This window comes from Pseudazoarcus sp. NS36 (genome assembly GCF_059703705.1).
Map to the genome: position 1 here is coordinate 223,222 of NZ_BAAKJA010000007.1, position 53,429 is coordinate 276,650.

The 53,429-nt window shown below is 65.8% G+C and carries 46 protein-coding genes (1 of these 46 running past the window's edge); 29 read left to right on the plus strand and 17 right to left on the minus strand.

The window, feature by feature from the left end; translation table 11 throughout:
* From AC6H0R_RS12935 to AC6H0R_RS12950, 4 genes are all read right to left on the minus strand, one after another.
* Positions 1–242 carry the 5' end (the start) of an efflux RND transporter permease subunit gene (locus AC6H0R_RS12935; protein WP_497581767.1) on the minus strand. The gene continues 2,896 nt to the left of window position 1, outside the view, so 242 of the gene's 3,138 nt are visible here — the first part of the coding sequence; it begins with the start codon at positions 240–242; the stop codon falls past the left edge of the window.
* On the minus strand, positions 239–1,846 hold the full coding sequence (locus AC6H0R_RS12940) for an efflux RND transporter periplasmic adaptor subunit (protein ID WP_497581768.1): 1,608 nt from the start codon (positions 1,844–1,846) through the stop codon (positions 239–241). Before AC6H0R_RS12940 ends, AC6H0R_RS12935 begins: the two co-directional genes overlap by 4 nt.
* Positions 1,843–3,213 (minus strand): TolC family protein, encoded by a 1,371-nt coding sequence (locus tag AC6H0R_RS12945; RefSeq protein WP_497581769.1) that lies wholly within the window; start codon positions 3,211–3,213, stop codon positions 1,843–1,845. Before AC6H0R_RS12945 ends, AC6H0R_RS12940 begins: the two co-directional genes overlap by 4 nt.
* Positions 3,214–3,313: 100 nt before the next feature.
* Positions 3,314–3,658 carry a hypothetical protein gene (locus AC6H0R_RS12950; RefSeq protein WP_497581770.1) on the minus strand — a complete coding sequence of 115 codons (345 nt, stop codon included), beginning with the start codon at positions 3,656–3,658 and terminating at the stop codon, positions 3,314–3,316.
* 215 nt (positions 3,659–3,873) lie between these two features.
* On the opposite strand from AC6H0R_RS12950, the gene AC6H0R_RS12955 reads away from it, so the two are divergent.
* From AC6H0R_RS12955 to AC6H0R_RS13035, 17 genes are all read left to right on the plus strand, one after another.
* Entirely contained in the window at positions 3,874–5,169 is a 1,296-nt protein-coding gene (locus tag AC6H0R_RS12955; protein ID WP_497581771.1) for a TolC family protein, read from the plus strand.
* 2 nt (positions 5,170–5,171) lie between these two features.
* Positions 5,172–6,569 (plus strand): multicopper oxidase family protein, encoded by a 1,398-nt coding sequence (locus AC6H0R_RS12960; protein ID WP_497581772.1) that lies wholly within the window; start codon positions 5,172–5,174, stop codon positions 6,567–6,569.
* Positions 6,570–6,618: 49 nt separating this feature from the next.
* Positions 6,619–7,182, plus strand: a complete 564-nt coding sequence (locus tag AC6H0R_RS12965; protein WP_497581773.1) for a cupredoxin domain-containing protein — start codon at positions 6,619–6,621, stop codon at positions 7,180–7,182.
* 26 nt (positions 7,183–7,208) lie between these two features.
* Positions 7,209–7,499 (plus strand): copper-binding protein, encoded by a 291-nt coding sequence (locus AC6H0R_RS12970; protein ID WP_497581774.1) that lies wholly within the window; start codon positions 7,209–7,211, stop codon positions 7,497–7,499.
* A 91-nt stretch (positions 7,500–7,590) separates the two neighbouring features.
* On the plus strand, positions 7,591–8,001 hold the full coding sequence (locus AC6H0R_RS12975) for a hypothetical protein (RefSeq protein ID WP_497581775.1): 411 nt from the start codon (positions 7,591–7,593) through the stop codon (positions 7,999–8,001).
* A gap of 207 nt (positions 8,002–8,208) precedes the next feature.
* Positions 8,209–8,700: a hypothetical protein gene (locus AC6H0R_RS12980; protein ID WP_497581776.1), complete on the plus strand. Its 492-nt coding sequence runs from the start codon at positions 8,209–8,211 to the stop codon at positions 8,698–8,700.
* A 51-nt stretch (positions 8,701–8,751) separates the two neighbouring features.
* Positions 8,752–9,246 (plus strand): c-type cytochrome, encoded by a 495-nt coding sequence (locus AC6H0R_RS12985; RefSeq protein WP_497581777.1) that lies wholly within the window; start codon positions 8,752–8,754, stop codon positions 9,244–9,246.
* 25 nt (positions 9,247–9,271) lie between these two features.
* Positions 9,272–10,171 carry a F510_1955 family glycosylhydrolase gene (locus tag AC6H0R_RS12990; protein ID WP_497581778.1) on the plus strand — a complete coding sequence of 300 codons (900 nt, stop codon included), beginning with the start codon at positions 9,272–9,274 and terminating at the stop codon, positions 10,169–10,171.
* 221 nt (positions 10,172–10,392) lie between these two features.
* Positions 10,393–11,745, plus strand: a complete 1,353-nt coding sequence (locus tag AC6H0R_RS12995; protein ID WP_497581779.1) for an APC family permease — start codon at positions 10,393–10,395, stop codon at positions 11,743–11,745.
* A gap of 44 nt (positions 11,746–11,789) precedes the next feature.
* Complete coding sequence (locus tag AC6H0R_RS13000) at positions 11,790–12,002, plus strand: hypothetical protein (protein ID WP_497581780.1); 213 nt, start codon at positions 11,790–11,792, stop codon at positions 12,000–12,002.
* A 248-nt stretch (positions 12,003–12,250) separates the two neighbouring features.
* Positions 12,251–14,575, plus strand: coding sequence for a heavy metal translocating P-type ATPase (locus tag AC6H0R_RS13005; protein ID WP_497581781.1), 2,325 nt, complete (start codon positions 12,251–12,253; stop codon positions 14,573–14,575).
* The gene (locus AC6H0R_RS13010) at positions 14,562–14,816 is read left to right on the plus strand and encodes a DUF2933 domain-containing protein (protein WP_497581782.1); all 255 of its coding nucleotides are present in this window, start codon (positions 14,562–14,564) and stop codon (positions 14,814–14,816) included. Before AC6H0R_RS13005 ends, AC6H0R_RS13010 begins: the two co-directional genes overlap by 14 nt.
* On the plus strand, positions 14,813–15,466 hold the full coding sequence (locus AC6H0R_RS13015; protein ID WP_497581783.1) for a methyltransferase family protein: 654 nt from the start codon (positions 14,813–14,815) through the stop codon (positions 15,464–15,466). The genes AC6H0R_RS13010 and AC6H0R_RS13015 overlap by 4 nt, the downstream gene beginning before the upstream one ends.
* 19 nt (positions 15,467–15,485) lie before the next feature.
* Complete coding sequence (locus AC6H0R_RS13020) at positions 15,486–16,004, plus strand: YHS domain-containing protein (RefSeq protein WP_497581784.1); 519 nt, start codon at positions 15,486–15,488, stop codon at positions 16,002–16,004.
* Between the two features lie 51 nt (positions 16,005–16,055).
* Positions 16,056–16,283, plus strand: a complete 228-nt coding sequence (locus tag AC6H0R_RS13025) for a DUF2933 domain-containing protein (protein WP_497581785.1) — start codon at positions 16,056–16,058, stop codon at positions 16,281–16,283.
* Positions 16,284–16,384: 101 nt separating this feature from the next.
* Positions 16,385–16,849: a hypothetical protein gene (locus AC6H0R_RS13030; protein WP_497581786.1), complete on the plus strand. Its 465-nt coding sequence runs from the start codon at positions 16,385–16,387 to the stop codon at positions 16,847–16,849.
* 43 nt (positions 16,850–16,892) lie between these two features.
* Positions 16,893–17,969, plus strand: coding sequence for an NAD(P)-dependent alcohol dehydrogenase (locus tag AC6H0R_RS13035; protein WP_497581787.1), 1,077 nt, complete (start codon positions 16,893–16,895; stop codon positions 17,967–17,969).
* Here the strand turns inward: AC6H0R_RS13035 and cueR are convergent.
* The 5 genes from cueR to gcvA all read right to left on the minus strand — a co-directional run bounded on the left by cueR (position 17,959) and on the right by gcvA (position 22,971).
* Positions 17,959–18,360, minus strand: coding sequence for a Cu(I)-responsive transcriptional regulator (gene cueR, locus AC6H0R_RS13040; protein ID WP_497581788.1), 402 nt, complete (start codon positions 18,358–18,360; stop codon positions 17,959–17,961). The two genes, AC6H0R_RS13035 and cueR, sit on opposite strands and share 11 nt — an antisense overlap.
* An 88-nt stretch (positions 18,361–18,448) precedes the next feature.
* Positions 18,449–20,905 (minus strand): heavy metal translocating P-type ATPase, encoded by a 2,457-nt coding sequence (locus AC6H0R_RS13045; RefSeq protein ID WP_497581789.1) that lies wholly within the window; start codon positions 20,903–20,905, stop codon positions 18,449–18,451.
* The gene (locus AC6H0R_RS13050; protein ID WP_497581790.1) at positions 20,902–21,114 is read right to left on the minus strand and encodes a heavy-metal-associated domain-containing protein; all 213 of its coding nucleotides are present in this window, start codon (positions 21,112–21,114) and stop codon (positions 20,902–20,904) included. Before AC6H0R_RS13050 ends, AC6H0R_RS13045 begins: the two co-directional genes overlap by 4 nt.
* A 129-nt stretch (positions 21,115–21,243) precedes the next feature.
* Complete coding sequence (locus AC6H0R_RS13055) at positions 21,244–21,924, minus strand: protein-L-isoaspartate(D-aspartate) O-methyltransferase (protein WP_497581791.1); 681 nt, start codon at positions 21,922–21,924, stop codon at positions 21,244–21,246.
* Positions 21,925–22,011: 87 nt separating this feature from the next.
* Entirely contained in the window at positions 22,012–22,971 is a 960-nt protein-coding gene (gene gcvA, locus AC6H0R_RS13060; RefSeq protein ID WP_497581792.1) for a transcriptional regulator GcvA, read from the minus strand.
* 124 nt (positions 22,972–23,095) lie between these two features.
* Between gcvA and AC6H0R_RS13065 the strand changes: the two genes are divergently transcribed.
* Positions 23,096–23,248, plus strand: a complete 153-nt coding sequence (locus AC6H0R_RS13065) for an RSP_7527 family protein (RefSeq protein ID WP_497581793.1) — start codon at positions 23,096–23,098, stop codon at positions 23,246–23,248.
* A gap of 233 nt (positions 23,249–23,481) precedes the next feature.
* On the opposite strand, the gene AC6H0R_RS13070 is transcribed toward AC6H0R_RS13065, so the two are convergent.
* From AC6H0R_RS13070 to AC6H0R_RS13085, 4 genes are all read right to left on the minus strand, one after another.
* A complete protein-coding gene (locus AC6H0R_RS13070) occupies positions 23,482–24,531 on the minus strand; it encodes a redoxin family protein (protein WP_497581794.1) in 1,050 nt (349 codons plus the stop codon).
* Between the two features lie 58 nt (positions 24,532–24,589).
* On the minus strand, positions 24,590–26,731 hold the full coding sequence (locus tag AC6H0R_RS13075; protein ID WP_497581818.1) for a YgiQ family radical SAM protein: 2,142 nt from the start codon (positions 26,729–26,731) through the stop codon (positions 24,590–24,592).
* Positions 26,732–26,862: 131 nt separating this feature from the next.
* Complete coding sequence (locus AC6H0R_RS13080) at positions 26,863–29,958, minus strand: efflux RND transporter permease subunit (protein ID WP_497581795.1); 3,096 nt, start codon at positions 29,956–29,958, stop codon at positions 26,863–26,865.
* Positions 29,955–30,953 carry an efflux RND transporter periplasmic adaptor subunit gene (locus AC6H0R_RS13085; protein WP_497581796.1) on the minus strand — a complete coding sequence of 333 codons (999 nt, stop codon included), beginning with the start codon at positions 30,951–30,953 and terminating at the stop codon, positions 29,955–29,957. The genes AC6H0R_RS13080 and AC6H0R_RS13085 overlap by 4 nt, the downstream gene beginning before the upstream one ends.
* A gap of 262 nt (positions 30,954–31,215) precedes the next feature.
* Between AC6H0R_RS13085 and AC6H0R_RS13090 the strand changes: the two genes are divergently transcribed.
* Complete coding sequence (locus tag AC6H0R_RS13090) at positions 31,216–32,871, plus strand: methyl-accepting chemotaxis protein (protein ID WP_497581797.1); 1,656 nt, start codon at positions 31,216–31,218, stop codon at positions 32,869–32,871.
* A gap of 59 nt (positions 32,872–32,930) precedes the next feature.
* Here the strand turns inward: AC6H0R_RS13090 and AC6H0R_RS13095 are convergent, their stop codons facing one another.
* Positions 32,931–34,139 (minus strand): TraB/GumN family protein, encoded by a 1,209-nt coding sequence (locus tag AC6H0R_RS13095; protein WP_497581798.1) that lies wholly within the window; start codon positions 34,137–34,139, stop codon positions 32,931–32,933.
* A 323-nt stretch (positions 34,140–34,462) separates the two neighbouring features.
* On the opposite strand from AC6H0R_RS13095, the gene AC6H0R_RS13100 reads away from it, so the two are divergent.
* The 3 genes from AC6H0R_RS13100 to AC6H0R_RS13110 are packed head-to-tail and all read left to right on the plus strand — an operon-like array spanning position 34,463 to position 39,922.
* Positions 34,463–36,304 carry a PAS domain S-box protein gene (locus AC6H0R_RS13100; protein WP_497581799.1) on the plus strand — a complete coding sequence of 614 codons (1,842 nt, stop codon included), beginning with the start codon at positions 34,463–34,465 and terminating at the stop codon, positions 36,302–36,304.
* Positions 36,301–36,705: a response regulator gene (locus AC6H0R_RS13105; RefSeq protein WP_497581800.1), complete on the plus strand. Its 405-nt coding sequence runs from the start codon at positions 36,301–36,303 to the stop codon at positions 36,703–36,705. Before AC6H0R_RS13100 ends, AC6H0R_RS13105 begins: the two co-directional genes overlap by 4 nt.
* A 7-nt stretch (positions 36,706–36,712) precedes the next feature.
* On the plus strand, positions 36,713–39,922 hold the full coding sequence (locus AC6H0R_RS13110) for a two-component system response regulator (protein WP_497581801.1): 3,210 nt from the start codon (positions 36,713–36,715) through the stop codon (positions 39,920–39,922).
* 74 nt (positions 39,923–39,996) lie between these two features.
* On the opposite strand, the gene AC6H0R_RS13115 is transcribed toward AC6H0R_RS13110, so the two are convergent.
* Positions 39,997–41,643, minus strand: coding sequence for a methyl-accepting chemotaxis protein (locus tag AC6H0R_RS13115; protein ID WP_497581802.1), 1,647 nt, complete (start codon positions 41,641–41,643; stop codon positions 39,997–39,999).
* Positions 41,644–42,304: 661 nt separating this feature from the next.
* Between AC6H0R_RS13115 and AC6H0R_RS13120 the strand changes: the two genes are divergently transcribed.
* The 4 genes from AC6H0R_RS13120 (at position 42,305) to AC6H0R_RS13135 (ending at position 46,888) form a co-directional block, all read left to right on the plus strand.
* Complete coding sequence (locus AC6H0R_RS13120; protein ID WP_497581803.1) at positions 42,305–43,864, plus strand: Nramp family divalent metal transporter; 1,560 nt, start codon at positions 42,305–42,307, stop codon at positions 43,862–43,864.
* A 163-nt stretch (positions 43,865–44,027) separates the two neighbouring features.
* Positions 44,028–44,672, plus strand: coding sequence for a DUF502 domain-containing protein (locus AC6H0R_RS13125; protein ID WP_497581804.1), 645 nt, complete (start codon positions 44,028–44,030; stop codon positions 44,670–44,672).
* Entirely contained in the window at positions 44,669–45,193 is a 525-nt protein-coding gene (locus AC6H0R_RS13130; protein ID WP_497581805.1) for a thioesterase family protein, read from the plus strand. The genes AC6H0R_RS13125 and AC6H0R_RS13130 overlap by 4 nt, the downstream gene beginning before the upstream one ends.
* A gap of 66 nt (positions 45,194–45,259) precedes the next feature.
* Positions 45,260–46,888, plus strand: a complete 1,629-nt coding sequence (locus AC6H0R_RS13135; RefSeq protein ID WP_497581806.1) for a methyl-accepting chemotaxis protein — start codon at positions 45,260–45,262, stop codon at positions 46,886–46,888.
* A gap of 1 nt (position 46,889) precedes the next feature.
* Here AC6H0R_RS13135 and AC6H0R_RS13140 read toward each other — a convergent pair whose 3' ends face one another.
* Positions 46,890–49,538 carry a chemotaxis protein CheW gene (locus tag AC6H0R_RS13140; protein WP_497581807.1) on the minus strand — a complete coding sequence of 883 codons (2,649 nt, stop codon included), beginning with the start codon at positions 49,536–49,538 and terminating at the stop codon, positions 46,890–46,892.
* A gap of 277 nt (positions 49,539–49,815) precedes the next feature.
* On the opposite strand from AC6H0R_RS13140, the gene AC6H0R_RS13145 reads away from it, so the two are divergent.
* The 3 genes from AC6H0R_RS13145 to AC6H0R_RS13155 are packed head-to-tail and all read left to right on the plus strand — an operon-like array spanning position 49,816 to position 52,633.
* Entirely contained in the window at positions 49,816–50,604 is a 789-nt protein-coding gene (locus AC6H0R_RS13145) for a (Fe-S)-binding protein (RefSeq protein WP_497581808.1), read from the plus strand.
* Positions 50,604–52,010: a LutB/LldF family L-lactate oxidation iron-sulfur protein gene (locus AC6H0R_RS13150; RefSeq protein WP_497581809.1), complete on the plus strand. Its 1,407-nt coding sequence runs from the start codon at positions 50,604–50,606 to the stop codon at positions 52,008–52,010. Before AC6H0R_RS13145 ends, AC6H0R_RS13150 begins: the two co-directional genes overlap by 1 nt.
* Positions 52,007–52,633, plus strand: coding sequence for a LutC/YkgG family protein (locus tag AC6H0R_RS13155; protein WP_497581810.1), 627 nt, complete (start codon positions 52,007–52,009; stop codon positions 52,631–52,633). The genes AC6H0R_RS13150 and AC6H0R_RS13155 overlap by 4 nt, the downstream gene beginning before the upstream one ends.
* 297 nt (positions 52,634–52,930) lie before the next feature.
* Here the strand turns inward: AC6H0R_RS13155 and AC6H0R_RS13160 are convergent, their stop codons facing one another.
* A complete protein-coding gene (locus AC6H0R_RS13160) occupies positions 52,931–53,152 on the minus strand; it encodes a hypothetical protein (protein WP_497581811.1) in 222 nt (73 codons plus the stop codon).
* Positions 53,153–53,429 lie beyond the last annotated feature (277 nt).

Genomic DNA, 53,429 nt, shown 5'->3' on the forward strand with positions numbered 1-53,429 from the left:
ACGCGCGCACCCGGCACCGACAGCATGGTCGTGGTCAGCGGATAGGTCACCTGGTCCTCGACCAGTTGCGGCGCCTGCCCCGGCCAGGTGGTCTTGACGATGACCTGCACGTCGGACAGGTCGGGCAGCGCGTCGAGCGGCGTGCGCAGCAGCGACAGCGTGCCCCAGGCGGTGATCATCAGGCTCGCCAGCAGCACCAGCAGCCGGTTGTCGATGGACCAGCGGATGAGTCGGGCGATCATCGGGCCGCTCCTTCGACCGGACGCAGGTCGACGATGCTCGGCACGTCGCCGTCCTGCATGCGGAACTCGAACTCCACCGCCTGCCCCGGCTCAATGCCGCTCGCGTCGAGCTGCGGCGCGAGGCGGAAGTCCATCGTCATCGCCGGCCACTTCAGCGCCGGAATCGGCGGATGGGTCAGGGTCAGCATGTCACCGTCCACCGCCTCGACGAGCGCGTCGCTGCGATAGGTGTCGGCGACGGGTTCGACCGGGTCCATGGCGGCGGCACCGGAACGCGCCTCCACCCCCTTCAGGCTGGCCTCGGAATCGATCAGGAACTGCCCCGAGACGACCACCTTCTGGCCCGCTTCGAGCCCGTCCAGGATCTGCGTGACGCCATCGGCCTCGATGCCGGTCTCGACCTCGACGGGGCGGAAGCGCCCCGCTTCCTCGGCGACCATCACGAGGTTGCGCCGCCCGCTGCGGATCACCGCTTCGGACGGCACCTGCAGGAAGTCGCCGCGCACGCCTTCGTCCAGTCGCAGCTGCATGACCATGCCGGGCGCGAGCAGGCCCGCGGCATTGTCGAGCACGACGCGCGCGCGCACGGTACGGGTAGCGGCGCTGAGTTGAGGCAGCACGGCCTGCAGCGTGCCCTCGAAACTGCGGTCGGGGTGCGCCTGCGTGCGTGCACTCACCGGCGCGCCCGGCCGCAGCATCGACGACTGACTGTCCGGCACCTCGGCATGCACCCATACCGACGCGAATCCGTCGATGCGCGCGAGCGTCGCACCTGCCATCACCGTCATGCCCTCGCGCACGGCAAGCTCGGTCACCACGCCCGCTCGGGGCGCCCGCAGCGTGACGGTGCCCTCGACGCGCCCGCCGCGCTCGACCGCGCGGATCTGGGCGTCGCTCATGCCGGCCTGGCGCATGCGCTGACGCGCGGCGGCCACGAGCATGTCGAGCCCATCTGCCTGCATGCCGCGCAAGGCCAGGAATTCCTCCTGTACCGCCACCCACTCGGGCACATCGAGGCCGACCAGCGCATCTCCCGCCTGAACGTGGTCGAGGGCCGCGCGCACATGGAGCTTTTCGACGAAGCCCGTCGCACGTGCCTGCACGACGACCCGCTCGTTCTCGTTCCAGTCGACCACACCCACCGCGGTCACGGCGGACGCAATCGGCGCGCTGACGACCTCGGCCGTACGCATGCCGAGGTTCTGCGCAATGCGCGGGCTGATCGTGATCGTGCCCGCGTCCGCGCCCTCGCTGCCCGCATAGGAAGGCACCAGCATCATGTCCATGAAGGGCGACTTGCCCGGCGCCTCGAACTTCTGCCCCGGCACCATGGGGTCGTGGTAGTAGAGGATCTCGCGACCGGTGACGGGATCCGTGCGCCCCGCAGCGAGTCCTTCGCGCAGATGCCGGCGGGTCGCCTCTTCGCCTTCGGGAATGCCCCAGCCCGACGGATCGACTACCTCCTCCGCCGACATCGCCGCGGGCGCCCCCGCCCCGCCCTTCGCGCTCATGCCCTGCGCCACGCCCAGCCGGTACAGGCCGTAACCGCCCGCCGCCACCGCGCCCGCAACCGCGAGCGCCACAATCGTTTGACGGATCTTCATCGCGCAGCCTCCAGCAGATCCACCCGCGATGACTGAGCGCCCGCCGCTGGCGGGTCGGGCAGCAGGTATTCCAGCGCGATCCACGCGCGCGCCGTCTCGGCCTCGATGCGCAGGCGCTCCAGACGCGTATCGAGCGCGGCCGCGCGTGCATCCAGCACCGCTGCGAGCGGCGCCTTGCCCCCGCGGTAGGCCGCGAGCGCGGCCTGGATGCGCTCGTCGGCGAGCGGTATCAGCGAGCGGTCGTAGTCGGAGAGACGCTGCACATTGCCGCGCCAGATCGCAAGGTCACCGCGTACGCGGGCGAGCACCTCGCGCACAGCCTCCTCGCGCTCTGCGTGCCATTGTTCCACCTCGGCGAGACGCGCCGAGAGCACCCGATCCTGACGGTTGCGACGATCCCATTGCAGCGGAATGGAGACCCCCAGCGAAACCATATCGGAGTACGACGAACCGCGCTGGCTGTACATCAGCGACACGCTCCAGTCCGCGCTGCGCTCGTGTCTGGCAACCTCGGCTGCGGCCCGAGCGACGTTCTCACGCGCCATGATCAGCGCAATTTCCGGCAGTACGCTCGGGGACGCGTCGAGCGCTCGCAGATCCAAACGCGTGCGCCCCAGGTCATATACGCCGTCCGTCGCACGCGCGGCATCAGCGCCTACCCAGCGTTCCAGGCGATGCGTCGCCGCATCGAGCTGCGCCTGTGCCAGAACGATCGCATCCTCGATGCGGGCACTGGACGAGCGGGCCAGGTAAACATCGGCCTGCGCACCTCGCGAACCGCGATAGGCTGCTTCGGCCGCTTCGACCTGCAGCCGAGCTTCATCGGCGCGACGTTGCAGCAAGTCAAGGCGATCCTGCGCAAGATGACGCTCAAACCACGCCCAAGCCGTGGCCTGACGTAATGCCGTCAACGCACGCACACGCTCGCCGTAGGCGGCATCAGCTTCGCGCTCGTAGCGTGCGCTGCGCGCAGCGCGCTTGTCAGCACCGGTGAAGGTCTGTGTGATGCCGACCGCGCGCATGGTCATGAAATCCTCGGACAGGCTGTAGCGCATCGGCCCGTCGATGGGCACGTTGTCGAGCGACATGCGCAGCACCGGATCGGGCAGCCGCCCGGCCTCGACCGCGAGATCACGCGCAGCCAACGCGGCATGATCCTGCGCGCTGAGCGCATACGAACGCGCTTCCGCAAGATTCAGCGCTGCAGCGAGCGACAACGCACGCACATCCGGCGCAGCGAACGCCGACGAAAACCAGACAAGCAGCACGCAGGGCAGAACGACGGCGCGCAGGGGAAAACGGAAGAAGTGCACGCGTAAGGCGCGACACCACGCCGGGAACGGCGAAGACTGGAACAGGGCATGCATGATCGAACTCCTGACGGAGTGCGCGAATCAAGATGATCCGCGCACGGACCTCGCGCAGCGGGCGGACAGCCACGCTACGCGCAACCGGAAAGCGGAAGCGTCAGGAGAGGATCGGAGGGCGCCAGACCTCGAGTGTGTCGATGGATTTTTCGTCCGGCGGATCGACGAAAGGCCGCCCCGCACTGCGGGGCACCGGAAACACCGCGCCAGAAACAACCGTCAGCGCAGCCACGGACGGACACTCCTGGCCGCTCTTGCATGATTGTCCGGTCGTCGAACGGGTGTCGTCATCGTTGCAACAGGCGTGCGAGACCGTGCCCCCGCCTTCCGTGGTCTCGAACATCTCCATCATCGGGCAAGGTTCGGCCACGAACTGGGCGCTCGCAATGCCTTGGAGGGCCAGCACGAGGCACAGTAGCAGACGACACAGAGAGTTCAGTCGCATCGTGAATTCCGGCGCAATCGCGCACGACGGGATGGCGAGCCTATCACCCACTATCGTCGCTGTCACGGCGCAAGGACGCGGGTCCATAGCCGTCTCATACATTACGGGCTTGTAATGTGCAGGTCAGGCTGCAGTCACCCGCAGCGCCGCAGAATGCATCCCGCAAGACACGTCTTCCCTGCCATGACTTACGCCACAAGACAGGAAACTCCCGCATGAGACGACTTTCCAAGATCGCGCTGGTGATCGCTTCGAGCTTCGGCTCGTTGGCGCTCGCAGCTCCCGCTTATGATCCGACGGCCAGCGTGCCGCCACCCGTTGCGGCGCCGCTGCCGCAAGCCGACGCCGAAATGCCATCGCTTGGCGCCGACGACTGGCGCGGCGCGAATGATCGGGTCGGCGCCATGCCCCGCGGCCACATCGACGTACTGCGCTGGGAGGCTCGCAATCAGCCAAAGGCCGAACCCGCCGCCACGCCTGCTGGCGAAGCACTCACCCCAGGCACGGCCATGCGCCTGGCGCTCGGCGCCCGACCGGATCTGGTGATCACCACCGAAGCCGGCGAACAGGAACGCCGCCGGGCAGACGCCGATGCCCGCGAGCTGGGACGCAGCGTGCAGCGCGCATGGATCGAGGCGGTCGCTGCACAGGTCGCACTTCGGGAAGCCCACCACGCCTTCGAAGCCGTCGATACCGGCTACGAACTGGCCACGCGCATGATGCGCACCGGCAACTGGGGGCAGGACCGCCTGTTGCGCTCCCGCCTGGCGCGGGCCGATGCACTGGCTGCGCTGATCGATGCACGCACCGCCGCGCGTGCCGCTCAGGCACATCTGGCCACGCTGCTTGGCCTGTGGGGCGAAGCTGCCGAGATGCTCAAGCTGCCGTCCGCGCTGCCGCCGCTGCCGACCCAAGCTCCGGCCTTCGACGGCCTTGAAGCGCGCGCCTTGCTCAAGCACCCTGAGTTGCCCGTTGCCGCGCAGACCGCACGCTGGGCCGAACGCGGCATCCCGCCGCGCAGCCTGCAAATATGGCGCGAAGCCGTCGCAGCCGAACTGCCGGCCGCCGATGCCGGCCTGGAGACCCTGCCCGCACACGCGCCGATGATCGACCAGCGCCGTCTGCAGATCGGCCACGAAGCCCCCGCCGCGGCGCGCGACATCGCCGCCGCCGAGCGTCTGGCCGTGCGCATTCGCAACGACGTGCGTGCGGCCTGGCTGTCCACGCACGACGCCTGGACGCTGGCGCAGCAGGCAGCCGAAGCCGTGGTGCCCGCCACCGACGCGCTGCAGGAAGAAACCCTGCTGCGCTACAACGGCATGCTCGCCAGCACCTGGGAGGTGCTCGACGGCGCCGCCGCGCAGGCCATGGCGCGCGCCGCCGCCAACGACGCCCTGCGCCGCTTCTGGCTGGCGCATACCGAACTGCAGAACGTACTGGCCGGCGGGGAATTCGCCGCGCCCGAGGCCGGCGGCAAGCGTGCCGCGGCCGGCAATCCCGGAGGACACTGAACATGGATCGTCGCAAATTCTTCGGCCACGCCGCACTGGGCGCCGTGGCCGCCACCGGAGTCGCCAAATCCGCGCTGGCACGCCTGCCCGAGCCGGTCATCCAGACCTCGGCCGCCACCGCGCCGCCGCACATGCCCGACACCGGCCGCCCCTACAACCCGGTGGTCACGCTCAACGGCTGGACCGCGCCGTGGCGCATGAACGACGGCGTTAAAGAGTTCCATCTGGTCGCCGAGCCGGTCGAGCGCGAGATCGCGCCGGGCATGGTCGCGCGGCTGTGGGGCTACAACGGCCAGAGCCCCGGCCCGACCATCGAGGTGGTCGAGGGCGATCGCGTGCGCATCTTCGTCACCAACAAGCTGCCCGAGCACACCTCCATCCACTGGCACGGCCAGCGCCTGCCCAACGGCATGGACGGCGTGGCGGGGCTGAACCAGCGCGCGATTCCGGTCGGCAAGACCTATGTGTATGAATTCGTCGCACGCCGCCCCGGCACCTTCATGTACCACCCGCACGCCGACGAGATGACGCAGATGGCGATGGGCATGATGGGCTTCTGGGTCACGCACCCGAAGGCGCCGCACCCGGCGATTGCCGAGGTGGATCGAGATTTCTGCTTCCTGCTGTCGTCCTACGACATCGATCCGGGCAGCGTCGTGCCCAAGGTCAACACCATGACCGACTTCAACCTGTGGACCTTCAACAGCCGTGCCTTCCCCGGCATCGACAGCCTTAACGTGCGCCACAATGATCGCGTGCGCATCCGCGTCGGAAACCTGACCATGACCAACCACCCGATCCACCTGCACGGCCACGAGTTCGAGGTCACCGGCACCGACGGCGGCCCGACCCCGCCGGGCTCGCGCTGGCCGGAGGTCACCACTGACATCGCGGTGGGTCAGATGCGGCAGGTGGAATTCCTCGCCGACGAGGAAGGCGACTGGGCCTTCCACTGCCACAAGAGCCACCACACCATGAACCCGATGGGGCACGACGTGCCGACCATGATCGGCGTCGACCACCGCGGGCTGGTCGGCCGCATCCAGAAGGCGGCGCCCGACTACATGCTGATGGGCGAGCGCGGCATGGCCGACATGGGCGAGATGCAGATGCTGCTGCCCGAGCAGACCCTGCCGATGATGACCGGCACCGGCCCGTGGGGTCCGGTCGAGATGGGCGGCATGTTCACCATGGTCAAGGTGCGCCGCGACCAGAAGCCGGGCGACTACTCCGACCCGGGCTGGTACCCGCAACCCGCTGGAACACAGGCCTTCGAATGGACCGGCGAGTTGCCCGAACCGGCGCGCTTCAAGGCCGAACGCGAAGCCGGCAGCACCCCGGTGAAGATCGAGATGGAAGTGCGCAAGCCGCAGGGCGGCGGTCACGCCGGGCATCATTGAGTTTGACTCCCCGTCCGCCGGACGGGGCCCCAACATCAGGAGAACAACGATGAATATTTCGCAGACGCAGGCCCTGCTCGCACTTTCCGCGGCCCTCGTACTCGGCGCCCCGGCGACCGCCCTGGCCCACGGCGAACGCGGCCACGGAAAATCGAGCGCCCCGGTGGTGAAGGAGCAGACCGCATGGGGCATCGCCGCTGACGCCCGTCAGGCCACGCGCACGCTGGAGGTCGTCATGACCGACGACATGCGCTTCTCCCCCGGCCGTGTCCGCGTCGAGGCTGGCGAAACGCTGCGCCTGGTCGTAAAGAATTCCGGCAAGGTCATGCACGAACTGGTGATCGGCGACGGGCATTCGCTCGCCGAACATGCCCAGATGATGAAGAAGTTCCCGAACATGGAACACGACGAACCCTACATGACCCATGTGCCGCCGGGCGAGACGCGCGAGATCGTGTGGACCTTCAACCGCGCGGGCGAATTCGAGTTCGCGTGCCTGATCCCGGGCCACTACGAGGCCGGCATGAAGGCCGCGGTCGCGGTTGGCGGCCCCGCCATCGCCGCCAACCCGGACAAGGCCACGATGCCGCACGGCAGCGGTCACGCCCACTGAACCCCCCCGAACCGAGGAGAGACCCGATGCGCAAAACCGTTTTCGCCGCACTCGCCCTGTGCGCCACCGCCGCCATTGCCGACACCCACCTTCCGCTGGTCGACGCCGAGGTACGTCGCGTCGACACCGCACAGAACAAGCTCGCGCTGCGCCACGCCGAGATTCCCAACCTCGATATGCCGCCGATGAGCATGGTGTTTGCGGTGAAGGACGCGAACCTGCTGGCCGGACTCAAGGCCGGCGACAAGCTCAAGGTGACCATCGACGAGGTGAACGGCGCCTACACCGTACAGTCGGTGCAGCGCGCACAACCCTGAGCCACGGATTCCGCCGCGGCATCCCGACCCGATCGCCGTGGCGGCACGCATGGAGCCTTGCCTCACCCCTCTCCGGTGGCTCGCATATGCGGTGGGCCTGCACCTCGTGTGGGAGGTCGCGCAACTTCCGCTGTTTACGCTGTGGACGACCGAACCTCCCCGGGCGATCGCTTGGGCCGTTGTCCATTGCACGGGTGGCGACCTCCTGATCGCGTCACTCACGTATGCCGCCGCGGCCCTCGCGTCACGCGACGCTGCCTGGCCCACCGGCGCGCGGCCGGCGCGTGCGCTGACGATCCTGATCGTCACGGGCGTCGGCTATACGTTCTTCAGCGAGTGGCGAAACGTTCACGTACTAGGCTCCTGGGCCTATGCCCCATCGATGCCGACGGTTCTCGACATCGGCCTGTCGCCGCTCGCGCAGTGGGTGATCGTGCCGTTGGCCGCAACGCTGCTCGTCGCCCGACGCCTCCGAACGCCCGTCCGGATGACGCGATCGTAATCGTCGTGCAATCCGTAGGTCAGCCACCAGGGCGCACGATGAATGCACGACGCTCGCATCCACCCGCCGGCCACACGCCCGCGGCCGGGCTATCGTGAAAGGAGACGCGAACATGAAAGTCATGCAGGGAATTCGCAACTGGCTGTGCCGCCTGCGCACCTGGTGCCGCGAGAACGAGCGGGCCCACCGCGATGCGCCCGTCTCGCCATGCTGCTCGTCACCGCCGCCGGGCGCCCTGCGCACCAACAGGTTACGCAACACAAAGTGACCGGCGAACCGGTCCGCGGGCGGGAGACCGCCACCTCAATCCACCACGGCAAGGAGCAGGTCATGAGCAAGAGCACTCGATTCATGTTGGCGGCACTCACCGGCATCGTCATTGCATCGGCAGGCGCCCCGGCTTTGGCGCAGTCGGACACCATGCGCGGGCAACCGATGATGGGCGGCGATGCAAAGCAGGGAGAAACCATGGGTAGCGGCCCCATGGGCGGGATGATGGGTCCGGGGATGATGGGCGGCGGGATGATGGGCGGCATGATGTCCGGCTGCCAGAAGATGATGTCGGGCGGCGCGCAACTCGCACTGCCGCAACTGCCGGCCGGAAACGACGCATTGCAGTTCCGCATGCACGCCGAGATGATGCAGAGGATCGGCGAGATCGCGGTGCGTTACGCCGACCGCATCGAGTCCGGCAAGTAAGGCTCCGCGGCGCCCGACTCGCGTCGGGCGCCGCCATTCAAGAGAAAGAGCTTGTCCGAACCGCTCCCGGGGCGTTTTTTCCGCTGGCTGCTCGGCGCCGCGGCGCTGTTCCTCGTCGGCGCGGTCATCGTCGCACAGTGGAATGCGCGCTCGCGCATCGACCCCGGCGATCCGGCGCAGGTCGCACAGGGTGCGCAGATCTACCGTGACCACTGCGCCGCCTGTCACGGCGCCAAGCTGGAAGGACAGGCGGACTGGCGCACACCGCGCGCCGACGGACGCATGCCGGCCCCGCCGCACGACGCCAGCGGCCACACCTGGCACCACCCCGACGAAGTGCTGTTCGGCATCACCAAGTACGGTCTGGTGCCCGGCAAGTACGCTCCGCCCGGCTACCGCAGCGACATGCCCGCCTTCGACGGCGTGCTCGACGATGTCGACATCCGCGCCGTACTGGCCTACATCAAGAGCACCTGGGGGCCGCGCGAGCGGGCGCACCAGACACGCGTCGAAGAGCAGGCCCGCGCGTTGTCACGACGCGACTGACTGGATCCGCCACAGGAAAACTCCGATGACCGCGTTCCGACATTTTTCCGCCGCGCTTGCCCTTGTTGCCGCGCTTTCGCCCGCCATCGCCGCTCCGGACGCGGTCACGCTGACCCACGTTCACGGCCTGGCCTACAGTCCCGACGGTCAGCGCCTGATGGTTCCCAGCCATCATGGCTTGGCCGTGTTCGAGAACGGGCGCTGGAGCAAGGCCGAGGGGCCGGCGCACGATTACATGGGCTTCTCGGCCACCGCCGAAGCGCTATACAGCAGCGGTCACCCCGCGCGCGGCAGCAGGCTCACCAACCCGTTCGGGGTGATCCGCAGCACCGACAGCGGCCGAAAGTGGGACTCGCTCGGAATGTCCGGCGAAACCGACTTCCATCTGCTCGCGACGGGCTACCGCACAAACGCGATCTACGTGTTCAACCCGGCACCAAATTCGCGCATGAAGGCCGTCGGCGTATTCTCAAGTCACAACGACGGTTTCACGTGGCGCCAGCATGCGCTCGATGGCGTCACTGGCGAAGCCACAGCGCTGGCGGCCGACCCGGCCGACCCTGACGGCTTCGCACTCGGCACCGGCGAAGGCGTCTACGTCGCGCAGGAAGGCAAGGCCCTGCGGCGAATCGCCGACGGCCGCGTCACGGCCTTGTGGTTCGATCTGGCCGACGACGCCTTGTGGGTCGGACGCTACGCCGATGGCGCCGAGCTGGTGCGCCTTCGCACGCGGACGGGTGAACTCGACCGCATCGAGATTCCGGTAGCCGGGCAGGACGCCGTCGCCTATGTCACGCAGAATCCGCAGCAACCAAACGAATACGCGATCGCGACGTTTCGTCGTGACGTCTTCGTGAGCACTGATGCGGGCAGTAGCTGGCGCGCAATCGCCCGTGATGGACGCGGCATCGACCGAGACCGATGACGCAGCGGATCATGAATCGCTGTACCCGATTCATCGACATATGTGTGGAACGTCCGAAACGTCCAGAGACGTCTACCTTCCCTACACAGGCGATCGTTGGAGTCGATCCGAGCCTGACACGGGTGATCGGATTCGTGCTCCAGACGCGATGAGAGCCAAACGGCGACATCGCGCGGGCACGCATGTGGTTCCAGATCGTGCAAACAAGCACCGGAGGGTTCATGGTGAAGGAAGAAGACCGGACAACGCATTACAGGGAAGGCAGTCTTACTTTGGCAGGTACCGTGATGCTGGGGACGGGCGTCATGATCGGCGCCGGCATCTTCGCGTTGACCGGGCAGATGGCGCAGATGACAGGCGTTCTGTTCCCGTTGGCGTTTCTGGCGGCCGCCGTGATCGTTGCCTTCAGCGCCTATTCCTACATCAAGATTTCCAACGCCTATCCGTCCGCTGGTGGCATCGGCATGTATCTGCACAAGGCCTACGGTGACCGATTGCCGACGGCCTTCAATGCGTTGCTAATGTATTTCTCCATGGTGATCGCGCAAAGCTTTCTTGCCCGCACCTTCGGTGCTTATACGATGCAGCTTTTCGGCGGAGACGAAAGTGGCCGCATGGTGCCCATACTCGGGGTGTCACTCATCCTGGCGGCTTTTTTGATCAATCTGATGAGCAATCGCCTTATCGAGAACGTGGCGTCGTTCATCGGAGTCTTGAAGATCGGCGGCATCCTGATCTTCGGTCTGGTGGGTGTCTGGATTGCAGACAGCATCTCTGTCGACTTTTCCGACGCAGGAGAGGCCGGCGCGGTTGGTAACTTCCTGGGTGCAACCGCTCTGGGGATACTGGCATTCAAGGGCTTCACGACGATTACCAACAGTGGCTCGGAGGTGAAAGACCCGCATCGCAACGTTGGTCGTGCCATCGTGATTTCCATCGCTGCGTGCGTGGTGCTCTACACCTTGGTCGGCTTTGCGGTTGCGAGCAATCTTTCGCTCGCCGAAATCATCGAGACACAGGACTACTCTCTTGCCGCTGCAGCGCGGCCAGCGCTGGGCGATTATGGCGTCTGGTTTACGGTGGCACTCGCCATGATGGCCACTGCCGGCGGCATTCTGGCCAGCATCTTTGCAGTCTCACGCATGCTCGCAATGCTGACGGAAATGAAGCTGGTTCCCCATCGCCACTTCGGCATGCCAGGCAGCATCCAGAAACACACTCTGGTCTACACGGTGATTCTCGGCGTCATCCTGACCGCATTCTTTGATCTTTCCCGAATCGCGGCGCTGGGCATCGTGTTCTACCTGATCATGGATATCGCCATTCATTGGGGCGTCATTCGCTATCTCCGCGAGGACATCCAGGCCAGGGCATGGGTGCCAGCCACCGCAATCTTCCTCGATCTGCTCGCGCTTGGAGGATTCGTCTGGGTCAAACTCAACTCTGACCCTTTCGTGATTGGTGTTGCTGTCTCCGCGATGATGGTCATAGCGATTGCGGAGCAGATCTTCCTGAAAAAATCGGCTGGCGCCAGACAATCAGGCGATCAGGAATCTCATGAACACCACCACTGAAAACAGCAACTGACCGGGAGCACAACCCCATGATCGGAAATCACATGTTCGACAACACGATGTGGGCAGGACACTGGCTGTGGATGCTTCTTGTCGCCATTGCGATCGTCATTCCGTTCTGGCGCATCTGTCAGCGCGTCGGCTATCCGGGATGGATGGGGCTGCTGATACTGATTCCCATGGTCAATCTCCTTTTCCTCTATTTCATCGCGTTTGCGGATTGGCCGGCAGCCCAGGCTCAAGATCGGAATGACTGAGCATCGGCACGCACCAGGGCACGAGCGGTCCGGACGTCCGGATCGTGGCAGGGGGCCCCGGGGACAGGCAGGCGGGCATGCGCGCTTGTGTACCCTTCGGAGGAGGTCGCGCAAGATGACAAATCCGTAACCTTCCCGTAATCCGCCACTAAGCGGCACGGTCACAAAATAATAGTGCCGACTCTCCCCCACGCACTGACGATCGCGCGCCGTGACCAGCCGACAAGCCCGAGCGCACAGGAACCGCCATGAACAATGCAGCAAGCACCTCCCCCAGAAGCGACGCCCGACTCACCCTGATCGTGCCGGGCATGGGCAGCGATCACTGCGCCGGCCTGGTGAGCGAATCGATCCGTCGGCTCGACGGGGTCGGGCGCATCGAGACCAGCATCGCCAGTCATCGCGTCAACGTCGAATTCGATGCCGCGACGACTGCTCCGGAAGCCATCCGGCACGCGGTCGAGCGCGCCGGCTACGACGTCGATTCGGTCCAGACGCACGGCAAGGACGCCGCCGTCAGCGAGACCGCATCGGAGGAACGTTACCTAGCGCTGGCAAGCAAGCGGCTGTGGATCGCGGCGGTGCCGACCACGCTGATCATGCTGCTGATGGTGCCGCACATGTTCTGGCAGCCGGTACCGGGCTATCTAGCCATCGTCGCGCTGCTCGCCTTTCCGGTGGTGTTCACCTGCGGCGGGCTGGCGACCCACCGCTCGGCGTGGCGCTCGCTGACGAACCGCACGGCCAACATGGACGTGCTGATCTCGCTGGGCAGCCTGCCGCCCTACCTGATCGGGCTGCTCGGCTTCTTCTATCCGATGACCTCGTTCATCGAGATGGCCGCGACCATCATGACCTTTCACCTGCTCGGCCGCTATCTGGAAACCCGCGCCAAGGGCCGCGCTTCGCAGGCCATCCGCAAGCTCGTCACGCTGGGCGCGAAGACCGCGACGGTGGTGCGTGACGGCGCGGAGGTCGAGGTCGCCGTAGCGGAGTTGCAGATCGGCGACGTGATGATCGTGCGACCCGGCGCAAAGGTGCCGACCGACGGCGAGATCGTCGACGGCGCGAGCCACCTCGACGAATCCATCGCCACCGGCGAATCGGTGCCGGTCGAGAAGGGTCCGGGCGATGCGGTGATCGGCGCAACCATCAACAAGGAAGGCGTGCTGCGCGTGCGCGCCACGCGCGTCGGCGCGGACACCTTTCTCGCGCAGGTGATCCGTCTGGTCGAGCAGGCACAGGGCTCCAAGGTGCCGATCCAGGAATTCGCCGACCGCGTCACCGGCCGCTTCGTGCCGGCGGTGATCGTCGTCAGCCTGGCGAGCTTCGTGCTGTGGCTGGTGTTCTTCGACACCTTGCGCCCGGTGCTCGACTGGGGCGCGAGCTTCCTGCCGTGGATCGATCCGACACTCGGTCGACTCACCGTCGCAACCCTGTCGGCGGTGGCCGTGCTGGTCATTGCCTGCCCGTGCGCGCTGGGGCTGGCCACGCCGACCGCGCTGATGGTCGGCTCGGGGCTGGGCGCCGAGCGCGGCGTGCTGATCCGCTCGGGCGAAGCCATTCAGACGCTCAAGGACATCAAGGTCGTGGTGCTCGACAAGACCGGCACCATCACTCGCGGCCAGCCAGCGCTCACCGACGTGGTTGCAGCCGACGGCTTCGACGAGGCGACGGTGCTGTGCGCGGCCGCATCGGTCGAGGCCGGTTCGGAACATCCGCTCGGCCAGTCCATCGTCGCCGGCGCGCGCGAGCGCGGCATCGACGTGCCGGCCGTGCGCGCGTTCAAGGCGATCACCGCGCGCGGCGTACAGGGCGAGGTGGACGGTCGTCTGACGCGAGTCGGCAGCCGCCGGCTGCTCGACGAGGCGGGCATCGACCACGCCGCGCTCGAAGATGCGCTCAAGCAGCTCGAAAACGACGGTAAGACCGCCATGCTGATCGCCATCGACGATCGCGCAGCCGGCATCGTCGCCGTCGCCGACACCGTCAAGCCCGACTCGCGTGAGGCGATCGCAGCCTTGCACGCGCTGGGCATCCGCGTCGCGATGGTCACCGGCGACAACGAGCGCACAGCGCGCTTCGTCGCCGATCAGGTCGGCGTCGACGAAGTCATGGCCGGCGTGCTGCCCGAGGGCAAGGTGGACACCATCCGCGCGCTGCAGCGAGAGCACGGCGATCACGTCGCGATGGTCGGAGACGGCATCAACGACGCGCCCGCGCTCAAGCAGGCCAACGTCGGCATCGCCATCGGCGCCGGCGCCGATGTAGCCATCGAGGCGGCCGACGTGACGCTGGTCAGCGGCGAACTGAGCCGCGTCGTCGAGGCCATCCGCCTGTCCCGCGCGACCTTCTCGAAGATCGTGCAGAACCTCTTCTGGGCGTGGTTCTACAACCTCGCCGCGATTCCCGTAGCTGCGCTGGGACTGCTGCATCCAATGGTCGGCGTTGTCGCGATGACGGCCAGTTCGCTGTCTGTGATCGGCAACTCGCTGCTGCTCAAGCGCGCTCGACTCGGCGCGGCGAATATGCAACGCACGCCCCCTTCAGGAGCAACTCATGAGCACACATGAACCCACCGACAGGACCATCACTCACGGCACAGCGCCACGGCGAGACAAGCATGGCCGCGCCAAATGGGTTTTCTTCGGTTTCTTGGCGCTGGCCGTCGCACTGCTCGTCGCCGAGCACCGCGTCCATGTACTCGGCGCGCTCCCCTGGCTGATCCTGCTCGCCTGCCCGCTGATGCACGTTTTCATGCACCGCGGCCATTCCCACGGCGCACATGACCATCACGAGGAGGAGCGCAAATGAACGGCGAAGCCTACGGCCTGTGGTCGCTCGTGCTGCTCAACTCGTTACTGTTCATTGCGTTCGCGTTCAGCTTCGCGAGGCCGCAGACGACTCGCGACTGGCGCTCGTTCGGGGCCTACTCGGCCTTCATCGTGGCGCTGTTCACCGAGATGTACGGCTTCCCGCTGACCATCTATCTGCTGTCGGGCTGGCTCTCGTCACGCTTTCCGGGCATCGACTGGTTCTCGCACGATGCCGGGCATCTACTCGAAATGACCTTCGGCTGGGAGTCCAACCCGCACTTCGGCCCCTTCCACATCCTCAGCACGGCTTTCATCATCGGCGGTTTCTGGCTGCTCACAAAAGCCTGGCCGGTGCTGTACGCGGCACAGCGCGAACATCGCCTCGCCGTCACCGGCCCGTACGCCCACATCCGCCATCCGCAGTACATCGGCTTCGTGCTGATCATGTTCGGCTTCCTGTTGCAGTGGCCGACCCTGATCACGCTCGCGATGTTCCCGGTACTGCTGATCGTCTACGCCCGCCTTGCACGCCGCGAAGAGGCGGACTCACTCGCGGCGTTCGGCGACGCATACCGCGACTACATGGCACGTACCCCTGCCTTTGTCCCGCGACTCGGCAAGCGACATCCGTTCACGTCGCCGAACTGACACTCTAACGGAGAACAAAATGACTGAAAAACTGAAGGACGTCGTTTGCGGCATGGAAGTGGATGCCGCCAGTTTTGCGCACGACTACGTCGGTATCCGATATGCATTCTGCTCCGCACAATGCCGCGACCGTTTCCTGGCTCACCCCCATCTGTTCATCGGCCTGCCGGGGCGCCCGGCACCCAAGCAGGAAGGGCGCAGCGTGCTCAAGCAACGCAGCTTCGAACTCGATTCTCCGCTGGATGCAGATCAGGCACACACCGTCGTCGAGCACGTCAGGACTCTGATGGGCATCAAGGCCTTGGAGGTCGACGGCTCCTGTGTACGCATCACCTACGACCTGTTGCAAGTAACCGCAGAAGGTATCGAATCCGCCCTGATGGTGGCCGGCGCGAAGCTTGGCGAAGGCTGGGCCAGCACCCTGAAACGCGGCTTCGTGCATTTCACCGAGGAGTGCGAGGTCGGACACCTCGAAGTCGGCCCGCGTTTCGGAAGCCGACGTTCTCCAGGCGAGGCTTCCTGCCATGGTAAGGGCTGAAACGATCGGGCCACATCGACCGCGAAGACTGCTTCTCGAATGGAGACGATCATGTGCGATCACGAGAAATTCGTGCCGCCACGCCGCGCAGCGGCCGATCCCGACACGCCCCCGCCCAAGCCCGCCGGCTCGGTCAAATCGGTGCTGCTCGCCGCCGCAGGGCTGGTCGGCGCGATGCTGCTGTTCGAGCACCGCGAACACTGGGCCGACATCGCGCCCTGGCTCCTCGTCGCGGCCTGCCCGCTGCTGCATCTGTTCATGCACCGCGGGCACAAGTGAACCAGGCGTGTCGGCACGACGGTTGACACGCGTCAACACCGAGCGACCTGCCGTGCTCCATCCTGAACATGATCGATCGCAATCAGCCAGAGGAGGACGACATGCGATTTCATCGAGTCCGCGAACTCATCGAATGGGCCGTCGAGACCCACGACGGTCTGGCAAATGCGTACGAGCGGCTCGGCTGCGAGTGCGTCGACGAGCGCACCCGCATGGCACTGCGCTATCTGGCCGAGCACGAACGCCAGATGCATACTGCGCTGTCGCGCTATCTGGCCGAGGGCAACGAGCATCGCAACGTGCTCGAGACCTGGTTCGACGACACCACGGAGTTCCCGCAGCCGTCAGTCGTCGCACGCCTGTGCGATGCGGTCGGCGACAAGGCGGTCGAGGATCTGCTGGCCAACGCGCTGGCCATCCACAAGACCATGGAAGACCTCTACCGTCACCGCGCAGAGACCGCACCGATCGGCGACGAGCGTGACTTCTTCGCCGCGCTGGCCGCCAGCCATGAGGCGGAAACGCGCCGCCTGGTGCGCGACATGTCGCGGCTCGACGCGCTGTGACGCGCGCCGCCCACCGCCACCACCTGCAACCGAGGACACCCCGATGACCGCCATGATGAAAGCGACCGTATTCACCGCCCCGGGACGCATCGAACTGGTGGACAAGCCGATTCCCGATATCGGTCCGCTCGATGCGCTGATCCGCATCACGACCACCACGATCTGCGGCACCGACGTGCACATCCTCAAGGGCGAGTATCCGGTGCAGCCCGGCCTGACCATCGGTCACGAACCGGTCGGCGTGATCGAGAAGCTCGGCTCGGCGGTGCAGGGCTACCGCGAGGGGCAGCGCGTGATCGCCGGCGCGATCACGCCGTCGGGCCACTCCAATGCCTCGCTGTGCGGCGTACATTCGCAGTGTGGCGCCGGAACCGAACACGGCTGGAAAGCGCTGGGCGGCTGGCGTTTCGGCAACACCATCGACGGCGCACAGGCCGAATACCTGCTCGTGCCCGACGCCATGGCCAACCTCTCGCCGGTGCCCGACGGGCTCACCGACGAACAGGTGCTGATGTGCCCGGACATCCTGTCCACCGGCTTCAGCGGCGCGGAATCGGGCAGCGTGCGCATCGGCGACACGGTAGCGATATTCGCGCAGGGGCCGATCGGCCTGTGCGCAACGGCCGGCGCACGCCTGATGGGCGCGGCGACCATCATCGCGGTCGAGTCCGTGCCGGCGCGCATGCAGGTCGCGCGCAACATGGGGGCGGATCATGTGGTCGATTTCAGCCGCGTCGACCCGGTCGACGAGATCATGAAGCTCACCGGCGGGCGCGGAGTGGACGTCTCCATCGAGGCGCTGGGTCTGCAGGCAACCTTTGAAGCCGCACTGCGCGTGCTGCGCCCGGGCGGCACGCTGTCCTCGCTCGGCGTCTACTCGACCGACCTGCGCATCCCGCTCGACGCTTTCTCCGCGGGACTGGGCGACCATCGCATCATCACCACGCTGTGCCCCGGCGGCAAGGAGCGCATGCGTCGCCTGATGAGTGTCATCGCCTCCGGGCGCATCGACACGCAGGCGCTGGTCACCCACCGCTTCCGCCTGGACGACATCGTCGAGGCCTACGAACTGTTCGCCAACCAGCGCGACGGCGTGCTGAAGGTGGCGATCACTCCGTAGGGCGGTCGCCGCCCAGATCCCCGAGGATGGGGCAGTCGGGCCGGTCGTCGCCGTGGCAGCACTCGGCCAGCCGGCGCAGCGTGTCCGCCATGTCCTGCAAGGCATGGATGCGCGCCTCCAGCTCGTCGATGTGCAGCTGCGCGATGCGTTTCACGTCCGCGCTGGCGCGCGACTTGTCGCGCCACAGCGCGAGCAGATCGCGGATGGCGTCGACCGAGAATCCCAGATCACGCGCGCGGCGGATAAAGCGCAGCACATGCACGTCCGCGTCCGAATACACGCGGTAGGCGGTGTCGGTGCGCCGCGCCGGCGGGATCAGACCCACTGACTCGTAATAGCGGATCATCTTCGCCGACACGCCGGAGGCAGCGGCGGCCTTGCCGATGTTCATGCTTTCCCCTGAATCCCGATTCTCGTAGGGCGGATTAGCGCAGCGTAATCCGCCGGATGTAAGCCTCATACGGCGCAATGCCCTTCGGTTATAGCGCCCTGCGGTCGGACGCCACGGCGAACCACCGCAACCGAAGCGCGTTGCTCAACACGAACACGCTCGACAGCGACATCGCGGCCGCCGCGAAGATGGGCGAGAGCAGCAGCCCGAAGGCCGGGTAGAACACTCCGGCTGCGAGCGGGATCAGCGCCGCGTTGTAGGCGAAGGCCCAGAACAGGTTCTGGCGGATGTTGCGCATGGTCGCGCGCGAGAGCGCGATGGCGCGCGGCACGCCAGCCAGATCGCCGGACATCAGCACCACGTCGGCGCTCTCGATGGCGATGTCCGTGCCCGAACCGACGGCCATGCCGACATCGGCCGAGGCCAGCGCGGGCGCATCGTTGATGCCGTCACCAACAAACACGATGCGCCGGCCCTCGCCGCGGAGCCGTTGCAGCGCCTCGACCTTGCCGTCCGGCAGCACCTCGGCGGCGACGTCGTCGATGCCGGCCAGGCGGGCGATGGCCTGCGCGGTGCGGGTGTTGTCGCCGGTGACCATCGCCACCTTCAGGCCCATCGCGTGCAGGGCGCGGATGGCCTCCACCGTGGTGTCCTTGAGCGGATCGGCCACGGCGATGATGGCGGCGAGCTGGCCGTCGATGGCGGCGTACAGCGGGCTCTTGCCCTCGTCACCGAGGCGTTCGGCGGTTTCGGCAAACTCGGAAATATCCAGCCCCAGTCCGCGCATCATGCGGTCGGCGCCGACTTCCACGCGTCGTCCCGCGACCTGCGCACGCACGCCGTGGCCGACCGTGGCTTCGAAACGTTCGGCTTCCGCGATGTCGAGGGCCGCTTCGCGCGCAGCGGCAACAATCGCCTCGGCAATCGGGTGTTCGGAACGCCGCTCGACTGCGGCTACCAGCGCCAGCACCTCGTCGCGCGCGAAACCCTGCGCCGCGTCCAGATCGGTCAGTTGCGGGCGGCCCAGCGTCAGCGTGCCGGTCTTGTCGAAAGCCACGACGTCGACGCGCGACAGCTCCTGCAGCGCGTCGCCCTTGCGGAACAGCACGCCCATGGCCGCGGCACGGCCGGTGGCCACCATGATCGACGTCGGCGTGGCCAAACCCATCGCGCAGGGGCAGGCCACGATCAGCACCGCCACCGCGCACACCAACGCAAAGCTCAGCGCGGGCGAGGCGCCGAAGATCATCCACGCCACGAAGGTCAGCAGCGCCACGCCCATCACCACCGGCACGAACACCATCGTCACCTTGTCGACCAGCGCCTGGATCGGCAACTTGGCGCCTTGCGCGTGTTCGACCATGCGGATGATCTGCGCCAGCACCGTGTCAGCGCCGACCCGCGTGGTGCGAAAGGCCAGCGCGCCACGCGTGTTGAGCGTGCCGCCGACCACCTGCGCGCCGATCGCTTTCTCGACCGGCACGGCTTCGCCGGTGATCATGGACTCATCCACGAAGGACGAGCCCTCGACCACTTCACCATCCACCGCAATCTTCTCGCCGGGGCGCACTTCAACAACGTCGCCCACCACGACCTCGCCAATCGGCAGCTCCACCGCGACGCCGTCTCGACGCACGCGCGCGGTGCGTGGTGCAATCTTCATCAGGCGGCGGATGGCTTCCGACGTGCGGCCACGTGCGCGCGCCTCCAGCAATCGGCCGACCAAGATCAGCGTGACGATCACCGCCGCCGCCTCAAAATAGACGTTGGCCGTACCCTCCGGCAACAGCCTCGGCGCGATCAGCGCCACCAGCGAATAGGCCCACGCCGCGCCCGTGCCAAGTGACACCAGCGCATTCATGTCCGGTGCGCCGCGCAGCAGGGCTGGCACGCCCTTGCGGAAGAAACGCAGGCCGGGGCCGAACATCACCGCTGTGGTCAGCACCGCCTGGATCCAACCGTTGGCGGTGTGGCCAATCGTGGCCATCACCCACTCGTGCATGCCCGGAATCAGGTGAGAGCCCATCTCCAGGACGAACACCGGCAGCGTCAGCGCCACGGCAATCCATACGTCACGGCGCAATTCGCGTTCCTCGGCGGCTGCGGCGGCCTCGCGCGCGCCCTCGGCGGCTTCGGCCGCCGGTTTCGCGTCAAAGCCGGCCTTCTTCACGGCCGCCACCAGCGCCGCCACCGGCACATCGCCGGCGCTCTCGACGCGCGCATTGCGCGCCGCCAGATTCACGCTGGCCGAGACCACGCCCGGCACGCGCAGCAAGACCTTCTCCACGCGCCCGACGCAGGCCGCGCAGCTCATGCCCTCGATGTCGAGCACGGTCTCGTCACGCACCACCTCGTAACCGGCCTTTTCCACCGCCTGCACCAGCGCGTCAAACTCGACTTCTGCTGCAGTGGTAACGGTGGCCGTTTCGGTCGCAAGATTCACGCTCGCCGCTTCCACGCCCGGCACCTTCAGTAGCGCCTTTTCGACGTGAGCAACGCACGAAGCGCAGGTCATACCCCCCACGTGCAGGGTCTGCGTGTTCATCGCTGCGCCTCCGACACGGCCTGCGCGGCGTAGCCCGCATCCTCAATGGCGCGCACCACCTCGCGCGGCTCCAGATCGGCCTCCACGCGCACAATGCCGGCGGCCTGATCGACCTCGACTTTCGCCTCGTCATCGATATTGTTGATGGCGGCAATGATCTTGCGTACGCAGGACCCACAGCCGATTCCGGTGACCTTGTAGCTCTGCATTCCGGTGCTCCACTCGTTGAGACGAGACCAGTCTCTTCCTTCCCACAATGGGAAGGTCAAGCACAAAATGCAAGGGCCGCCCCAAGGCGGCCCGTTCAAGGCTTTGTCGGCGGGCCGAGGCTTCGCGTTTCAGGAATGGAGCACGGCCGCCTGGGCTTCCATCGGCCCGAAATCCACCGGCATCATGTCCTGCACCGACGTCCGCCCGGCGGCATTCTTGCTCACCAGCATCAGCATCTGCGCCCCATCCAGCCCGGCCGGAATGACCATGCGCCCGCCCGCCTTCAATTGATTGAGCAGGGTGTGCGGAATCATCTGTGGCGCGCAGGTGACCAGGATGCGGTCGTACGGCGCATGCGCCGACAGACCGTTGGCGCCGTTTCCGGCGATCACCTCGACGTTGCCACAGCCCACACGCGCCAAACGCTCGGCCGCCTGCTTTGCCAGCGCATCAACGAACTCCATCGAATACACCTTGCGCGCGAGCTTCGACAGAATCGCGGCGTGGTAACCCAGCCCTGTACCGATCTCCAGCGCCGTGTGCTGCGGCCCCAGCTGCAGCAGGTCGGTCATCGCGGCGATGATCAACGGGTTGGCAATGGTTTTCTCGAAACCGATCGGCAATGGCCGCAGCAGATAGGCGTATTGCTGCAACTCCGTCGGCACGAATTCGTGACGCGGCGTGGCACGCATGGCGTCGATCACACGCTCGTCGAACTCGTCGTGGCCGAGTTGCTCGGACATCAGCAGCGCACCGAGAGCGATCTCGGAGAGCATGGCTTCGTTCAGGACAGCGTAGGAAGTGCTCATCAATTCAATCGGGCTGAAAATCTCGACACGTCCCGATTATTCCATGCGTACGCACTGCTGCAAGCCGCAAGGGGCGTGCATGGCCGATCACGCCTCAGCCGCCGCCTCCTCGATCAGCCAATCACGGAAACTCGCCACCTGCGGGGTGTCGGCGACGTTCTTCGGCGACACGATGTAATACGAGAAGCCGCAGCGGATGCTGACGTCGAAGGGCGCCACCAGTCGCCCGGTGGCAATTTCGCCCTCGACGATCTGTTTGGCCAGCAGCGCCACGCCCAGGCCGTCGATGGCGGCCGAAATGGCCAGCCCGGAGTTGGAGAAATGCGGGCCGGCCACGCGCACGCCGTGCACGCCGGCTGCAGCCAGCCACGCTTCCCAGCGCGGACGCAGCGCACGGTCGGGAATGGTCTCGTCGTGGATCAGCGCGAAGTGGCGCAGGTCTTCGGGCTTGTTGAGCGGGATGCGCCGCTGCAGCAGCGCCGGACTGCACACGGCGGTGTATTCGGGCTCGAACAGGCGGTCGGTGCGCACGCCGACGTAGTGGCCGCGCCCGTAGCGCACCCACACCTGCGGCACGTCGCGGTTGCGCCCGCGCCGCTGATCGGCGTCATCGCTGTGATGGGTGCTCTGCTGGGCGGAAGAGTCGATGGCCTTGATCGAGCCGCGCATGTACAGCTCGACGTTGGGCTCGCGCTCGTTATATCGCCACAGGCGCGGCATCAGCCAGCGCTGGGCAAAGGACGGCGGCGCCACCACCCGCAGCCGCGCACCGGGTTTCATGCTGCGCACTTCGGCCACGGCGGCCGCAAAGCAGTCCATGCCTTCGCGCACCTTGGGCAGCATGGCCTCGCCCTCGGAGGTGAGCTCCAGCGCACGGGTGAGGCGGCGGAACAGCTCGACGCCGAGGAATTCTTCCAACCCGCGGATCTGGTGACTGACCGCCGTCGGCGTGACGGACAGTTCTTCCGCCGCGTCCTTGAAGCTCAGGTGACGGGCGGCAACCTCGAAGGTGCGCAGTGCGTTGAGGGCAGGCAGGCGGTCGCTCATGTGTTCTCTGTCATGGATGAATTGAGCTCATCCGTCGAGTGACAATACATCGTTTGTTGCGCCGCGTCATGCTTTGTACATTTCATCCCGTGCTTACACGATGAGCTCAAAGGAGAAAAAAGACATGTACGACGAAAACATCGACGTGACCCGCATCATTGTCGCCGCGCACCACATGCGCAACCAGATCATCGCGGACCTGCTCCGCACTGCCGTCCAGCGTGTGCGTGACGCCGTCCGCAACGCCGCCCCCGGCCTGAAGCACTACCACGCCTGAGCAGGCGCGGTTCAGTAACGAACTCCTGCCGGCGCCCGATTCTCCCTCCTCCGTCGGGCGACGGCTTGTTGAGTCACAGGTTTTGCTCAACCTGTGCGGTTGTCCTCCCCTGGCCCCGGCCTCGTGCGCATCATTGGTCTGATCCCGCACGATCGCCGGGGTTTCTTTTTTTTCCGTTCCCGCAGCACTCAACGCGCCTGCGCGCGCGGATGAATTTTATTTGCGGTATGCGCTCAGCGAGCGCCGGCTCCCAGCCGTTCGACGGCTTCCACGCCAAGCTCCTCCGGCCCCAATAGCTGCAACAGCCGTCCATCCGCTCCGATCAGCGCCACGCTCGGCACCTGGCGCACACCAAAAGCCGCGAACAGCGCGCCGCCTTCGTCCAGCACGAGCGGCGTGCGAAGCTGGTTGCCGGTGCCGTACTCACGCAGATCCTGAGCCGTGGTCCACAGGTCGGATGCCACGGTGACCCACAGCACGTCACCACGCGCCGCGAGGGCATCCACGCGACGCCGCACCCGCTCACACGCCTGCGCGGTTTCCGGGCGGCGCTCGGCCACGTACCACTCGCACCATGCCGCCGTGAAGACCACCCCACGTGGCTTGCCGGCCCGCGCCGAACCCAGCCGCAGGCGCATGCCATCGAGCGTGGTCAGCTCCACGCCTTGCACGTCGTCGCCCGGCGTGTAGGTCTTCGCCACTGGCAATGCGGGCACTTCGCCCGCAGCCCCGGCCGCCGACTGCGCGATAGCCTGATCGAGCGCGGCGTGCAGTTTGGCGTCGTCGAGGTGCCCGACATGCAGGATGCGGCCGTCGCGCCCCACCACCACGTGCTGCGGCGTGACCCGAAGGTTCAGGGCGCGCGCCAGGCGACCGTCGTCGATCACGACCGGCATGCGCATGTTCAGTTCTTCGCGGAAACGCCGTACCGCAGCCAGATCGTCATTGAAACCGGTGTTCAGTGCGATGACAGCAATATCGCCGCCAAGGCGGGCGTGAATGGCGTTGAAGTCCGGCATCTGCGCCAGACAGGGCACACACCATGTCGCCCAGAACTTGAGGTACACCGGGCGCTTGCCGCGGTAGGCACCGAGGTCGATGCTCCCGCCATCAATGGTCTTCAGCGTAAGAGCCGGCAAGCGCTGCCCGATCAGTGACGCACCGGCCGCGACGGCGCGACGCTCGCCTTCCTGTGCGTAATCGGTGGAGTCCTCAGCCATCAGCGGCGCCGTACCCGTCAGCATCATCAGACCAAGCACGATCAGGCGGGACACGGACTTCATGGCAACTCCAGTGAAAAGGACAGAAAGGTGCCCATGCTGGCGGGGCAAAGCCTGCACCTCAACCCGAGCGGCGTGAGCCCGTACGCGGGCCGGTGCTACGGGCGCCGTTCGGGCGAGCCGAAGGCTTACCCGACTGCGGGCGCGCCGCATTCTTGCTCTGCGTCTTGCGCGGGGCAGGCGTAGGCAGCGGACGCGCGCCCACCGGCTGGTGGTGCGGCACAAGCTGATCCGGCCGGTTGCCGATGAGGTCGGCGCGGCCCATGGCCTTCAGCCCCTCGCGGATCAGCGGCCAGTTGTCGGAGTCGTGCCAGCGCAGCAGCGCCTTGTGGAACTTGCGGGTCTTGCCGGCGCGCGCGGTTTCGACGGTTTCCGAATCGGCCGTGACCTTGCGCAGCGGGTTCTTGCGCGAGTGGTACATGGTGGTCGCCATGGCCATCGGCGTGGGCATGAAGGTCTGCACCTGATCGGGCCGGAATCCATTGCTCTTGAGCCACAGCGCGAGGTTGAGCATGTCTTCGTCGGTACTGCCCGGGTGCGCGGCGATGAAGTACGGCACCAGATGCTGCTTCTTGCCGGCCTCGGCCGAGTACTTGTCGAACATCTTGCGGAAGGCTTCGTAGCTGCCGATGCCCGGCTTCATCATCTTGGAGAGCGTGGCTTCCTCGGTGTGCTCGGGCGCGATCTTGAGCAGGCCGCTGACGTGGTGGGTAACCAGTTCCTTGACGTACTCGGGCGAACGCACCGCAAGGTCGTAGCGCAGGCCGGACCCGATGGTCACGCGTTTGACGCCCGGAATCGCGCGCGCCTTGCGGTACAACGAGATCAGTGGCGCGTGGTCGGTGTTCAGATTCTCGCAGATGCCCGGATACACGCAGGACAGACGGCGGCAGGACTGCTCGATCTTCTCGTCCTTGCAGGCCATGCGGTACATGTTGGCGGTGGGGCCGCCCATGTCGCTGATGTGGCCCTTGAAGTCGGCGATCTTGTCGCGGATGTCCTTGATCTCGTTGAGGATGGATTCCTCAGAGCGGCTCTGAATGATGCGGCCCTCGTGCTCGGTGATGGAGCAGAAGGTACAGCCGCCGAAACACCCGCGCATGATGTTGATCGAGAACTTGATCATGTCCCACGCCGGGATGCGCGCATCGCCGTAAGCAGGGTGCGGCGCACGGGCATACGGCAGGCCGTAGACGAAATCCATCTCGGGCGTGGTCAGCGGAATCGGCGGCGGATTGAGCCACACGTCGCGCCGGCCCGGCCCCTCGCCGTGCGCCTGCACCATCGCGCGGGCATTGCCGGGGTTGGATTCGAGGTGGAACACGCGCGAGGCGTGGGCGTACATCACCGGGTCGGCCGTGACCTGCTCGAAGGACGGCAGACGAATGGCGGTTTTGGCGCGGGCCGCGCGGCGCGTGGCAACGCGCTCGGCCAGCGGCACGATACGCACCGGCTGCGCGGCGGCCGTGCTGCCGCCCTCGCTGCTACAGGACGCACCGCTCTTGGGCTCCGGCTCCATCGCGTAGGGATCGACATGCGGCTCGATGCGCCCCGGGCGGTCGAGCGCCAGCGAATCCACCTCGGCCCAGTCATCGCCCGGCAGCCAGCCCGGTTTGACCATGAAGGCCGTGCCACGCAGGTCGCGGATTTCCTTGATGTCTTCGCCCCCATCGAGCCGGTGCGCCAAATCCACCAGCGCGCGCTCGGCGTTGCCGAAGATCAGCAGATCGGCCTTGGAGTCCGGCAGCACCGAGCGGCGCACCTTGTCCGACCAGTAGTCGTAATGCGCAATGCGGCGCAAGGACGCCTCGATGCTGCCGATGACGATGCTGGCGTCCGGAAAGGCTTCGCGCGCGCGCTGGGCATACACCGTGACGGCACGGTCGGGCCGTTTGCCGGCCTCGGCGTTCGGCGTGTAGGCGTCGTCCGAGCGGATCTTGCGGTCGGCCGTGTAGCGGTTGACCATCGAATCCATGTTGCCCGCAGTCAGCCCGAAGAACAGCCGCGGCTTGCCGAGCGCGCGGAAGGGTTCGGCGCTGGTCCAGTCGGGCTGGCTGATGATGCCGACGCGAAACCCGTGCGCTTCGAGCATGCGCCCGACCAGCGCCATGCCGAAGCTCGGGTGGTCGAGATAGGCGTCGCCGGTGACCACAATGACGTCGCACTGGTCCCAACCGAGCGCATCCATCTCCTTGCGCGACATCGGCAGGAACGGCGCGGGGCGGGAAGGCGGGCGGGCGCGCGACTGAATCGGCGCGGGAGTGCTGCTGTCGGGAAACACGGGAAGACCTGCTGCGGGATTCAAGGCCGTGATTCTACGCGGTTTTTACGCGCTCAGGCGGGGGCAGGTCCTTTGCGTTTGCGCCCCATCGCGAGCCGGTAGATGAGCGGAATCGCGAACAGCGTCAGCACCGTCGAGAAGCCCAGCCCCCACACGATACTGGCCGCCACCGGCCCCCACATCAGCGACTTGCCGCCCAGCCCGACCGCCAGCGAAAACAGGCCGCCGATGGTGGTGATGGACGTAATCAGGATCGGCACGACGCGGCGGCGCGCGGCGTAGATCGCAGCGTGCTGCACGCTCATGCCGAGGCGGACGCGTTCGTTGGCGGCGTCGATCAGCACGATGGCGGAGTTCACGGCAATGCCGGTCAGCGCGATGACGCCGTACAGCGTGTACAGCGACAGCGGATTGTTGGAGATCAGCAGGCCGAGGATCACGCCGGTAAAGGCCAGCGGCACGGTGGCCAGAATCATCATCGGCTGCCAGTAGCTGCGGAACTGGGTGGCCAGAATCAGGTAGATCAGCCCGACGCCGAAGGCGAACAGTCGCGCCATCGAGTCCAGACTCTCCTGGATGTCGTCGAGCTCGCCCGAGAAATCCAGCGTCACGTTCGGGTAGCTCGCCTGCAGCTCGGCCCAGCGCGCCTTGAGCTGGTTGTTGGCGGCCAGCGTGTCGATCTGCTCGCGGTCGAGATCGGCCTCGACGGTGATGGCACGCTTGAACTGGTAGTGGCGGATGTAGCCCTTGGAGACAAGCGTCTGCACGTCCACCAACTCACCCAGTTGCACGCTGCGGCCATCAGGCAGCGGTACCGGGCGCTGCAGGATTTCGGTGACGTCGATCAGCGACTCGGGGCGGGCACGCACGATGACTTCCATCTTCTCGCCCTGATCGCGCGTCACGCCCACCACCTCGCCCTCGCCGTACAGACGCAGCAACCGCGCCACATCGCCGGCCGGCACGCCGGCGCGGGCGAGCTTCTCGCGGTTCGGCACCAGACGCAGTTCGTTACGGCCGGCCACGTCATCGTCGGTGACGTCGCGCGTACCGGAGATGCCGCGCACTGCCTCGATCAGCGCATCGGCGGCGGCGCGCAATTCGGCGTAGTCGTCGCCCTTGATCTTGACGCTGATCGGCTTGGCGGTGGGTGGCCCGCCCTTGAGTTCGAGAAAGGCAAAGCGCGCCTCGCCGTTGAGTGCCTCGATTTCGGGGCGCAGGCGCTCGATGATCTCGCCCGTTTCGGCCATGTCGCCATAGCGCGGCGCGAGCGACACGATGACCTGGCCGTACTGGTCGCCGTACAGCGGCTCGGTTTCGGTGAACTTGTTGCCGGCCGAAGCCACCAGCCCGCGCATGTCCTCGTCACCGACGCGCGCACGCACGATCTCGGCCGCGCGCTCGGCCTGCGCCAGCGTGCGTTCCAGCGCCACGCCGGGCGGCATGTCGACGTTGATGTAGAACAGCCGCACCGAATCGAAGGCAAAGAACTGCATCTTGACGATGCCGCTGCCGACCGCGCCGATCGACGCGACGATGGTGATCAGCACCACCGCCAGCGCCGTCTTGGGGCGGCGCATGACGGCCACCAGCAGACGCGAGTACTTCACGCGCACCTTGTGCGTGAAACGCTCGCGCAAGCGCTGGGCGCGGCTGGGCTTGCGCGTGAAGTCGGGACGCACCGCCAGCACGTGCGAGGGCAGGATCCAGAAGGCCTCGAACAGGCTGATCAGCAGCGCCACGGTGACCACAAAGGGCACGACGAACATGAAGTCGCCAAGGATGCCGGGCAGCAACATCAGCGGCAGAAAGGCCGCGATGGTGGTCAGCACCGACGACAGCACCGGCGCGCCGACCTCGGCAACACCGCCGATGACGGCATCCAGCGGCGCCTCGCCGCGTTGCAGGCGGTAGTAGATGGCCTCGACCACCACCACGGCGTCGTCCACCACCATGCCGAGCACGATGACAATGCCCAGCAGCACGGTCAGGTTCAGCGTCGAGCCAATGCCGTCGACCACCAGAAAGGCGCCGGCCAGCGAAAACGGAATGCCGATGGCCACCAGCAGCGCGATGCGGCTGCCGAGAAACAGCCAGCACATGCCCAGCACCGCAAACAGACCCAGCAGCGCGTTCGATTCCATGATGCCGATGGCGCTGCGCGTCTGGTAGGTCTGGTCATCGACGGTGACGAGCTGTACGCCCTGCCCGTGCAGCAGCGGATTGCGCTCGGCGGCGAAGGCTTCGAGCCGGCCGACCAGTTCCAGCGTGTTGGTGTCGGGCTGCTTGGTGATCGACAACAGAATGGCAGGCTGGCCGTTGTAGGCCACGAGTTGCGTGGTGCGCTCGTGGCCGCGCGCGACACGCCCCACCTCACCCAGCGCCACGCGCCCCTCGGGTGTAACGATGGCGGCGCCCGCCAGCACCTGCGGATCGGCAGTCTTGCCCTCCATGCGCACCAGCCATTCGCTGTCCTGCACGCGAATGCGCCCTCCCAGCGTGTTGCGGAACCAGCCGCTCACGCCGTCGGCAATCCGGATCGGCGACAGGCCGGTGGCGGCGACGCGCTCGGGATCGAAATCGACGTGCAGCTCGGGCTCGTCCAACCCCAGCGCCATGACCTGATCGACGCCGGCAAGTTGTTCGATGTCCTTCTTCAGCGTGAAGGCGGCACGGCGCAAGGTCTCGCCACCGGCCGGCGCGTACACCGCCATCATCGCGGTCGGGAAACCGTTCGATGAGGTGATCTCGAGCACCACCGGATCGGTGGCATCGAAGGGCAATTCGGCCGAAGCCTTGTTCTGGATCTCGCGGCGCAGGTCGTTGATGCGACGGTCGAACTGACGCTCGCTGATGTCCTCGAAACGCACGAGAATCGACGACACGCCCTCGCGGCTCGACGAGGACACGAACTTGATGTCCTTCACCTGTGCCAGCGAATCTTCCAGCGGGCCGGTCAGCTCACGCTCGACATCCTCGGCCGAGGCACCGGGCAGCGCGGTGGTGATGTTGACCCAGTTGAAGTTGATCTCCGGGTCCTGCGCGCGCGGCATCGTCACATAGCTGAAGATGCCGCCGAAGATGACCAGCGCAAAGGCGATGTTGGCGAGCGGATGGTTGGTGATCAGCCGCTCGAACACAGCCCTCACTTCGCGCCCCCGTTGCCGTTGCGCGGCGGCAGGTCGAGGCTGAAGCGGCCTTCATCGACCAGCAGGGTGTCCGCCGGCAGACTCACCGCCACCGGGCGCCCGAGTTCGGCCTGCGGCAGCGACTGGAAGACGGGCTGGCCGTCACGCATCAGCCACACGCCGAGACTGCCGTTGCGCTGCTGCACCCAGGCCGATGGCAGATGCGGCTGCGGGCTGGCCCACCGTAGCTCGCCCGCCAGCCCCGGCGACAGCTCGGTCGAAGCGGCAAACACCACCTCGCGCGCCTGCCCGGCCGAAGACACCAGTGGCGACACCCGCAGCAGTCGCAGATCGGCCTCGATCCCGCCCGCCACCAGACGCCACCCGCTGGCCGCACGCAAACCCTCGACCTGCGCCGCCGGCACGCGGGCACGTACCTCGATGCCGTCATCGGCCGCGAACACCAGCAACGCCGTACCCGGCGCAGCGAGATCCCCCACGCTGGCGATGCGCTCACGCACCGTGCCGTCGAAAGGCGCGCGAATCACCGTGCGCGCCAGTTGCAGGCGGGCGGCCTCCAGCCCTTGCCGGGTGGCTGTGAGTTCGCTTTTCAATACCGCCACTTCGGTGCGGCGCACACGCAGACCGTCTTCACTGATGAAACCGCGCGCAGCCAGCGTTGCGGACTGTTCGAGTTGCGCCTCGGCGAGCTTGACCCGATTGGCCACCAGATCAACCTGCGCCCGCGCCCGCTCAAGCTCGACGCGATAGCTGGAGGCATCCAGCCGGGCCAGCTCCGCGCCACGCGCCACGCGTTCGCCAACCCGCGCCGGCAAGGACTCGACACGCGCCGACACCTCTGCAGAGATGCGCGCCTCGTCGGTGGCCAGCACCTGGGCCGGGGCACGGAATTCGGGGTACACGGCGACCTCGCCAAACGGACGCGCAGTCCGCTCGGTCGCGAGCAACGCGGACGGCAGCAGGCACAGCAAAATCAGGACAAAAGATCGAGGCATCGGCAAGGCCATCCGTACGAGGCCACCCCCTTCACGCGGATGGAATGACGCGATTGTCCGTCGGGCCGGACGCGGCGTCCACAGTGGCTTTGTGACGATACCGCACGCGCCGGGCCAAACACGCTGAACTTGCCCCCGGCAGGGGTCGTGAGCCATACCGTCTGAACATGCCCGAAAAGTTTCCCTAAAGATCGGGCATTGGCGGCCGAAAAAGTGGCAAGAACAATCAGATATTCCGTACCCCGCAATACGGAGACTCCCCATGCGAATCAATCAGCCGTGCACCAACGTCGAAACAGAGGTGCCTGACGGGCGCTTCATCTACAGCCGTACCGACACCAAGGGCATGATCGAACAGGCCAACGACCTGTTCGTCGAGTTGTCAGGCTTCAGTCGCGAGGAGCTCATCGGCCAGCCACATAATCTGGTGCGTCACCCAGACATGCCCACGGATGCCTTCGGCGACCTGTGGGGCAGCCTCAAGGCCGGCAACCCGTGGGCAGGCTACGTCAAGAACCGGCGCAAGGACGGCGGCTTCTACTGGGTGCATGCCTTCACTTCGCCGGTGCGCGAGAACGGTCAGGTGGTGGCCTATGAATCCGTGCGCAGACGCGCGCCCAAGGAGATCATTGCAGCGGTCGAACCCGCCTACCGTCGCATGCGTGAAGGCGCCGGCCTGACCGTCGAGCGTGGTCGCGTGGTGCGCAAGGGCCTGTTCGGCAAGATCGGCGGCATGTCACTGGCCGCCAGGCTGCAGACGGCGCTCGGCGTGGTCGCCCTGTTCGCACTGCTGATTTTCGGTCAGGGGCTGACCGGCCTGCTCGCCAGCGAGGCAGACGACCGCCAGATCAAACTCGCCGGTCTGATCGTGACCTTCAGCGCGATGCTGATCATCCAGGCCTATCTCGCGGTTTTCCTGATCCCGCGAACCATGCGTGATCTGGGCTCCCTGAGCGAGGCGATGTCGGCGACCCAGCGCGACGGCGATCTGCGCCGGGTCGTTCGGCTGAGCCGACGCGACGAGATCGGACGCATCGCCGACGCCTACAACGCGATGATGGCCAACCTGCAGGCCATCATGATCAACGTACAGGGCGCGGCGCGCGACACCAAGGGCCAATCCGAAGCGGTCTCGCACTCCATTGACGACATGTCCAAGAGCGCCAACCTCGCCAGCGAGGCCGCTTCGTCCACCGCCGCTGCGGTGCAGCAGGTGACAGTGGCCATCAACGAGGTTGCCAACAACGTGCGGGAAGCCTCTGCATCCGCACGCAAGAGCGCCGACGATGCACAACAGGGCATATCCACCGCCGAGCGCGCGGCAGCGCAGATCCGCGAACTGGCCAGCAACGTGCAGGACACCACCACGACCATGGGGCAGCTGTCGAAGTCGTCGGCCGAGATTGGCAAGATCGTGGCAGTCATTTCCGACATCGCAGCACAGACCAATCTGCTCGCGCTCAACGCCGCCATCGAGGCCGCACGCGCCGGCGAATCGGGCCGTGGTTTCGCTGTAGTGGCAGACGAGGTGCGCAAGCTCGCCGAGCGCACCAGCCAGTCGACTACCGAAATCACCACCATCATCGACGCACTGACCGAAGAGACCGACACCGCCGTCGCCGCGGTCGACCGCGGCCAGCAGCAGGTCGAGCTCAGTGTCGAGGAAGTCATGGCAACCGCGCAGGCGCTGGCCGAGATCAAGGCTTCGGCCGAACATACGCTGGGACTGATCGACGGCATCGAACTGGCGACCAAGGAGCAGTCCATCGCCGCCAACGAGATTGCCACCAACGTCGAGCAGATCGCCCAGCGCTCGGAAGACAGCGCCAACGCCGCACTGGACATCTCCAACGCAGCGGGCTCATTGGCCGACGTAGCAACCGGGCTGAACGAAACGCTGGCGCGCGTGCGCGTCTAGCGAGCACCGGCCCCCACCCCTGCGGGCACGCGCAGCGGTGGGGGCCGGTTCGACGCGACCTATCCGCCGTCGCCGACCAGGTGCCCGAAAATGCGCGCGCCGCCGACATAGGTGCCGACGGCCGAGCCGAGCGTGGTGAACAGGAAGACCAGTAACACGCGCGAAACGCGGTTGCTCCACCAGCCCCGCCACTGCATGACATCGCGACGCAGCGTGGCGAAATCGCCGACCTGCGGCTTGCGCAGGAAGATTTCGGTGGCAGCGGTGACGAAGCCGATACCGATGGTGGGATTAAGCGAAGTCAGCGGTGCGCCGACGGCTGCAGCCAGAATGGTCAACGGGTGGCCCAGCGCAATGATGCCGCCCAGCGCAGCCAACCCGCCGTTGATGAGCACCCATTCGACCACCATCTGCATGCCGACTTCCGTATTGCGCGAGAAGCCGATGATGAAGCCGATCAGTATCACCGCCACGATGACCCACGGCAGCACCTTGGGCCAGCGCGCGCGCGGCGGCGCCTGTTCCAGTTCGGTGATGACGGCCTCGGGCGCCGGCTCGGTCTCGGACAGATGCTTTTCGATGCCGGCCAGGTGGCCCGCGCCAATCACCGCCAGCACGCGACCACTGCCGCGTTCGGCGGCCAGCCGGCGCAGATGTGCGGCCATGTAGCGGTCGCGCTCCTGGATGACCGGGCGGTAGAGCGATTCGGACTGCTCGGCAAACTCGCTGAAGGTCGATTCGAGCATGTCGCCCTGCTTCAGCCGCTCGATTTCGGCCTCTTCGATCTTCTCGCGCGTGAGCACGCTGGAGAGCAGGCCTCCGATCAGCTCGGTGCGGCGCCACCACGGAATCGACGCGTAAGTGCGGCGCAGCGTCAGGCCGATGTCGCGGTCGATCAGCGCCAACGGCAGACCACGGTCGAGCGCGCCGTCTATGGCCGCGCGCAGTTCGGCGCCGGGCTCGATGCCGTACTGCTCGGCGATGCGCATCTGGTAGGCCCCGAGCGCGAGGCTGGCAGCGACCATCGCGACCTGACGGTTCTTGACCACACTGAACAGATCGAGCCGACCCATCGCATCGGGGTCGAACATGGCACGCTGGCGGCTCTCGCACAGCTCGACGGCAACGGCATCAAAGCAATCGGTGGCGAGCAGATCACGCACCGCCTGCACGCTGGCCGGAGAAACGTGGGCCGTGCCAAGCAGCACGATTTCAACCTCACCCAGACGGACGATGCGGTGAGGCTCTGAAGCGAGGAGTTCTTGCATGGAGTGCGCTGCCATGGGGTCCAGCGCGCCATGCTATCAGAGCCGAAGCACCGCACCGCAGCCAAGCACAGAAGGAATCGCCCGAAGTGTGGCAAATCCTTTGCTGTAGCCGAATTGCGGCTTTACCTGAACAGCATGTCACCTATACTGACGGTTACATTTTTGAGCGACGCGGCAATCGCGTCGCCGAGATGGTGCGACAGAAGTGGCAACGAGCGGACCACCGCGCATGCGGCTGTTCCGCGGCCCGCAAACCCTCCCGCAAGCGCGGCCTCCCGCAGTGGAATCGGCTGCATGCGACGGAGTCCCACTCAGAGGCAGGCATGCTAGCCAGAGCATCCAGGCTGTTGCTGGAACATTCGCCGGATGCACTCGTCGTGCTTGCGCCGGACGGGGTGATCGCACACTGGAACGTCGGTGCAGAAACGATTTTCGGCTACCCGGCTGAAGAGGCGCTCGGCCAGCCCCTGATCGCCCTGGTCGTACCGCCTGCACAGATCGACGAAGAGCAACGCCTGTTCCGGGACGTACTAGCCGGCGAACACGTCACGTTTGAATCTATCCGCCGGCGCAAGGACCATTCGCTGGTCTATGTGTCGATTTCCAGCAAGCTCGTGCACGACGCCCCGGACCGCACACCCTATGTGCTGGTCAGCAATCAGGACATCACGCAACTCAAGGTGCGCCGCGATGCGCAACTGGTCGATGCCCGTTATCACGATCTGCTGGACTCGATGCCGGACGCCATCGTCATCGTGAACATGACCGGGCGCATCGTGTTCTCCAACCACCAGGCGGAGATGCTGTTCGGTTACGACAAGAGCGAACTGCTCGGGCGGCCGGTGGAAGAGCTGATGCCGCAGCGCTTTCGCGAACCCCATGTCGGCCACCGTTCTCACTACTTCGGCCAACCGCGCACGCGTGCCATGGGCATGGACCTCGACCTGTTCGGGCTGCGCCGCGACGGCAGCGAATTTCCGCTCGAGATCAGCCTGAGCCCGCTCTCTACGGACGCAGGCGCGCTGGTGCTCAGTGCCATTCGCGACACCAGCGGGCGCAAGAAGGCCGAAGCAAAATTCCGCGGCCTGCTTGAATCCGCGCCCGACGCGATCATCATCGTCGACCAGGAGGGCTGCATCTCGCTGGTCAACTCGCAAGCCGTGCAGCTGTTCGGCTACGCGCGCAATGAAATGGTCGGCAACCCCATCGAAATGCTGATGCCGGAACGCTACCGCTCGCAGCACCCGACCCACCGCAACGGCTTCTTCCGCGATCCGCGCCTGCGCCCCATGGGCGTCGGGCTGGAGCTCTATGGGCGCAAGCGGGACGGCACCGAGTTTCCGATCGAGATCAGCCTGAGCCCGCTCGAAACCGAGGAAGGCATGCTGGTATCCAGTGCCATCCGCGACATCACGGATCGCAAACGCTTCGAACAGGCCCTGCAGGAGAAGAACGTCGAACTGGCCCGCGCAAACGCGGCCAAGGACCACTTTCTCGCCGCGATGAGCCATGAGCTGCGCACACCGCTGAACGCCATCATCGGCTTCACCGGAACCTTGCTGATGAAGCTGCCCGGCCCGCTCAACGCCGAGCAGGAAAAGCAGCTGCGCACCGTGGCAAAGAGCGGGCAACACCTGCTCTCGCTGATCAACGACCTGCTCGACCTCGCCAAGATCGAGGCGGGCAAATTCGAACACGCACTGGAACCCACTGACCTGAGCGAACTGGTCCACGAGGTCGTGGGCACGCTGGAGCCGCAAGCCACTTCGAAGGGGCTGGATCTGTTGGTTGAGTCGCCTGACGGCCCGTGCTTCATCGACACCGATCGCCGACTGGTCAGCCAGATCGTCATCAACCTGATGCAGAACGCCATCAAGTTCACCGAGCGCGGCAGCGTGCGGGTCACGCTGAGCGGCGGCACGGGTGAGCGCACGACCATCCGTATCGAGGACACGGGACCCGGCATCAAACCCGACGACCTCACACGGCTGTTCGCGGCGTTCTCCAGAATCGAGGGCGCTCGCGGCAAGACCAGCGAAGGCACCGGACTGGGCCTGCACCTGAGCCGCAAACTCGCAGAGCAACTGGGCGGGCACATCGAGGTGCACAGCACCTTCGGTGAGGGCAGCGTGTTCAGCCTTGTTCTGCCGGAGGCAGGAACATGAGCGCACACATTCTGGTCATCGAAGACAACCCGATCAACATGGAACTCCTCGTGTACCTGCTGCAATCGCGCGGCCATGCCGTCTCGACTGCAGCCAACGGCGCGGAGGGACTGACGTCGGTCAGCCGACAGCGCCCCGACCTGGTGATCTGCGATCTCGAAATGCCGGTCATGGACGGCTTCGGCTTCCTCGAAGGGCTGCGCGGGCAGCCTGCCCTGCGCGACATTCCGGTGATCGCGGTAACGGCTTCATCCATGCCCGATGATCGCCGACGGGTCATGCAGGCTGGATTCAATGGCTATTTCTCGAAGCCGATCACGCCGGAGACCTTTGTCGACGACGCCGAAACCTATCTGCGCACGCCATCACAGCCGCGCAACGATGCAACACCGGAGACCTGAGCACCCCATGGCGAAGATCCTGATCGTCGATGACAACGCCGCCAACCGCGAGCTGATCGTGACCCTGGTCGGCTACGACGGGCACGAGGCGCTGCAAGCCGCCGACGGGGCAGAAGCGCTGGTGTTGGCTCGCGCCGAAAAACCCGACCTGATTGTCTGCGACATCCTGATGCCGACCATGGACGGCTACCAGTTCGTGCATCTGCTGCGCGCCGAACCGGAGATCGCCACGACCCGGGTGATCTTCTACACCGCGAATTACCACGAGCGCGAAGCGCGCGAGCTGGCTCACAAGCTCGGCGTGCGGCGCATCATCACCAAACCCTGCGTTCCGACCGACGTCATTGCCGCCATTGACGCGGAGCTGGAGCACGACGAGCCCGCCCAGGAAGGCTCAGGCAACGGCACCTTTGGCGTCACTCATCAGCGCGTACTAACCGACAAACTCGCGGCCAAGGCCGCCGAACTCGAACACGCCAACCAGCGCCTGGCAGCGCTGACCGAGCTGAATCTGAAGCTCGCGGCAGAACAGGACGTCGCGGCCGCCATGGACAGCACCTGCCGCGGCGTGCGCGAACTGCTGGGTGCCGGCTATGCCATCGTCTGCATCGAACCGAACGGTGGTCGCAGTCGCAATCAGTGGCGGGCAGGGTTTGCGCCGGCCTCGTTCGACCGCCCGGAGTCGGACACGCTCACCGGCCAGGCATTTGCCAGGGTGATGGCGCAGCGGCGCTCGATGCGCAGCCGCAGCCAGGACGGCGTACACGAGGGCATCGAGCTCCCCGCGGACTTCCCCACCGTCGAATCCTGCATGGTCGCGCCGATTGCGTCCGCGCTGTCGGTGTTCGGCTGGGTCTGCCTGCTGAACAAGATCGGCGCTCAGGAATTCACGCACGACGACGAGTGGGTCGCCAACGCACTGGCCAGTCAGGCCGCACACATCTACGAAAACCGGGATCTGAACCGTCGTCTCGAGGCACGCGCGACCGACCTCGGCATGGAAGTGCGCAGCCGCATGCAGATCGAACACCAGCTGCGGCGCGTGCTGCGCGCAAGACGCGTCATGGCCGAGTGCAACCGCACCCTGGTGCGCGCGTCCGACGAAGGACACCTGCTCCGGGAGATGTGCCGCCTCATCGTCGAGCATGGTCACTACCTTCAAGCCTGGACGGCACTGACGAAACCCGGACACGACGACCTCCGGGTCGTCGCCTGTGCCGACCAGACCGAAACCCTCGGGCGCCTCTGCCGAGCCGACGCTGACAGCCCGGCCGACACACTGGCCCTGCAGGCGATGAGCACCCGGTTGCCGAAATTGCTGCGCGCCCCGGACGATGCCGACGGCACGGGCCGGCACACCGCCGCAATCCCGCTGCTTGCCGGCAAACAGCGGATCGGCGTGCTGTGCCTCGCGAGCGAGGAGCCCGGCGCCTTCGACAACGAAGAGATCGACCTGCTACTGGAACTGGCCGACGACATTGCCTACGGTGTCGATTCCCTGCGTACGCGGGAATTGCACCGGCAAGCCGAAGAAGCACTGCGTCTGCGCGAACGGGCAATCGAATCAAGCATCAACGCAATCGTGATCAGTCGCACCGATCCGACGAACGACAATCCCGTCATTTATGCCAACGCCGGATTCGAGAAGATGTCCGGCTACCCGGCCAGCGAGATCCTCGGTCGCAACCTGCGCCTCCTGCTCGGAGAAGACGTCGAGCAGCCCGGCATCGCCAGACTGCGCGACGCAATCCGGACCGGCCATGACGCACGGGTCACCCTGCGCAACTATCGCAAGGACGGCTCGATGTTCTGGAGTGACATCGCGCTGTCCTCGGTACGCGACGCTGCCGGGCGGATCACGCATTCCATCTCGGTCTTCAACGACTGCACCGAGAGCAAGTCCTACGAAGTCGAGCTTGAACGCCAGGCCAACCACGACGCACTGACCGGTCTGGCCAATCGCAATCTGCTCGGCGACCGCATCGGGCAAGCGCTGCTGCACGCGGAGCGTACGGGGGCGAACGTAGCCGTGATGATGCTTGACCTGGACCGCTTCAAGCGCGTCAACGACGGGCTGGGGCACGCCGACGGCGACCTACTGTTGCAGGAAATGGCGCAGCGGCTGCGCCGCACGGTGCGCGGCGATGACACGATTGCACGGCTCGGCGGCGACGAGTTCGTCATCGTCGCGCCGTCGATCTCATCCGAAAACGACGCAGTCATGCTCGGCCGCAAGATCCTCGACGCGCTGTCACAGCTGATCAAGCTGTCCGGGCACGAGCTGCGCGTCACCGCCAGCCTGGGCATCACGCTGTATCCGCGCGACGGCAACAGTGTCGAACAACTGCTCAAGAACGCCGATCTGGCTATGTATCGCGCAAAGGAATTGCAGCGTGGCAGTTTCCAGTTCTATGCACCCGATCTGAACACCCGCGTGGTCGAACGCATCGAACTCGAGAACGGCTTGCGCAGGGCGCTTGAGCAAGACGAGCTGGAACTCCACTACCAGCCCAAAGTGGATCTGCGCAGCGGCCGCGTGACCGGTGCCGAGGCCCTTGTGCGCTGGCGCTGCCCGTCGCGGGGGCTCGTGCCGCCCGACGCCTTCATTCCGCTGGCCGAAGAAACCGGGCTGATCGTGCCGATCGGCGACTGGGTCATCCGCAGCGCCTGCCGCCAGCTCGGCGCCTGGCGCGCGCAGGGGCACACCGACATCCGCATTGCGGTCAACGTCTCGGCCCGACAATTCACCGACGAAACCTTGCCGGGGACGCTGGCCGAATCGCTCGCGCACTACGAAATCCAGCCGCAGGCCTTGAGTGTGGAAGTGACCGAAAGCGCCATGATGGAGAACCCGGAGCGCACGATCCGCATCCTGACCGCGCTGGCAAAGCTGGGCGTGGGCGTGTCGCTCGACGACTTTGGCACCGGGTATTCCAACCTGACCTATCTGAAGCGCTTCCCGATCGGCAGCATCAAGATCGATCGCTCCTTCATCGAAGACATCACGCGTCCGAACGGCACGGCGATCCCGCTGATGGTGATCTCACTGGGTCACAGCCTCGGTCTCACCGTCATCGCGGAAGGCGTCGAAACGGCCGAACAGGCGGAGATTCTCCGCCTGCATGGCTGCGACGAAATGCAGGGCTTTCACTTCAGCCGGCCCGTTCCGGCCGACGACTTCACCCGCCTGCTCGCTGACGCCAACCGCCCCGGCTGACCCCACCAGACGAAAAAAGGCCCGGTACGCGCCACCACTGCGGCGCATACCGGGCCTTCGCTTACGCCCAGCGGTCAGACGCGGAAGCGGCCAACCAGGGTGCGCAGCGTCGCGGCGAGGTTCTCGAGGTGGTGGGCCGCCTCGGAGGTTTCCCGCACGGCCTCGTTATTCTGCTCGGCCATTTGCGCAATGCTCTCGACGTTGCGCGCGATGTCGTTACTGGCTGCGGTCTGCTCCTTGACCGACGAGGTGATCTCGCCAACGCCGTCCGTAGCGCGCTCGACCGAACTGGTGGCCTCGGCCAGCAGCGCGACCACCTGCCCGACACGCTCCTGACTGCTGGCCAGGGAGTTCAGCCCCAGCTCGATGCTCTTCTCGACGCCTTCAGACTGCTCACCCAAGGTGCGCGTAACCACGTCGATCTCGCTGGCCGCTGCGCCGGATTTCTCGGCCAGCTTGCGCACTTCGTCGGCCACCACGGCAAAGCCACGGCCGTGTTCGCCGGCGCGCGCGGCCTCGATGGCGGCGTTGAGCGCGAGCAGGTTGGTCTGGTCAGCCATGTCCTTGACCTGCTTGGTCATGCTGGTGATGGCCTGACTGCTGCGTACGAACTCGTCCACCGAACTGGCGATTTCCTTGACCGCGCTCTCGACGCGATTGACCTCGGTCAGCAATTCGTTGAGCCCGCGGTTGCTGTTGGAGGTCAGCTTCATGCTCTCGCGGGACAGGACCAGCACTTCCTCTGCGCCCTGCGCGACCGACGAGATCGATACCGTGATCTCCTCCACCGCGGCCGCGGTGGATGCAGCCGACTCACTCTGCGCCTGCGAGCTGCTGGCTACGCCGGCAGCCGTCGCAGACAGCTCGGTGGAAGCCGACGACACCTGATCGGAACACTCCGAGACCTGACGGATCAGCTTCTGCAGGTTGTCCATGAAATGGTTGAAATAGCGCGCCAGTTCGCCGATTTCATCCGAACGCGAATCGGGCAGACGCTTGGTGAGGTCACCATTGCCACTGGCCAGCTCGGACAGCGTGCTACTGACTTCACGCAGCGGCTTGGCGATGGTGCCGGGCAGGAACACACCGACCACCACGCACAGCGCAATGCCGGCCAGCGACACGCCGATCAGCATCGCGCGGGCTGCGACATAGGAAGCAGCCGCTTCCTCACGATACGAGGCCAGGCGCGCTTCGAGGCGCTCTTGCTCACGGTTGAGCACTTCGCGCATGGCATTGAACTCGGGCTCGCCCTTGTAAACGGACATGGCCATTGCGGCGATCGCGTCGGATTGCGTGCCGTTACGCATGGTGTTGATGACTTCCTGCGAGGTCGCCTCCCACACCCCGGCAAGTTGGTCAAACTCGGCCAGCGCGGCGCGCGCCTCGTCATCACCCATCAACTCGGCGTACTTCTTCACACGCTCGTGAGTCTGCGCAAGGTTCTCGTTGTAGTCCTTCTCGAAGGTCGCGAAGAAGTCCGAGTCGGCCTCCACCGACAGGATGCTGCGCTCAGACACCAGCGCCTGCTGAAGGTCACGGTCGGAATTGAGCAGGTTGTCCTGCGCCAGCATGTAGCGCTGCGACAGCGCATCGACGCGGTCGTTGAGCGTCGCAAGACGCGTCACCCCGATCACGCTGATCGCGATCAGCATCAGGGTGATCAGTGCCAGCGGTACCAGCAGCTTTACGCGCACCGGAGCGTTGTTTACGACATTCATGATCCTCTCCCAATCGTTGTTGCAAGCGACGGTTCGTTCACGGTTGTGGCCGGGCGGACGCTTCATGAACATCGCTTACGGCAGACATGTCAGGAACTTTAACCAGAATTCCAGCCGGGCCCCGCCTCAGTCTTGAGGATTCGTGCACAAGGCAACGCAGATTTCTTATAAACACAGCTTATCCATGGATAACCGGCCCTTTAGAAACAAAGACTTTCATACACACAAAAGGAACTTTTATGTTTCAATTCGGCCCTCACGTTGCTTACGGCTTCCTTACAAGATCCGAAAGCAGCCCGACCAGGCGAAGCAAAGACGCTCCCGCCTGATCGAAACCGGAACGATTCGTGCCGCCTACCCGGTGACCACGAACCCTTCTGCAGACGGCGAACCCGCCTGCACATCGCCGGGAGGCGACAGCGAACCGGGGCCTCCCGGATCGGCCACTGTCCTCGACCGCAGCTTCGCTCACCCGCCGTCCAGCGGGTAGCGCGGTTTCTGCGGCCAGAGTCCGGGGCCAACAACACATAAAAATGATTTCCCGTGTCACGTCACGCGGGAAGCACGCGGAAGAGTTATCAACGGCGCGCCCCTATGGCCGCCACGATTCGATGCCCGGCCGGGCAACCGGCCGGCGTATCAACGCAAGGAGAGTCATCCAATGTCATCGAGTAACCAAACGGGCGCCCTCGACGCGGGTGTCGTTCAGGGCGGCAGCGCAGCGCCCGGCCAGACCGGCGGCAAGTCCGTCCACATTCCGGAAGTCGAGAAGCTCGAACTGCCGGATATGTCCCCCCTGAGCATGTTCAAGCACTTCGGTCCCGGCATGCTGCTGATGATGACCGGTATCGGCACCAGTCACCTGGTGACCGCGCCGGTCGCCGGCGCCACCTTCAGCTATGCGCTGATGTGGTCGGTGCTGCTGGCCTTCATCATCAAGTACTACGGCTTCCAGATGTCGTTCCGCTTCACCAACGCCACCGGCAAGTCGGTGATGGACGCCATGTGCACCACCAAGGGCAAATGGGCCATCTGGTACGTGTTGTTCATCACCATCGCGCAATGTGCGATCGGTCAGGCCTCGCGCGTCGTGGCCGCCGCTGCGGTGATGTACTTCCTGTTTACCGAGCACCTGGGCTGGGGCTTCGCCCTGTGGCAATACGGCATCTTCGTCGGCCTTTCCAGCTGCGCGCTGGTGCTGTCGGGCCAGTACAAGGCGCTCGAAACGGCGACCAAGTTCCTCGTCATCGCGCTGGTCGTGACCACGCTGGTGGTGTTCTTCTGGAACCCGCCGAGCCTTGAGGTCTACAAGTTCTTCATCGCGCCGCATCCGGAATTCGGCTACATGCCGCCGGGCTCGCTGCTGTTCCTGGCTGCCTTCCTGGGCCTGCTGCCGACCGGTATGGACGTTGCACTCCAGTCGTCCGAGTGGGGCAAGGCCAAGAAAGCCGGTCTGCCGATGCTGCGCAAGACGCTGGAGGCAAACGGCGTTGCCGGCAAGTTCGACTCGTTCAACCCGCGCAAGGAAGACCTGACGGTGCACATGGACCGCCTGTCGCCGCACGCGCAGGAGTACTGCCGTCGCTGGTTCAAGATCGGCAACATCGACTTCGCAGTCGGTCACTGGGTGTCTTTCTGCATCGCCGCCATCTTCATGATGCTGGCCGCGATGTACCTGTACCCGGCCGACGTGAAGGGTGCTGCCGTCATGGGCACGCTGGCACGCATGTTCACCGAGTCCATCGGCCCCGGCATGATGTACGTCTTCATCATCGGTGCCTTCGCCGCCTGCTACTCGACCGCCATCAACTACTTTGACGGCTGGCCGCGTGTCGTCGGTGCCTGCTGCCGTAACCTGTTCCGCAAGACCGCGGACCTGTCCGGCATCGAAGACCCGAGCCCGGAAGCCAAGAAGTCGCTGGCCTCCGAGTACAACATCTGGCGCATGACCATGATGTACTCGCTGATCGGCTCGTCGGCCATCATCTACGGCTTCGAGCGCCCGGTCATGCTGGTGCTGATCGCTTCGGCCATGACCCTGCTGTTCTCGCCGGTGATCTTCTATTACGTGTATTCGTTCTGCCTGAACGTGATCAAGAAGACCGACACCGTGTACTACCCGAGCGCGCTGGTTCGTGCCGCTTCGTGGATCACGCTGGTGCTGTTCACCCTGGCCACCGGCCTGGCGATTTACTCGCAGCTCGGCAAGTTCCTGAAGTAATTCCGCGCAGGGCTTCGCGCCCTCACGCGTGATCCGGCCCCGGAGCTTGCTCCGGGGTCTTTTTTTGTTTGGCCCGCGGCCCCGAGGCCCGCGAAAACCGGCTATCTGTTGCACAATCGGAAGCTACTCCGCACACGCGGCCCCGACTCCGAAGAGGACCCCCATGGGCGTCATCACCAAGAACATCCTGACCGGCCTGATCACCATCCTGCCGATCACGCTGACCATTTACCTGCTGTACTGGCTGGTCACGTCCAGCGAGCAAGTACTGGGCACGCAGCTCGCCCAGATGCTGCCGGACGGCATCTATCGCCCCGGCCTGGGTGTCGCGGCGGGGCTCGTCCTGTGCTTTCTGGTCGGCATGCTGATGCACACCTACGTCATGCAGCGGCTGTTCGCCTGGAGCGAAGGCCTGTTTGTGAAACTGCCGATCATCCGCAGCGTGTACCCGACCATCCGCGACTTCTTCGAATACTTCTCGCCGATGCGCAAGAAGGACTTCCGTCAGGTCGTCGCCGTGAAGCTGCCGGAGAACGGCCTGGAAGTGGTCGGGCTGGTCACGCAGACCGACCGCAACCGCATGCCAAGGAACTTCGGCGAAGCCGAGGACAGCGTGCTGGTGTATCTGCCGATGAGCTACATGATCGGTGGCTACACGGTGGTGGTGCCGCGCGCCAACGTGCGCGAACTCGACATCACCATGGACGAAGCCATGCGCTTCATCCTCACCGCCGGCGTGACCGGCATCAGCCCGCGCAAGAAGCCGTCCGCCCCCGCCGCTACGCCGCAAACAGCCGCAAAACAGTGACCGACCACGCAGCCGACATCACCCCGCTCGACGATTTCCCGCCCGAGGCGCTGCTGACCGCGCAGGGGCGGGTGCTCGACGAATGGCTGGACCACAACGGCCACATGAATGTGGCCTACTACCTGCTGGTTTTCGACCGCGCGACCGACTGCTTTCACGCCCTGTTGGGCAAGAACGCGGACTACATCGCACGTACGCAGTGTTCGACCTTCGCGCTCGAGATGCACCTCACCTACCAGCGCGAACTGCTGCCGCGGGCACCCTACAAGGTGCTTACGCGACTCGTCGATCACGACCACAAACGCATCCATCTGCTGCACCACATGGTGCACGGCGAGGAAGGCTGGCTGGCCGCCACCAATGAGTCGATCAGCATGCACATCGACATGACCGCGCGCCGCTCCACGCCCTTCCCCACGGAAATCACGACCCGACTCGAACACCTGACCACCGCCCAGGCAGCCCTGCCACCGGACGAGCATGTCGGCCGGCGCGTGGGCATCCGCCGCAAAAGTGGCTAAAGCCTGGGCCGTTCGGGCCGATACTCAGTAACCGGCGACTCCACCGCCACCTCAGAGAGCACCACCATGAATGCATTCGACAATCTCGGCATGCGCGCCAAGCTGTTCTGGTTCGCCGGCCTCACCGGCGGCGTACTGGCGATTGCCATCGCCTTCACGCTTTTCCAGGTACAGCGCATCAGCAGCGAGACCCGCGCCATCGCCGAGCAATCACTGCCGGGCCTCGAATCCGCCTCCCAGCTCAGCCAGTTGCGCCTGCGCTACCGCGTGCGCAGTCTCGAATACCTGCTGCCCGACCCGCCCGAGAACGCCGCCAAGATCGAGACCTCGCTCGAATCGCTCAACGATCAGCTGGTCAAGGCCTTCGGCGAGTACCGCTCACATGTGCGCACACCGGAAGAGCAGACCATGCTCGATAACGCCGTTGCCCGCGCCAAGGCCTATCACGCCGCCGTCGGCCAGGCCCGCGAGCGCGTGCGCGCAGGTGACATCGACGGCGCGCAGAACCTGCGCCGCACGGTGTGGGTGCAGGAAGCCAATGGCGTGCGCGACGCCATCGACGCACTGGTTGCCTTCAACAAGAAGGACGCGGATGAAGCCGCGGCGCGCGCCGAAGCCGAAGTGGTCAGCACCCTCACCTGGGGTGTCGGCGCAGCCGCGGTGGCCGTACTGATGACCATCGTGCTGACGCTGATGATGGCGGCACGACTCGGTGGTCGCCTGCGCGAAACCGTGGAAGCCGTCGAGCACATCGCCAACGGCGACCTGCAGGCCCCGCTGCCGTCCGGCAGCGACGACGAGATCGGTGCGCTGATCCATGCCGTCGCGGCCATGCAGAAATCGCTGCGTCAGGCCATCTCGCTGACCCGCGACAGTGCCAATCAGGTTGCCACCTCGGCCCGCGAACTCAAGCGCAGCGCATCCGAAGTGCAGTCCAGCACCTCGGCCCAGAGCGGTGCGGCGGCGGCGATTGCGGCCAACGTCGAAGAACTCACGGTGTCCATCTCGCATGTGGCCGAACGCACCGGCGACGCCAGCGAGCTGGCTGCCGACTCTGATCGTCAGGCACGCGACGGCCGCGAGACCATGGGCCGGCTGGTGGCCAACATGAAGCAGGTCGACAACGTCGTCGGCCAGGCCGCGCGCCAGATCGCCAGCCTCGAAGCGCAGTCCGAGAAGATCTCGCGCATCGTCGCGGTGATTCGCGAAATCGCCGAACAGACCAACCTGCTGGCGCTCAACGCCGCTATCGAGGCCGCGCGTGCAGGCGAGGCCGGCCGTGGCTTTGCCGTGGTGGCCGACGAGGTGCGCAAGCTCTCCGAGCGCACCGCGCAATCCACGCAGGAAATCGCCACCATGGTGTCCGAAGTGCAAGGCTCCACGCGCGAAGCGGTGGCCGGCATCGAGCGCGGCGTGTCTGCCGTGCAGGCCAGCAGCGACGAAGCCGGTCAGGCCAGCGACATCATCGGCAAGCTGCAGGGCATCGCGCAGGAAGTTGCCGTGATCGTGTCGGAACTCGATTCCGCGCTGCGCGAGCAGTCCATGGCCTCGGCCGAAGTAGCCCGTCGCATCGAGGAAATCGCCCAGCAGGCCGAGGAAACCAACAGCACGATGGAAGCCTCGGCCGCCAGCGCCGAAGAACTGGACGCCACCGCCGACCGCATGATCGGCGTGGTCCAGCGCTTCCGCGTTTAAATCACGCAGCTTCCAGCGGGAGCGGCGGCAGGATCGACACGTCTCCGTTGCCGCGTGCCGTCGTGGCGGTGGCCAGCCGCCGCATGATGGCTTCGAGCGACAACACCACCAGGATGTCCCGTCCCGGCGATGCCGGGTCGGGGCGCACCAGACTCTCGGTCATCGACGCACCCGACTGACCGAGCATGGCCGGCACCGGGTCGATGCGCCCGACCGGAATCTCCGGAATATCCCCCAGTTCATCCACCAGGATGCCGAAGCGCAGATCCTGCTCCGGCATGCCCAGCACCACCAGCTGCCCCGGTCCCTTGAGACCCGGCTTGCCGGGCAGCAGCGGCGTAAGGTCGAACACGCTGATCGGGCGCCCCTGATACATGGTGCAGCCGCGTACCCACGGCGGCATGCCCGGCACCGGCGTGATGCTGCAGCGGTCCGCCGCCTCGATCACATGCGCGGCGCGCACGCCGTACCAGCTGCTGCCGATGTAGAAGGTGGCGATCTCCAGCGCATCCTCGGCACCGGCCGGGCGTGTCATGTACTGGCCCGAAGCGCTGCGCTCGCCTTCGCGGCTGCCGGCCGACAGCACACGGTCGGACAGCGGCACCAGCACCAGCGCGACCACGTCATTGCGGTACGCATCCTCCGCGCTCTTGTATTCGCGATAGCCGGCCGAGGTACGTGAGCCCACCGCGTAGTAGCGCCCTTGATGCGACACCACGTTGGCGCAGGCTTCGCCCGCCGGCAGATCAAAGAAGGACCGCCCGATGTCGAGCTTGGCACCGATCGGCAGCGCCTCATCGGTGCTCGCCACGATGCGCCCGTCGCGTTCCGCGAACACCGCAATGGCGCCATCGACGATGTGCCCGTCTTCAGTACGCGGCAGCGCGTCACGCAGCATGGCGATGAACTGCGGCGTGGAATCGAACACGATGGCAATGCCGCCCACGGGCTGCGCTTCCGCGTCCGGCGAGCGGATCGCGGCGGAGTACACGTAGGTTGATTGGCCGCCGTACAGCGCAGATGACACGAAATCGGACACGCAATAACTCTGCGTATCCGGCAGCGCCAGCGTCTCGCGCACCCAGTCGGCGTGCAGCGTCTCGCCGACCATGTCGGCGTAGGCCGGGTTGGAGACGGCCACGATGCGCGCCTGCGCATCGAACACCAGCAGGTTGGAGTACACCGTGTACAGCCCATTGATGGTCTTGAGGATGCCGGTCAGGCGCTCGCGCTCGGCCGGCTCGAAGGCACGGCCGGCCGCCAGCGATTCGCGGAAGGCGCTGGTCAGCGCCCACCAGCGGCAATCGTTGGCCCGCTCGTAGAGGTTGCGGTCCATGATGTCCATGGCCAGCGAGGCCTGCGACGCGCAGTCGTAGAGCACCGAAGACACTACGGTTTCGTACAGGTTGGTGGTCGATTCACTGAACACATTGCGGGTGCGCACGCCGGTGCTGCCGATCTCCCACAGCAGCACCTTGGCAAACGAGCCGTTGAGCGCATGCGCGTCGCGGGTGAGCCACAGCGTGCCGTTCCATACCGCGCGGTTGAGTTCGTGCTGGATGCGCGTGGCGCGCAGCGGAATGTCACGCAGCGCCTGCGAGAACAGCGTAGTGGTCTCGAGCACGCCTTCGCGCAGCTGCGCGGGCACGGCTTCCAGCTCGTGCGCCACCGCCATCTCGAAAGCGTGGTTGAGCGGCGCCAGTGCATGGCCCACCCAACCCGGCCCCATGTAACCCTGATAACCCTGCGAGGCACGCGTGGTGGCCAGATACTCGCGTCCGGCAAAACGCACGATGCGCGCCTCGTCGCCGTCGCAGCATTCGAGTTGCGCGCCAATCGGAAACTGATACGGGTCGCTGCTGGAAATCACGCGGCCATTGCGGTCGAGCAGCGTGATGACGGTCCAGTCGTCCTCGGCCAGCAGGCCGTCGAAGATGCGCGCGCATTCGTCGTGGAAACGGAAGCACAGACACAGCACGCCGACCGGGCGCGAGCCATCGGCCGACATCACGCGGTAGGCGTAGATCAGCGGCGCATCCTCATCCGGCAGCAGGTCGGTCTTGCGGAAGACCTCGACGTAGGGCTCCTGCGTCTTCAGTGCCTCGCGGATCAGGCTGTCGGTGGATTCGGCCACCGGATTTTCGCGGTCGAGCTGTGCCAGCACCTTGCCGTCGGGCGAGAGCAGGATGATGTTGTGATAGACGGAGTACTTCTTCACGTACTCGTCGAAGCGCTCGACCAGCGCGGCGACGCGGCTGCGGTCACGCGCCACGTGAGCGTCGCGCATGACCTCCTCGGCAAACGCGCACACGTCTTCGTCGGTAGCCAGAAAGCCGATGTCGGCGGTGCGTTCGAACAGGTTGCGCACCAGGATGTCGATGGCCACGCGCGCGTCCGAACCCAGACTGCGCACGGCCTTCTTGCGCAGTTCGCGCGCGAGCTGGTCGAGCAGTTCGGCCGCGAGGTCGTTGAAATCGGAACGCATGCCGGTGATGTCGGTGCCGGCGCACAACAACTGGCCCAGCAGCGTGAGGTTGTCGTACACGCTCTGGATTTCGCGCAGCTTGCGCTGATCCTCATGCAAGCCGCTCATGAAGCGGGTGAGGTAGGCCAGATCGGCCACGGAACGCTCAGACTGGCGTCTTTTCATGATGAGGCTCCCTGCGGGCGTCATTGCCCGGTGATGGCAGCGAACCACGATGTCCGCCGCTGTAAGCATCTGTTCAGCAAAGCGCATGCCCGCCGGAAACACCCTGAAACACGCTTCCAGCGCGGTTTTGCGCTCGCTTTACGTGCATCCATCGGGCGCAGCGCACCACCCCGGTGCAGCCCGCCTCCACGGCCTCAAGTGCGGAATATCACGGATTCGCCCCGGCCTGACGCCTTGCTACACTGACCGCAGTCCAGCGTTCCTTCCGGAGACTCCCATGTCCGCCCCCACCGCCCCGCGCCCGCGCGTAGGGCTGTTCGCCACCTGTCTGATGAATGTCTTCCGGCCCAGCGTCGGCTTTGCCTCGGTGAAGCTGCTGGAAGAGGCCGGCTGTATCGTCGACGTGCCGAGCGCCCAGACCTGTTGCGGCCAGCCCGGCTACAACAGCGGCGATTTCGACGCCGCCCGCGCACTCGCAAAGCAGGTCATCAACACCTTCGAGCAGTACGAATACGTGGTGGGCCCGTCCGGCTCATGCATGGCCACCATCCGCCACGACTACCCGGCGCTGTTCGACGAAGAGCCCGAGTGGAAGGCCCGCGCCGAGCGCCTGGCCGCCAAGAGCTTCGAGTTGATGTCCTTCCTGCACGACGTGCTCGATGCAAAAACGCCTGACGGCGTCCGCTTTCCGCACAGCGCCACCTACCACGACTCCTGTTCCGGCCTGCGCAGCCTCGGCATCAAGGGCCAGCCGCGCGCCCTGCTCGCCAACGTCGAAGGCCTGGCGCTGCGCGAGATGGCCGACACCGAGGTGTGCTGTGGCTTTGGCGGTACCTTCTGCGTGAAGTACCCGGAAATCTCCACCAAGATGGTCGACGACAAGATCCGCAACGCGCTCGACACCGGCGCCGAAGTGGTGCTGGGCGGCGATCTGGGCTGCCTGATGAACATCGCCGGCCGACTACGCCGCATCAACGCACCGATGCGCGTATTCCACACCGCCGAGGTGCTGGCCGGCATGGCCAACGGCACCGGAATTGCGGGCGACGGAAAGGAGCTGGACTGATGGAAATCCGCTCCCGCGAATTCCCCAAACGCGCCGTCTTCGCCATCCACGACGCCAACCTGCAGCAGGCGCTGGACCGGGCCCGCGACGGCTTCATCGGCACGCGCGCTGCGCGCGCCGCCGAACTGCCCGAGTTCGAGCAGTTGCGCGAAGAGGCCAAGAACCTCAAGAACCACATCCTCGAAAACCTCGACTTCTACCTGGAGAAGTACGAGGCGGCCGTCACCGCTGCCGGTGGGCACGTGCACTGGGCGCGCGACGCTGCCGAAGCGCGCCGCATCATCCTCGACATCTGCAAGCGCCGCGGCGCCAAGACGGTGTGCAAGGGCAAGTCCATGGTGTCGGAAGAGATCGGGCTGAACGAGGCGCTGATCGACAACGGCATGGAAGTGGTCGAGACCGACCTCGGCGAATACATCATCCAGCTCGCCGGCGAGCCGCCTTCGCACATCATTGCGCCGGCCGTGCACAAGACCAAGAAGCAGATCACCGAACTCTTCGCGGCTTCACACAATCGCAGCCCCAAGACCACCGTGCCGGATCTGGTGAACGAGGCGCGCGAGATCCTGCGCGAGAAGTTCTTCCAGGCCGACATCGGCATCACCGGCGGCAACTTCGTGATTGCCGAAACCGGCTCCTCGCTGATCGTCACCAACGAAGGCAACGGCGACCTCACCCAGACGCTGGGCAAGGTGCACATCGTCACCACCGGCATCGAGAAGGTCGTGCCCACGCTCGACGACGTCACGCTGCTGCTGCGCCTGCTCGCGCGCAGCGCCACCGGCCAGGAGACCGAGAGCTACACCACGCTGTCCACCGGCCCGCGCCGCCCCGAGGACATCGACGGCCCCGAGGAATACCACGTGGTGCTGGTGGATAACGGCCGCTCCAAGATGCTGGCCGGCAAGTTCCGCGAGATGCTGCGCTGCATCCGCTGCGGCGCCTGCATGAACCACTGCCCGGTGTATGGCTCGGTCGGCGGCCACGCCTACGGCTGGGTGTACCCCGGCCCCATGGGCTCGGTGCTCACCCCGCTCATCAAGGGCCTCGACAACGCCTACGACCTGCCCAACGCCTGCACGCTCAACGGCCGCTGCGGCTCGGTCTGCCCGGTCAAGATTCCGCTGCCCGACCTGCTGCGCGAACTGCGCCACATGCAGCATGAGCGCAAGATCTCGCCGCCCATGCAGCGCCACGCACTCAAGCTGTGGCGCTTTGCCGCCACGCGCCCCGGCCTGTACCACTTCGGCGAGCGCATTGCCGCCCGCCTGCTCGCACTCACCGGCAAGCACAGCCGCATCCACAGTCTGCCGCTGGCCGGCGGCTGGACCGATTCGCGCGACCTGCCCGCCCCGCCGGGCAAGACCTTCATCGACCAATGGAAAGCCCGCAGGGGGCAGAAATGAACGCACGCCAGGCCATCCTCGGCTCCATCCGCAACGCGCTCAACCGGGGCACGCTCGACACCGACAGCCGCGCCGCCCTCGACGCCCGCGTGCCCGCCCACACCCGGCCGGCGCAGGACGAAGACCCGGTCGAGCGCTTCGTGCGCAAGTTCGAAGGCCGCGCCGGCACCGTGGCACGCATCGCCAGCCGCGATGAAATCGTCGCCGCCGTCGAGGCCTACCGCGCCGCCCACGACCTCAAGAAGAAAGCTGCCGTCGGCGGTGCGCTGCGCGAACTCAAATGGCCGCGCGGCTGGCACAAACACCACGACGCCGCCGGCATCGACGAAGCCCTGTCGGTCACCACCTGCTTCTGCGCCGTCGCCGAAACCGGCAGCCTGATTTTCGCCTCCGGCCCGGACAACCCCATCACCCACAACTTCGTGCCGGACGACCACGTCGTCGTGCTCGAAACCAGCCAGATCGTCGAACACTTCGAAGACGCCTGGGTGCAGCTGCGCCAACGCGGCATGCCCCGCGCCACCAACATCGTGTCGGGGCCGTCCCGCACGGCGGATGTGGAGCAGACGATTCAGCTCGGCGCGCACGGGCCGCGGCGGGTGCACGTCATTCTGTTGGGCTGACGCTCCGCCGCGTAGGGACGGCCCAGCCGCGAGCAACACATCACGCCCATTGCACCGCATTCCCTGTCATTGCGAGCGCAGCAAAGCAGTTTGGCTGCGCTCGTTCTTTACTGAATCTCGCCTCTACCCACTGATCGGCTGCTCTCGCAAAGCGCAGCGCTATCCCTGCGTAACCCGCAGCAGGAGAGCACTGGGTGGGGTGACAGGCATGGATTGACGCTATCATGCGGCGCAATGCCCTTCGGTTATTGCGCCCTAAGGGTGCTCAAACGTTAGGCCGCGCAGGCCACCCTCTCCTCAGCACCAGTCACTGAGAACAGCCAGCATGTGGGAGCCGCTGCAAGACCTACTTACTTCAAAGAGCCCGTTGAGCGGCGTGATCTTCTTAATCGTCGGCGCAATACTCGGCGCGGTCGTCAGCGCGTACTTCAGCGTTCGAGCGCAGCGTCCGAGGCTAATAATCAGCGGCGGTGGTGGCGGGGGCAATAAGGAAAACCAACGCTGGTCGATTTCGATCATGAATCGCCCGACATTTTTCGGTGTGCGATTCGCAGGAGAGACAGCGAGCGACCTTCAACCTTGGATAAGGCTCAAAGATCGACCGCAGAGTCACTACCCACTTGCTTGGGCACGTCAGCAGCATGGCCACCATGTCGCAATTGAGGCCGGGCAGTCACAGTCACTAGTGACCTGCCCCCAGTTTTAGTACCGCTGCCTACTTAGTAGGCCCTGGGGTTGAGATGAGTGTTTCTTCCTTTTGTTGCTGCTTCCCGGCGCGCCAGTTGGCGGCAAACTC

What these genes read in the sequence shown, in the direction of transcription:
- AC6H0R_RS13005 (WP_497581781.1), top strand. Translation starts at nt 12,251, where the DNA reads ATGAACAATGCAGCAAGCACCTCCCCCAGAAGCGACGCCCGACTCACC.
- AC6H0R_RS13030 (WP_497581786.1), top strand. Translation starts at nt 16,385, where the DNA reads ATGCGATTTCATCGAGTCCGCGAACTCATCGAATGGGCCGTCGAGACC.
- AC6H0R_RS13160 (WP_497581811.1), bottom strand. Translation starts at nt 53,152, where the DNA reads ATGATCGAAATCGACCAGCGTTGGTTTTCCTTATTGCCCCCGCCACCA.
- AC6H0R_RS12940 (WP_497581768.1), bottom strand. Translation starts at nt 1,846, where the DNA reads ATGAAGATCCGTCAAACGATTGTGGCGCTCGCGGTTGCGGGCGCGGTG.
- AC6H0R_RS13155 (WP_497581810.1), top strand. Translation starts at nt 52,007, where the DNA reads ATGAACGCACGCCAGGCCATCCTCGGCTCCATCCGCAACGCGCTCAAC.
- AC6H0R_RS13110 (WP_497581801.1), top strand. Translation starts at nt 36,713, where the DNA reads ATGGCGAAGATCCTGATCGTCGATGACAACGCCGCCAACCGCGAGCTG.
- AC6H0R_RS13020 (WP_497581784.1), top strand. Translation starts at nt 15,486, where the DNA reads ATGACTGAAAAACTGAAGGACGTCGTTTGCGGCATGGAAGTGGATGCC.
- AC6H0R_RS13000 (WP_497581780.1), top strand. Translation starts at nt 11,790, where the DNA reads ATGTTCGACAACACGATGTGGGCAGGACACTGGCTGTGGATGCTTCTT.
- AC6H0R_RS13050 (WP_497581790.1), bottom strand. Translation starts at nt 21,114, where the DNA reads ATGCAGAGCTACAAGGTCACCGGAATCGGCTGTGGGTCCTGCGTACGC.
- AC6H0R_RS13085 (WP_497581796.1), bottom strand. Translation starts at nt 30,953, where the DNA reads ATGCCTCGATCTTTTGTCCTGATTTTGCTGTGCCTGCTGCCGTCCGCG.
- AC6H0R_RS13055 (WP_497581791.1), bottom strand. Translation starts at nt 21,924, where the DNA reads ATGAGCACTTCCTACGCTGTCCTGAACGAAGCCATGCTCTCCGAGATC.
- AC6H0R_RS13035 (WP_497581787.1), top strand. Translation starts at nt 16,893, where the DNA reads ATGACCGCCATGATGAAAGCGACCGTATTCACCGCCCCGGGACGCATC.
- AC6H0R_RS12950 (WP_497581770.1), bottom strand. Translation starts at nt 3,658, where the DNA reads ATGCGACTGAACTCTCTGTGTCGTCTGCTACTGTGCCTCGTGCTGGCC.
- AC6H0R_RS13065 (WP_497581793.1), top strand. Translation starts at nt 23,096, where the DNA reads ATGTACGACGAAAACATCGACGTGACCCGCATCATTGTCGCCGCGCAC.
- AC6H0R_RS13070 (WP_497581794.1), bottom strand. Translation starts at nt 24,531, where the DNA reads ATGAAGTCCGTGTCCCGCCTGATCGTGCTTGGTCTGATGATGCTGACG.
- AC6H0R_RS12980 (WP_497581776.1), top strand. Translation starts at nt 8,209, where the DNA reads ATGCTGCTCGTCACCGCCGCCGGGCGCCCTGCGCACCAACAGGTTACG.
- AC6H0R_RS12955 (WP_497581771.1), top strand. Translation starts at nt 3,874, where the DNA reads ATGAGACGACTTTCCAAGATCGCGCTGGTGATCGCTTCGAGCTTCGGC.
- AC6H0R_RS13120 (WP_497581803.1), top strand. Translation starts at nt 42,305, where the DNA reads ATGTCATCGAGTAACCAAACGGGCGCCCTCGACGCGGGTGTCGTTCAG.
- AC6H0R_RS13140 (WP_497581807.1), bottom strand. Translation starts at nt 49,538, where the DNA reads ATGAAAAGACGCCAGTCTGAGCGTTCCGTGGCCGATCTGGCCTACCTC.
- AC6H0R_RS12970 (WP_497581774.1), top strand. Translation starts at nt 7,209, where the DNA reads ATGCGCAAAACCGTTTTCGCCGCACTCGCCCTGTGCGCCACCGCCGCC.
- cueR (WP_497581788.1), bottom strand. Translation starts at nt 18,360, where the DNA reads ATGAACATCGGCAAGGCCGCCGCTGCCTCCGGCGTGTCGGCGAAGATG.
- AC6H0R_RS12960 (WP_497581772.1), top strand. Translation starts at nt 5,172, where the DNA reads ATGGATCGTCGCAAATTCTTCGGCCACGCCGCACTGGGCGCCGTGGCC.
- AC6H0R_RS12965 (WP_497581773.1), top strand. Translation starts at nt 6,619, where the DNA reads ATGAATATTTCGCAGACGCAGGCCCTGCTCGCACTTTCCGCGGCCCTC.
- AC6H0R_RS13010 (WP_497581782.1), top strand. Translation starts at nt 14,562, where the DNA reads ATGAGCACACATGAACCCACCGACAGGACCATCACTCACGGCACAGCG.
- AC6H0R_RS13095 (WP_497581798.1), bottom strand. Translation starts at nt 34,139, where the DNA reads ATGCAAGAACTCCTCGCTTCAGAGCCTCACCGCATCGTCCGTCTGGGT.
- AC6H0R_RS13015 (WP_497581783.1), top strand. Translation starts at nt 14,813, where the DNA reads ATGAACGGCGAAGCCTACGGCCTGTGGTCGCTCGTGCTGCTCAACTCG.
- AC6H0R_RS13105 (WP_497581800.1), top strand. Translation starts at nt 36,301, where the DNA reads ATGAGCGCACACATTCTGGTCATCGAAGACAACCCGATCAACATGGAA.
- AC6H0R_RS13145 (WP_497581808.1), top strand. Translation starts at nt 49,816, where the DNA reads ATGTCCGCCCCCACCGCCCCGCGCCCGCGCGTAGGGCTGTTCGCCACC.
- AC6H0R_RS13115 (WP_497581802.1), bottom strand. Translation starts at nt 41,643, where the DNA reads ATGAATGTCGTAAACAACGCTCCGGTGCGCGTAAAGCTGCTGGTACCG.
- gcvA (WP_497581792.1), bottom strand. Translation starts at nt 22,971, where the DNA reads ATGAGCGACCGCCTGCCTGCCCTCAACGCACTGCGCACCTTCGAGGTT.
- AC6H0R_RS13150 (WP_497581809.1), top strand. Translation starts at nt 50,604, where the DNA reads ATGGAAATCCGCTCCCGCGAATTCCCCAAACGCGCCGTCTTCGCCATC.
- AC6H0R_RS12995 (WP_497581779.1), top strand. Translation starts at nt 10,393, where the DNA reads ATGGTGAAGGAAGAAGACCGGACAACGCATTACAGGGAAGGCAGTCTT.
- AC6H0R_RS13090 (WP_497581797.1), top strand. Translation starts at nt 31,216, where the DNA reads ATGCGAATCAATCAGCCGTGCACCAACGTCGAAACAGAGGTGCCTGAC.
- AC6H0R_RS13025 (WP_497581785.1), top strand. Translation starts at nt 16,056, where the DNA reads ATGTGCGATCACGAGAAATTCGTGCCGCCACGCCGCGCAGCGGCCGAT.
- AC6H0R_RS13135 (WP_497581806.1), top strand. Translation starts at nt 45,260, where the DNA reads ATGAATGCATTCGACAATCTCGGCATGCGCGCCAAGCTGTTCTGGTTC.
- AC6H0R_RS13075 (WP_497581818.1), bottom strand. Translation starts at nt 26,731, where the DNA reads ATGTCGCGCAAGGAGATGGATGCGCTCGGTTGGGACCAGTGCGACGTC.
- AC6H0R_RS13045 (WP_497581789.1), bottom strand. Translation starts at nt 20,905, where the DNA reads ATGAACACGCAGACCCTGCACGTGGGGGGTATGACCTGCGCTTCGTGC.
- AC6H0R_RS12945 (WP_497581769.1), bottom strand. Translation starts at nt 3,213, where the DNA reads ATGCATGCCCTGTTCCAGTCTTCGCCGTTCCCGGCGTGGTGTCGCGCC.
- AC6H0R_RS13100 (WP_497581799.1), top strand. Translation starts at nt 34,463, where the DNA reads ATGCTAGCCAGAGCATCCAGGCTGTTGCTGGAACATTCGCCGGATGCA.
- AC6H0R_RS13125 (WP_497581804.1), top strand. Translation starts at nt 44,028, where the DNA reads ATGGGCGTCATCACCAAGAACATCCTGACCGGCCTGATCACCATCCTG.
- AC6H0R_RS12990 (WP_497581778.1), top strand. Translation starts at nt 9,272, where the DNA reads ATGACCGCGTTCCGACATTTTTCCGCCGCGCTTGCCCTTGTTGCCGCG.